The sequence below is a fragment of the Tenuifilum sp. 4138str genome (assembly GCF_041102575.1).
GTDB classification, from domain to species: domain Bacteria; phylum Bacteroidota; class Bacteroidia; order Bacteroidales; family Tenuifilaceae; genus Tenuifilum; species Tenuifilum osseticum.
In genome coordinates this window covers 115343-173013 of the sequence record NZ_JBGCUE010000001.1, presented here as the reverse complement: position 1 = coordinate 173013, position 57671 = coordinate 115343, and the positions used below count along the sequence as shown (strand labels likewise).

44 protein-coding genes and 1 tRNA gene (1 of these 45 cut by a window edge) are annotated in these 57671 nt (G+C 41.4%); 15 read left to right on the top strand and 30 right to left on the bottom strand.

Translation table 11 applies throughout. From position 1 onward, the window contains the following. Positions 1-8 precede the first annotated feature (8 nt). Complete coding sequence (locus AB6811_RS00690) at positions 9-164, bottom strand: rubredoxin (protein ID WP_369488278.1); 156 nt, start codon at positions 162-164, stop codon at positions 9-11. Between the two features lie 51 nt (positions 165-215). On the opposite strand from AB6811_RS00690, the gene AB6811_RS00685 reads away from it, so the two are divergent. Genes AB6811_RS00685 through AB6811_RS00675 form a run of 3 tightly spaced genes read left to right on the top strand, consistent with a single transcriptional unit; the run spans position 216 to position 2086 of the window. Next, positions 216-632 (top strand): hypothetical protein, encoded by a 417-nt coding sequence (locus AB6811_RS00685; RefSeq protein WP_369488277.1) that lies wholly within the window; start codon positions 216-218, stop codon positions 630-632. Between the two features lie 13 nt (positions 633-645). After that, the gene (locus tag AB6811_RS00680) at positions 646-1419 is read left to right on the top strand and encodes a VTC domain-containing protein (RefSeq protein ID WP_369488276.1); all 774 of its coding nucleotides are present in this window, start codon (positions 646-648) and stop codon (positions 1417-1419) included. Next, the gene (locus tag AB6811_RS00675; RefSeq protein ID WP_369488275.1) at positions 1388-2086 is read left to right on the top strand and encodes a DUF4956 domain-containing protein; all 699 of its coding nucleotides are present in this window, start codon (positions 1388-1390) and stop codon (positions 2084-2086) included. The genes AB6811_RS00680 and AB6811_RS00675 overlap by 32 nt, the downstream gene beginning before the upstream one ends. Here AB6811_RS00675 and AB6811_RS00670 read toward each other — a convergent pair. The 4 genes from AB6811_RS00670 to AB6811_RS00655 all read right to left on the bottom strand — a co-directional run bounded on the left by AB6811_RS00670 (position 2083) and on the right by AB6811_RS00655 (position 7809). Further along, positions 2083-2454, bottom strand: a complete 372-nt coding sequence (locus AB6811_RS00670) for a DUF1987 domain-containing protein (protein WP_369488274.1) — start codon at positions 2452-2454, stop codon at positions 2083-2085. The genes AB6811_RS00675 and AB6811_RS00670 overlap by 4 nt on opposite strands. A gap of 109 nt (positions 2455-2563) precedes the next feature. Then, positions 2564-3769 carry a C1 family peptidase gene (locus AB6811_RS00665; protein ID WP_369488273.1) on the bottom strand — a complete coding sequence of 402 codons (1206 nt, stop codon included), beginning with the start codon at positions 3767-3769 and terminating at the stop codon, positions 2564-2566. A gap of 80 nt (positions 3770-3849) precedes the next feature. Further along, positions 3850-7101, bottom strand: coding sequence for a sensor histidine kinase (locus AB6811_RS00660; protein WP_369488272.1), 3252 nt, complete (start codon positions 7099-7101; stop codon positions 3850-3852). A gap of 6 nt (positions 7102-7107) precedes the next feature. Further along, positions 7108-7809, bottom strand: coding sequence for a LytR/AlgR family response regulator transcription factor (locus AB6811_RS00655; protein WP_369488271.1), 702 nt, complete (start codon positions 7807-7809; stop codon positions 7108-7110). A gap of 262 nt (positions 7810-8071) precedes the next feature. Between AB6811_RS00655 and AB6811_RS00650 the strand changes: the two genes are divergently transcribed. Both AB6811_RS00650 and AB6811_RS00645 read left to right on the top strand, forming a co-directional pair. After that, on the top strand, positions 8072-11485 hold the full coding sequence (locus AB6811_RS00650) for a M6 family metalloprotease domain-containing protein (RefSeq protein ID WP_369488270.1): 3414 nt from the start codon (positions 8072-8074) through the stop codon (positions 11483-11485). 168 nt (positions 11486-11653) lie between these two features. After that, the gene (locus AB6811_RS00645) at positions 11654-12049 is read left to right on the top strand and encodes an OsmC family protein (protein ID WP_369488269.1); all 396 of its coding nucleotides are present in this window, start codon (positions 11654-11656) and stop codon (positions 12047-12049) included. Between the two features lie 51 nt (positions 12050-12100). On the opposite strand, the gene AB6811_RS00640 is transcribed toward AB6811_RS00645, so the two are convergent. From AB6811_RS00640 to tmk, 3 genes are read right to left on the bottom strand one after another with little or no spacing between them, the layout of a single operon-like run. Continuing rightward, positions 12101-14287 carry a S46 family peptidase gene (locus AB6811_RS00640; protein WP_369488268.1) on the bottom strand — a complete coding sequence of 729 codons (2187 nt, stop codon included), beginning with the start codon at positions 14285-14287 and terminating at the stop codon, positions 12101-12103. Positions 14288-14302: 15 nt separating this feature from the next. Beyond that, positions 14303-15523 (bottom strand): BT_3928 family protein, encoded by a 1221-nt coding sequence (locus tag AB6811_RS00635; protein ID WP_369488267.1) that lies wholly within the window; start codon positions 15521-15523, stop codon positions 14303-14305. 11 nt (positions 15524-15534) lie between these two features. Then, positions 15535-16227 carry a dTMP kinase gene (tmk, locus tag AB6811_RS00630; RefSeq protein ID WP_369488266.1) on the bottom strand — a complete coding sequence of 231 codons (693 nt, stop codon included), beginning with the start codon at positions 16225-16227 and terminating at the stop codon, positions 15535-15537. 88 nt (positions 16228-16315) lie between these two features. Here tmk and folP point away from each other — a divergent pair, with 88 nt between their 5' ends. From folP to AB6811_RS00615, 3 genes are read left to right on the top strand one after another with little or no spacing between them, the layout of a single operon-like run. Next, a complete protein-coding gene (gene folP, locus AB6811_RS00625) occupies positions 16316-17197 on the top strand; it encodes a dihydropteroate synthase (RefSeq protein ID WP_369488265.1) in 882 nt (293 codons plus the stop codon). Positions 17198-17201: 4 nt separating this feature from the next. Then, positions 17202-18005: a diadenylate cyclase CdaA gene (cdaA, locus tag AB6811_RS00620; RefSeq protein ID WP_369488264.1), complete on the top strand. Its 804-nt coding sequence runs from the start codon at positions 17202-17204 to the stop codon at positions 18003-18005. Positions 18006-18054: 49 nt separating this feature from the next. Next, complete coding sequence (locus tag AB6811_RS00615) at positions 18055-19299, top strand: carboxyvinyltransferase (protein WP_369488263.1); 1245 nt, start codon at positions 18055-18057, stop codon at positions 19297-19299. A 65-nt stretch (positions 19300-19364) separates the two neighbouring features. On the opposite strand, the gene AB6811_RS00610 is transcribed toward AB6811_RS00615, so the two are convergent. The 3 genes from AB6811_RS00610 to AB6811_RS00600 form a co-directional block, all read right to left on the bottom strand. Beyond that, positions 19365-19838 (bottom strand): RDD family protein, encoded by a 474-nt coding sequence (locus AB6811_RS00610; RefSeq protein WP_369488262.1) that lies wholly within the window; start codon positions 19836-19838, stop codon positions 19365-19367. A gap of 672 nt (positions 19839-20510) precedes the next feature. Beyond that, positions 20511-20693: a hypothetical protein gene (locus AB6811_RS00605; RefSeq protein ID WP_369488261.1), complete on the bottom strand. Its 183-nt coding sequence runs from the start codon at positions 20691-20693 to the stop codon at positions 20511-20513. A 674-nt stretch (positions 20694-21367) separates the two neighbouring features. Then, the gene (locus AB6811_RS00600; RefSeq protein WP_369488260.1) at positions 21368-22513 is read right to left on the bottom strand and encodes an alpha/beta hydrolase; all 1146 of its coding nucleotides are present in this window, start codon (positions 22511-22513) and stop codon (positions 21368-21370) included. Positions 22514-22603: 90 nt separating this feature from the next. On the opposite strand from AB6811_RS00600, the gene AB6811_RS00595 reads away from it, so the two are divergent. The 3 genes from AB6811_RS00595 to AB6811_RS00585 all read left to right on the top strand — a co-directional run bounded on the left by AB6811_RS00595 (position 22604) and on the right by AB6811_RS00585 (position 24965). After that, positions 22604-22677: transfer RNA gene (locus tag AB6811_RS00595), tRNA-Arg, on the top strand. Between the two features lie 295 nt (positions 22678-22972). Then, entirely contained in the window at positions 22973-24220 is a 1248-nt protein-coding gene (locus AB6811_RS00590; RefSeq protein ID WP_369488259.1) for a hypothetical protein, read from the top strand. An 88-nt stretch (positions 24221-24308) separates the two neighbouring features. Beyond that, a complete protein-coding gene (locus AB6811_RS00585; RefSeq protein ID WP_369488258.1) occupies positions 24309-24965 on the top strand; it encodes an outer membrane beta-barrel protein in 657 nt (218 codons plus the stop codon). 45 nt (positions 24966-25010) lie between these two features. On the opposite strand, the gene nth is transcribed toward AB6811_RS00585, so the two are convergent. After that, complete coding sequence (nth, locus tag AB6811_RS00580) at positions 25011-25667, bottom strand: endonuclease III (RefSeq protein ID WP_369488257.1); 657 nt, start codon at positions 25665-25667, stop codon at positions 25011-25013. Positions 25668-26007: 340 nt separating this feature from the next. On the opposite strand from nth, the gene AB6811_RS00575 reads away from it, so the two are divergent. Beyond that, the gene (locus AB6811_RS00575; RefSeq protein ID WP_369488256.1) at positions 26008-27885 is read left to right on the top strand and encodes an ABC-F family ATP-binding cassette domain-containing protein; all 1878 of its coding nucleotides are present in this window, start codon (positions 26008-26010) and stop codon (positions 27883-27885) included. Between the two features lie 8 nt (positions 27886-27893). Here AB6811_RS00575 and tilS read toward each other — a convergent pair whose 3' ends face one another. The 8 genes from tilS to proS all read right to left on the bottom strand — a co-directional run bounded on the left by tilS (position 27894) and on the right by proS (position 38099). Next, positions 27894-29222 (bottom strand): tRNA lysidine(34) synthetase TilS, encoded by a 1329-nt coding sequence (tilS, locus tag AB6811_RS00570; protein WP_369488255.1) that lies wholly within the window; start codon positions 29220-29222, stop codon positions 27894-27896. After that, complete coding sequence (locus AB6811_RS00565) at positions 29209-30531, bottom strand: anthranilate synthase component I family protein (protein WP_369488254.1); 1323 nt, start codon at positions 30529-30531, stop codon at positions 29209-29211. The genes tilS and AB6811_RS00565 overlap by 14 nt, the downstream gene beginning before the upstream one ends. A 46-nt stretch (positions 30532-30577) precedes the next feature. Further along, on the bottom strand, positions 30578-31600 hold the full coding sequence (locus tag AB6811_RS00560) for an SDR family oxidoreductase (RefSeq protein WP_369488253.1): 1023 nt from the start codon (positions 31598-31600) through the stop codon (positions 30578-30580). A gap of 62 nt (positions 31601-31662) precedes the next feature. Then, entirely contained in the window at positions 31663-33501 is a 1839-nt protein-coding gene (locus AB6811_RS00555) for a BamA/TamA family outer membrane protein (RefSeq protein ID WP_369488252.1), read from the bottom strand. A gap of 16 nt (positions 33502-33517) precedes the next feature. After that, positions 33518-34090 carry a SiaB family protein kinase gene (locus AB6811_RS00550; protein ID WP_369488251.1) on the bottom strand — a complete coding sequence of 191 codons (573 nt, stop codon included), beginning with the start codon at positions 34088-34090 and terminating at the stop codon, positions 33518-33520. A 79-nt stretch (positions 34091-34169) separates the two neighbouring features. Next, positions 34170-35798 (bottom strand): dipeptidyl-peptidase 3 family protein, encoded by a 1629-nt coding sequence (locus AB6811_RS00545; protein WP_369488250.1) that lies wholly within the window; start codon positions 35796-35798, stop codon positions 34170-34172. A 21-nt stretch (positions 35799-35819) separates the two neighbouring features. After that, entirely contained in the window at positions 35820-36521 is a 702-nt protein-coding gene (locus AB6811_RS00540) for a hypothetical protein (protein WP_369488249.1), read from the bottom strand. Positions 36522-36623: 102 nt separating this feature from the next. Then, the gene (proS, locus tag AB6811_RS00535; protein WP_369488248.1) at positions 36624-38099 is read right to left on the bottom strand and encodes a proline--tRNA ligase; all 1476 of its coding nucleotides are present in this window, start codon (positions 38097-38099) and stop codon (positions 36624-36626) included. A 106-nt stretch (positions 38100-38205) separates the two neighbouring features. Between proS and AB6811_RS00530 the strand changes: the two genes are divergently transcribed. Together AB6811_RS00530 and AB6811_RS00525 are read left to right on the top strand one after the other, a co-directional pair. After that, positions 38206-39597: a hypothetical protein gene (locus AB6811_RS00530; RefSeq protein WP_369488247.1), complete on the top strand. Its 1392-nt coding sequence runs from the start codon at positions 38206-38208 to the stop codon at positions 39595-39597. Between the two features lie 79 nt (positions 39598-39676). After that, a complete protein-coding gene (locus tag AB6811_RS00525) occupies positions 39677-41212 on the top strand; it encodes an OmpP1/FadL family transporter (RefSeq protein WP_369488246.1) in 1536 nt (511 codons plus the stop codon). A gap of 67 nt (positions 41213-41279) precedes the next feature. Here the strand turns inward: AB6811_RS00525 and ftcD are convergent, their stop codons facing one another. The 8 genes from ftcD to AB6811_RS00485 all read right to left on the bottom strand — a co-directional run bounded on the left by ftcD (position 41280) and on the right by AB6811_RS00485 (position 52522). Next, complete coding sequence (gene ftcD / locus AB6811_RS00520) at positions 41280-42977, bottom strand: glutamate formimidoyltransferase (protein WP_369488504.1); 1698 nt, start codon at positions 42975-42977, stop codon at positions 41280-41282. A 130-nt stretch (positions 42978-43107) separates the two neighbouring features. Next, the gene (locus AB6811_RS00515) at positions 43108-43827 is read right to left on the bottom strand and encodes a DUF4197 domain-containing protein (protein WP_369488245.1); all 720 of its coding nucleotides are present in this window, start codon (positions 43825-43827) and stop codon (positions 43108-43110) included. A gap of 7 nt (positions 43828-43834) precedes the next feature. Then, positions 43835-45091, bottom strand: a complete 1257-nt coding sequence (gene hutI, locus AB6811_RS00510) for an imidazolonepropionase (protein ID WP_369488244.1) — start codon at positions 45089-45091, stop codon at positions 43835-43837. Positions 45092-45752: 661 nt separating this feature from the next. Continuing rightward, positions 45753-47606 (bottom strand): membrane protein insertase YidC, encoded by a 1854-nt coding sequence (gene yidC / locus AB6811_RS00505; RefSeq protein ID WP_369488243.1) that lies wholly within the window; start codon positions 47604-47606, stop codon positions 45753-45755. 76 nt (positions 47607-47682) lie between these two features. Continuing rightward, positions 47683-49299 (bottom strand): CTP synthase, encoded by a 1617-nt coding sequence (gene pyrG, locus AB6811_RS00500; RefSeq protein ID WP_369488242.1) that lies wholly within the window; start codon positions 49297-49299, stop codon positions 47683-47685. 11 nt (positions 49300-49310) lie between these two features. Then, positions 49311-51308 carry a DUF349 domain-containing protein gene (locus AB6811_RS00495; protein ID WP_369488241.1) on the bottom strand — a complete coding sequence of 666 codons (1998 nt, stop codon included), beginning with the start codon at positions 51306-51308 and terminating at the stop codon, positions 49311-49313. A 180-nt stretch (positions 51309-51488) separates the two neighbouring features. Further along, complete coding sequence (locus tag AB6811_RS00490; protein WP_369488240.1) at positions 51489-51929, bottom strand: Hsp20/alpha crystallin family protein; 441 nt, start codon at positions 51927-51929, stop codon at positions 51489-51491. 410 nt (positions 51930-52339) lie between these two features. Further along, positions 52340-52522, bottom strand: coding sequence for a hypothetical protein (locus AB6811_RS00485; protein ID WP_369488239.1), 183 nt, complete (start codon positions 52520-52522; stop codon positions 52340-52342). Positions 52523-53222: 700 nt separating this feature from the next. Between AB6811_RS00485 and trmD the strand changes: the two genes are divergently transcribed. Then, positions 53223-53903, top strand: a complete 681-nt coding sequence (trmD, locus tag AB6811_RS00480) for a tRNA (guanosine(37)-N1)-methyltransferase TrmD (protein ID WP_369488238.1) — start codon at positions 53223-53225, stop codon at positions 53901-53903. A 472-nt stretch (positions 53904-54375) separates the two neighbouring features. Here the strand turns inward: trmD and AB6811_RS00475 are convergent, their stop codons facing one another. Beyond that, entirely contained in the window at positions 54376-56115 is a 1740-nt protein-coding gene (locus AB6811_RS00475) for a potassium channel family protein (RefSeq protein WP_369488237.1), read from the bottom strand. Between the two features lie 468 nt (positions 56116-56583). Continuing rightward, a protein-coding gene (locus AB6811_RS00470; protein WP_369488236.1) for a thioredoxin domain-containing protein crosses the window boundary here: on the bottom strand, positions 56584-57671 show its 3' portion. Its footprint extends 925 nt past the window's final position; only the last 1088 of its 2013 coding nucleotides appear in the window; its start codon lies beyond the right edge, outside the window; the stop codon is at positions 56584-56586.

Genomic DNA, 57671 nt, shown 5'->3' with positions numbered 1-57671 from the left:
AACCCAATCTAGTTAAACTCCTCAAAGTAATCCTTGGTTACATTACATACAGGGCAGTGCCAATTGTCAGGTAACTCCTCAAAAGGAGTACCTGCAGGTATTCCATGATCAGGATCCCCAATATTTTCGTCGTATATGTAACCACAAACTCTACACTTGTACATTGGCGAATTATTTTTTGATTAACTTGCAAAAAATTTATCAAAATTACGAAAATGGAAACTAAACACCAACTGGCACTTGTTGTATTAATAATATTGTTTACCTGCCCATCTTTAGCATTTGCTCAAAAGAAAAAGGAAATTCGTGAAGCCGGCATTAAACAAAAGGTTGAGTGGCGTTATAAATACCAAAACGAGAAAGAGATCAAGTACAAGGAATACGAGGCACAATTTGACAAGCAAGGGAATATACTAATGGAAAAAAATTACGATGAAAAAGGCAATACTGTAAAGCATATTGAATACAAATACGATGGTGAAGGAAACGAAATATTGCAAACCACCTTCAACAGTAAAGGCGAAGTTCTTGAAAGGGTGGAAACTACGTATAGCAATGGCTTTAAAGTGGAAAAGAAAGTATATGGGCCTTATGGAAAACTGAAAAGTAGAAAAGTTTTTGAATATAAGTAGTATAGTGTAATCCATGAAAGAGAATGATATTAAACAATTAGATTTCAACTACTTAAACCTAGGCGATGTGGACAAGGCGCAATTTATGCGCCGTATCGATAGTAAGTATTTAGTACAGGCAGAATGGGCATTTGAAATACTTTCATTCTTAAAACAACACTACTTTATTGTTGAGAATAAAGCTCAGCTAATGCCTGAGTACTTTTCGGAATATTTTGACAGCAGTGGCTTTACCATGTATCTTGACCACCATAACAGGAGGGCTAAGCGTTATAAGTTAAGGCTCAGGCATTACAAAGCTAGCGGCGATGTATTCCTAGAGGTAAAAACACGAATGCCTTCAGGCGAAACATTAAAGAAACGAACCGAAATTACCAACAACTCCATTGACAATCCAACGGTTGAAGCCTTTGTTAAAAAAAATATTCCTTTCAGGTTTAATGAGTTAACAAGAACATTGTATACAACCTTTAACAGGATAACCCTAGTATCGTTCGATTTTAATGAACGTGTTACAATGGACTTCAATATACTGCTCAAAAATCCAACCCATGCCGTAAACCTTTCAGATATTTGTGTAATAGAATCAAAACGGGACAAGTACAACTCGTCAAGCTTTCTTATCAATCATTTAAAGCAACACGGATATAGACAAACCGGTTTTAGCAAGTACTCAATTGGGTGCGCACTTTTGTATAATAACCTAAAGTCCAATAACTTTAAGCCAATAATTACGCACATTAACAAGTACAAAAATGAGAATGCTTTGGTTAACACTACAAGCTGATTCGTTCCAGCTATTTGGAATCGATATCATAAACACGAACGATTTTTACACACTTCTCCTACGGTTTATCTTGAACACTGTTATTTTATGGATTACTGTCCGTTACCTATACTACCCACGTACTTACCGTAGAGATTATGTTTTTACATACCTTATGCTTGGCGTGGTTGTATTTTTTATGTGTTTTCTGCTTGCAAACGTCAAGCTACAACTTGGTTTTGCCTTGGGGTTATTTGCTGTTTTTGGGATTATTCGCTACCGGACCAACCCAATACCAATTAAAGAGATGACTTATCTCTTTTTCATAATTGCCATATCGTTAATAAATGCCATATCGTCGAAAAAGGTTAGCTATGCAGAACTGCTATTTTCAAATTTTGCATTATTAGGCGTAGCTCTAATACTTGAAAAAGGCCTTTTCATTAAACATCTATCACAAAAGGTGATAGTTTACGAGAAAATCAACCTCATTACCCCCGATAAAAGGGCAGAACTTATAGAGGATTTAAAGAAACGAACTGGTCTTGAAATTAAGAGTGTAGAAATTGGCAAGGTTGATTTTGTTCGCGATATAGCCTGGCTAGTTGTTCACTTTCCCGCTGAAAACTTTAACGATACTAACACCCCACAAATAGATGCCAGGGAAGTAGTAGATGATGACGATTAAATAATCTCTACCATTTTAAATGGAGCCTTTACCAGGGCCTGAAAATCACGACCTAAGTTCTTAATGGTGTCGTCATCCTCCTCAAAGTACCAGTTAATAACCACGTTATGTCCCTGTGAGTAGGCCTCATCAAGCATCCTCATTATGGTGAAAATAAACCGGTTTGAACCGCTATTGATGTACTCCATCTTCAGGTTGAGCCTGGTTAATGGTTCAGGCTTTTTAAGGTAATCTTCAATCCATTTAATAACAGGCTGGTAAAAAGCAACTGCATCCTCAGCAATTGAGCGTCCTGAAATTTGCAGAATACCCGGTTTAAAATCAATCTCCGGTGTTTTGGTAGTGCCCTTGATGTATAAATTTGTCATGGCCTAAGTCTTTATCAGCATGTAAATTTATAAATATTATACCATACAAATAAAAAAATCCGCCCAAAATAGTTAAACGATGGGCGGATAAATTTGTTCGGTGAATCTGCTAAATTCCCAATTTCTTTGCCAAATCAACAGGAACAGCCTTTTTATGAACCATAATATTTGTTGATTTGTACAGTACAAATGCCCTTGAGGCATAAAAATATCCATTGTATTTACCATCGGCACCCCAACTATTCTTCACTTTGTAAAATGTGTTACCCAGCTGATCGGTTGCCTTGCCTACCAGCACCATACCATGGTCATCGGTGGTTTGATAGTTATCAAAAGCAAGTTGCCTTATCTCCTGGGTAATTACCATTTCCTTAACTGGCTTCTCGAACGAGTATAAAGTTTTTTCCTTCTCACGATTCGAGAGTTGAGTCCAGCGCTCCTTGTCGGAACCGGCATTTTCCTTATCATCAAAATCAGGTACAATAGCTACACCCTTACTCCAGCTAAACCCTTTATCGCTAACATCGCTTGCCCAGGCAACCGGGTAACCGTTATCGATGGCGCTTTCAATAATCCTATCAAAATCACTTAAAGGCACATTGTAGGCCTCGCCATGTATCCAGTTATCGGGTAGTTCCAGAACAAATTTCTGGTAAAAGGGATGATGGCTGAACGAGGTTATTACCACGTAATCGTCAGGATTTATACCTAGCTGTTTTGCAAACAATTCTGGTGTGTATGTTTTGCCATTGTAGGTAAAATTCTGGGGTAATGAACCAAAGTAGGCATCCAGTATACCATCGAATGCTTTTTTCCAAGCCGTGGAGAGCTTACGGTTTGGATTTTTAACTATAGCATCTACAAAAGCCTTAGTAACGGCATCAACCTCGCCGTGTACATGCGATTCCTCTCCATAGCTTAAGCCCTGATAAACGTCCATGGGTACTATCCCAAACCGCTTAATGGCTTCCAGCACATCGAAGAATGAACCGCCTGGGCCAAAATTATTGGTACCATTGAACCTGACATACCTATCGGCTTTCATGGCGTAGATATTCCTAACCACAAACATAGGCGAAAGGTCAACAGCAGGCTTTCCCATTCGCAAAAGCTCTGACTCCAGAAATGCCATTCCCGAAAAACTCCAGCAGGTGCTTGAGCGGTTCTGGTTCTTAACCGATGTTGTGGGTATAACCTTAACATCAGTAAAGGCATAGGGCTCTTTTGCCTCGTCCTTTTTATCCTGAGCAAACACTACCCCAATCGCCATGATTAGGAATAGCAAAAGGCTGAAAAAGTACTTTATCCGCTTCATAACTATGAATTTTGGTTTGTTAAGTTTGATTTTACCTAAAGTATAAGGTTTAACCGGCTAAAAATATTTGAATAGATGAGCTAAAGAATATCTACGGGGAACTCAATGGAGAATGTAGTTCCAAAACCATGCTGGCTATTTACCGATATTGTTCCCCCCATTTTATCAACAAACTCTTTGCAAAGGAGTAATCCTAACCCCGAACCCTTTTCGTTTTGGGTACCAGGTGTTACAATGCTTTTATCAATCCTGAACAGTTTTTCGATATTTTGGTCGGGAATACCAATTCCGTTATCTCTAACTCTGATTACGCATTTACCATTAACTTCTGAAGCATCAATCGAAATTTCACCTCCAGGTCTTGTAAATTTCACAGCATTACTGATCAAGTTCCTCAGAACTGTATTCAGCATATTCTCATCAACATAAAGTTCAATGCTAGCCGGAATATCAACAGTTAACTTTATATTCTTGTCTGTTAGCCGATTCTGTACTAACTCAATATTTTGATTTACCAAAAGCGCAAGGGAAACCCTTTGGGGTTTATTTTGTATGTCGCCCATCTCGTTCGATGACCAGTCGAGTAAGTTTTCAAGTAACCCATAGGTGGTAAGTGCCAGCCTATTAAGTTCCCCCATAAACTTTTTTGTTTTTTCCGAACTTAACGTTTCAATATCGGTTAAAAGAAAGGCAGTAGAGTTTACCAAAGTGCTAATAGGGTTGCGTAGATCGTGTGCAATAATCCTGAAGAATTTGTTTTTAGTAGCATTAATTTCTTCGAGCTTTTGCTTTTGTTGTTCAATCTCACTCTTTTGCCTTTCGAGCATGGCGTTCTTTTCCGATATCCATTCGTAGGTTTCCCTGAGATGTTCCGCCTGAACCTGAAGTTCCTCCTTTTGTAAAAGAATTTCCTGTGTGCGTTCCTTAACCAAGCGCTCCAGCTTGTCGCGCTCCAGTATTAACTTGTAATGCCAAATTTTAAATATCGAATATATTAGTAAAAAAACAAGCAAAGCGTAGCCAATGTATGCATAAATAGTTCTGTACCATGGCGTTTTAACCTCGAAACGAAATTCTAAAACAGGGCTTTCAACCCCAAAAACACTTCGTGCTTTAACCTTAAATACGTACTTACCCTCACGTAAATTAGTATACTCCTTCCGGTAATCAGTCGACCACTCTGACCATCCCTCATCGTTACCAACAAGCTGGTAGCTGAATTGACAAGGCTGATCGGATTCAAAGTATGGCCATGAGTATGAAAATTTCACTGAATTCCTTTTGTACGGAAGTACTATTCCTAAATCAATGATAGGATCAGCTATTTTCTTGTACAAAGATGCTCCAAAAACTGTATCGCATTCAACCAGACTATAGTTGTTACCATTAAAAAGCACAGAGTCCATATTTATCGCCCTATAAATAACTGGGGCAGGTAGGTTAAAGTAGTTATACCCCTTAGCAGGCCGAACCTGAAAGATTCCCTTGTCGGTGGACACCCACGATATTGAGTCTGCAAAATGGGTAACATACTGGTCAGTTAAAAGCTGGTTGCTTATCCTTCGCCACATCAGGGTGTCGTTGTTGCTTGGCAACCATTCCAGAATGTTTAGCGATTTTATGTCAAAAGGCTCAAACCTTTTCGCATCTTGGTTAAAGGAGTAAAACTTGCTGTTAGCAATAAAGAGTATGGTGTCGTAAATATCAAAAATTCTAACATAGGCCGCATCGGGCAACCCGTTAGAGGTATCGTACCTAGATACTTTAGCCTCACTTTTCTCAAACTGTGCATTCACAATACACCCAACCCCGCCTAGATTCTCTGAAAACCAAACATTTCCATTGCTATCCTCTCCAATACTTAGTATTTTTCGGTTTGTTTTGCAAAGTAAAGCCTCATCGAACCACCTTCCATTCTTGTACTTCAAGCGGGAGACTCCGTTTTCATGCCCCACAAAAAGGTATGAACGATTGATCCTGCCCTGATGAAGGACATAGGGTAGTTCAAGCCGGGTAATTTTACTGGCACTCCTTTTATTAATTTCAAAAACTCCATTCCTTGCAGCAACCAGCAAGTGGGTATTCTGATTGCTTCCATACCAAAGTGGCTTAAGTAAGGCAGTGTCGGTTGGTTCCTGAAAGTAAAGGAACTGCCAAGCCTGTTCGTACCTGCCCTCCAAACGGTTAAACCTATCGGGCTTAAAGGTCTCTTGATGCCTTTTTTCAATATAGAATAAACCGCTGCCTGTTGATAAGTAAAAAAAGTCACCTTTACGGGCAACATCGGATAGCACACCATCAATTCCAACCTGCTCGTTCCAGTAACGAAAAGGAGAAGTGAGTTCAACACTGGCTATACCATTATTAAGAGCAAGCCAAAGAATGCCGGAAGGCTGATAATACAGGAAATTTGCTGTACTCCGAACACCAATTGAACTTTGGTCAATTACGTCAACCACTCTGAATTCTTGATCAACAATGATTACATCGCCTAAAATTGATGAAAGAGCAAGGAGTGAATCATTAACCGAAATGCCATGGTAAAATAAATTCGTTTTGAAGTAACTATCAACACCTTGCGCATTGGATGAGAGTGCCGAAAGGGAACTAAAATTTTTAAATACACCATTTTCGTAATCAACAGTGTACAGCCCATTTTCCCTTGTACAAAGTATATATTTCCCGTTGAAAGGAATTAATGAATGAATCTTTAAAGATGAAAATTGCGGGCTGCCTTTTATAAGCTTTAAACTGCCATTGTCAATAAAAAACATTCCCTCATTGAGGATATGAGCAGCATACCTTGAGCCTATAATGTGTGAGAGGTAATACACCCTTTTTTCATCAAGGGGTAAATATGAGATTTTACCTTTGTAATAGGTAAAGATACACCTGTCAGTTAAGAAGAACACCGTATCGGCAATAACCCTGGTATCCCAAACCTCATTGAATTCCTTATATGCTGAATCGACATGCGATGAAAGCGACACATATCTCAACAAGCCGGTTTTATCCGGACTTAACAAACCAAATTCACCGTAACCTCCAACGTAAATTCGATCGTTACTATCAATTGCAATACTCCTGACCGAGGCACCTTTCCCAACCTCAATAAATTGCCAATTCTTTCCATCGAATTCAAGCACCCCTGCTCCATTTGCAAAGTATATAACACCCCTCTTATCCTGAACTATACCCCAGTTCTGCGTAGCAGCCTGATAGGTATTTGCTGAATAGTAATGGGAAAGCAACAATCCACGCTCCTGTGCATTGGCAAAGGTAAGCTGAACTAGAACAATGATCAGTAACGGATATTTCAATCTCCGTAACACAAAATTTTATTTTTTAGTTTCCAGTATTTTAATCACATCCTCCTTATACAGCCTACCAATAGGTATTTCAATATCTCCAATTTCTAGCGAGGTGGTGGAAAAGGTATCCACACGATTAAGTGCAACTATAAAAGAGCGGTGTACACGAATAAACTTCTCTTTATCGAGCAACTCCTCTAAGCTACTTATACTCTGTTTGGTTATAACTGTTCTGTTAGGTGTTACTACTTTAACGTAGTCCTTTATGCTTTCAAAGTAGAGTATTTCATCCTGCTTTACCCTTACGCTCTTTCTACTCTCCTTAAATATAAGGTATTCCGAGTCCTTAGGGCTTGTATTTTCGGCTCTTTTTGAAAGAAGCTCTTTAGCCTTAGAGAATGCTTTAAGTAGTCTTTCAAAAGTGACTGGTTTAAGGATATAATCGGCAACATTTAGCTCAAAGCCCTCAATTGCGTAGTCCCTGTTTGCCGAGGTTATAATAACCACAGGTGGGTTATACAAGCACCGTACAAGTTCAATACCCGTAAGCTTTGGCATTTCTACATCCAAAAAAACTATATCCACAGGGTTTTCCTGAAGATACTCAAAAGCAGGAAGTCCATCGTTAAAGGTAGCCACTACCTCTACCCCGGGTATACGGGAGAGGTAACCATCAATTACCGCAATGGCTAAGGGTTCATCGTCGACAATAATGGCCTTTAAATCCATTGTAACCTACAGTTTAGCCTCGCAATTTAATACTTTTTAGCATAATGCACTTCCCTACTTAGTACCCAAAATATTAAAAATCATATAACGCATTATTATACAATTATTTAACATTATATGCTTTTGAAATTGCATTTCGTATGTTAAAAACTGTTTTATGTCGACATAAGCACATTCAAGAGTACAAAAATATTGACATTAACACCTATTGTATATACCTTGCGCGCATCCAACTAAACACCAACCTAAACAAAAAAACGCTATGAGAAAAAATCTACTTGGTTTAGTAAGCATTTGTCTTATGACATGCCTGCTATGGGTAAATCAAACCCAGGCAGTACCGGCTTATCCGGGACTTGTACAGTACAAACAGGCTAATGGTAAAACTCTGGCCATTTTCCTAAAGGGTGATGAAAAGGTTAAGTGGGCAACCACTGAGGATGGTTACACCATTATGCTAAACAGCAATGGAGTTTATGAGTATGCCATTCAGGACATGAAGGGCGATTTGCAGCTTTCAGGCATTGAGGTAAACAACATCAAGGAAAGAACTGCTGCTGAAAAGGAACTGCTCTCAAAGGTAAGTAAGGGTTTATACTATAGCCCAAGCCAGCTATCAATGATGAAGAGCATTTGGGACATTAAATCAGCTGAGGCACAGAAAGCTTTCCCCACAACCGGCAATAGAAAGCTAATATGTATTCTGATGGGGTTTAAGGATAAAGCCTTTACTAAAACCCAAAGTGATTTTAACAACCTATTCAACCAGGTAGGATATAGCACTGGCGGTGCAACCGGTAGCGTTAAGGATTACTACCTTGAGAACTCATGGGGCCAATTCAACCTAACGGTTGATGTATTTGGCCCCTATACTGCCAGCCAGAACATGTCGTACTACGGAGCTAACGATGCATACGGTAACGATAAGAACCCAAGAGCTTTGGTTACTGAAGCCGTTAATGCAGCCGACGCCTCAGCTAACTTTGCCAACTACGATAATGATGGCGATGGTACAGTTGATGGAGTGTATGTTATTTATGCAGGTTATGGTGAAGAGGCAGGTGCCAGTGCCGATGCTATTTGGGCGCACGCATGGAGTATTACTCCTGTTACCAAAGACGGGAAAACTATTTCAAAATACTCATGCTCTGCAGAACTAAGAGGAAACTCCGGAACAACTATTACATCTATTGGTGTTATATGCCATGAGTTTGGTCATGTACTTGGCGCTCCTGACTACTATGATACCGATTATAGCACCGGTGGTCAGTTTGAGGGAACAGGCAAGTGGGATATGATGGCCAGCGGCTCATGGAACAACAATGGCGTAACACCCGCTCACCACAACGCATACACTAAAGTTAAGGTTTACGGATGGGCAACTGCAACCGTTCTTTCATCGGCAACAAACGTAACAGTTAAACCAGTTAAAGACAACAAGAGTTTCTTCCAGATTAACTCTACTACCAGCGGTGAGTACTGGATTATGGAAAACCGCCAGCAAGTAGGTTTTGATGCATACGTTCCTGGCCATGGCTTGATAATTTACCATGTTCATAAGGATGTTGCCAGTGCAAGCAGCAGCAATAACATTAACGCTACTTACCCACAAAAAATGTATCCGGTTTGCGCAAGCGCAACAACAAACCCTGGCACTACATCAAGTACCTATGGTAGCATTAATAGCACAGGTTGCCCATTCCCCGGAAGTAGCAACAAAACATCATTTACCGATGCTACTACCCCTAACATGAAATCGTGGGCTGGCGCTAATACGGGCAAGCCTATGACCAGTATTGCTGAGAATGCAACTACCAAGGATATCACCTTTGCATTTATGGGTGGATCAGGTGGAGGCACTGCACCAACCGCAACCACTGTAGCCGCTTCATCAATAACCACCAGCAGCGCTACTTTGAATGGTACTGTTAATGCCAATAATGCTACAACCACTGTTACTTTTGAATGGGGTACTACAACAAGTTTAGGTAACAGCATCAATGCTACGCCTAATAGTGTTACCGGAACTTCAAATACCAACGTTACCGCTAACCTTACCGGTTTATCAGCAAATACTAAATACTACTACAGGGTTAAAGCTGTTAGCGCCAACGGAACCACCTATGGCAGCACCATGAACTTTACCACCGCTGTTAACCCCACTTCAGTTACTCTTCCGTACTCCCAAACCTTTAGTAGCTCATCGATGCCAACAGGATGGACAACTCAGAACACAGGTAGCGGTATAACTGAACGTTGGAGCGTTTCCAACACCAATAAGGCTGGCGGATCGGCCTACGAAATGAAATGTACTTACCAGAATGTTAACCCGGGCACCACACGCCTGATCACACCTGCCATAAACACATCAGGTGTAAGCCAGGTAACATTAACATTCCGCCATATGCTTGATGCATACAGCACCGGTGTTACTTTGAGAGTTCAAACCTCGAACGATAAGACCAATTGGACCAACACATCTTGGTCAGTGGCTACCTCAAGCACCAATATTAACGCAACTAGTGTTACTGTTAACATTACAACAAACCTCAACTCTGCAACAACATATATAGCTTTTGTTGCCGAAGGTAATCTCTACAACATTGACTACTGGTATATTGACAATGTTTCTGTTGCCGCAGGTAGCGGAGCAACTACACCAACGGTTACTACTGGCAGTGTAAGTAACATTACTTCCAGCACAGCCACGGTAGCCGGTAATGTAACAGCCGATGGTGGTGCAACTGTAACTGAACGCGGTATTTGCTACAGCACATCACAAAATCCAACCACAGCAAATAGCAAGGTAGCAAGTGGTTCGGGTACTGGATCGTTCAGTGCAAACCTCAGTGGTTTGGCTGCTAACACCACATACTACGCTCGTGCATACGCAATTAACGCCCAAGGCACATCGTACGGTAGCCAGGTTAGCTTTACCACAACTACCAGCACGGTTACCTACTGCGCTTCAAAGGGTAGCAACTCCAGCTACGAATGGATTGACCTTGTTCAATTTGCAGGAATCAATCGTACTTCAGGCAACGATGGTGGCTACAAGGACATGACCAGTCTGCAGGCTACCGTTGCACGCGGAACCACATACACAATCTACTTCAGTGCAGGATTCAAGAGTAGCTCCTATACCGAGTACTGGGCTGTATGGATTGACTACAACAAGAATGGCACTTTTGATACTAATGAAAAGGTAGTTAGCGGTTCATCATCGAGCAGCGGAACCCTTTCGGCTAGTATTACCATTCCTACAACTGCTACCCTTGGCGTTACTCGCATGCGTGTAAGCATGAAATACAATGCTGCACCTACCGCTTGTGAAACATTTAGCTACGGCGAGGTTGAGGACTACAGCGTAAATATTACAAGCGGAACATCAGCTCCTTCAACCGACAATCCTTTTGCTGAGGAGCTTGGTAACGAAAAGGTTGATATTTTCACCATCTATCCTAACCCTGCTTCCGAAAAGATAAATGTTGTTCTTAACGGCATTGAAGGTGAAGTATCGGCTCGTATATACGATATGCGTGGCGCGGTTGTTAAATTCCAGATGCTAACCGACAGAAATAACACAATTGAGATTAATGATTTGGCTCCTGGTGTTTACATGATCTCAATTGACGATGAAAAACAGCCTATAACAAAACAATTTATCAAAAAGTAATAGCTGCTAGAGTGTTTTATGCGAAGAGGGGTGTCAGTTAACTGACACCTCTTTTCATTTCAATTAACATTATTTAGATATTTTCTAAATAAATTAAATCATATTTAAACATTCACATATATTGTTATGTTTTATATTTGCGAACGAAAAAATAAAATAAACAAACATATGGAATTTGAAGTAACATTTCAGGGCAAAAAGCAAGTAATTGCTCACATTGGGGAGCATGATATTTTAACTGATCAACCAGTTTATGGAGGAGGCGACAATCAAGGGCCTGCACCATTTACGTTATTTCTTGCATCGATTGGAACCTGCGCAGGGATTTACGTTAAATCGTTTTGCGATCAGCGCGGGATACCTACTGATAATATCAAAATTGTGCAAAAGCACCAGTTTAATCCGCTTACCCATATGATTGAAAGGCTGGAACTCGAAATCAACCTGCCTGCTGATTTCCCTGAGAAGTACAAGGAAGCAGTTATCAAAGCGGCTGATCAGTGTGCTGTGAAGAAACATCTCCACAACCCGCCGCAAATGAGTGTAACAACCAAGAGCATATAACAAAAAATCTCCCGTTTAGAACGGGAGATTTTTGCTTTAAGTACTTAAGGTTTAGAGAACTGTTAGCTCATTCATGATATGTTTTGATTCACCAAACTTATCGATGATAAACAAAACATACCGTATATCAACCACAATGGTTCGTTGAGTTTCGGGCTCGTACATAAAGTCGCAGGCCATAGCTTCAGAGTTACCATCAAAGGCTATGCCTATCAAATTTCCATTAGCATCGAGCACTCCGCTACCCGAATTGCCACCGGTAATATCGTTATCGGTAAGGAAACAAACTGGCATAACGCCATTCTTAGCATACGGTCCATAATCCTTTCGTTCCCATAGTTTGCGTAACTTTTCAGGCACTTTAAACACGTCGGAATTGGGATCTTCCTTTTCCATCACCCCATCGAGGGTTGTAAAGGGTTTGTAAGCCATCCCATCGGCAGGGCGATAGCCCTTTACCTTACCATAGGTTAAACGGGGTGTTGAATTGGCATCGGGGTATAAAAGCTTACCCTTGTTCATTTCCATAATTCCTTTGGTATAGAGCTGCATTGCTCTATTGTAGTTCTGCTGTGCCTCGTACATGGAATTGTAGATTGAATCCCATAGCATGTCGTAGTTGTGGTAGAGAATGAACAGCGGGTCTTGGAGTAAAGAATCCAGGTAAGGCTTTTTAATCAATTTACTCAGATTCTCAGGCGAAGTAAAATAGGACTTTTCAAAAAAAGCTCTTATGTAGTATGGGTATGTTGTGCTAATATTATCAACCTTCTTTATAGCATTAAGCATCCCCAGGTTATTAAAATCGCCACTATTGTTTAGCAATGCGCCAAATGCAATTGAATATAGCTGAACATCGGGATAAACATGGTATTTTTCAAACACAGCTGGCAACCTCTTCTGGAGCAGTTTAGCCTCCTGGCGTATATAGTCCTTTTTGAAACTCAACCGGCTATATGGTTTGCCCTGCATGATAATTGCGCTAACAAAATCGTTACAGGCAGTTATATTCTTATGCACATCAACTGGATAAAACGATAATGCCGAGATGGCTCCTTCGAGTTCCTCCCACCTGTTCTGTGTCACAGTTTGGTAGTAGTTCTCAAGAACAGGCAATGTTGCAACATACCTGCTGTAGAGGAAGGGATTACTGTTAGCCCATGCCTTAAGGCTATCCTCCCGGGCAGCAAGACGTTCAACAACATTGTACTTGTACATCGACTCGGCTTGCCAAACATCTTTTTGGTAAAAGTTTACAAGATAATCGTGCTTATCGGTATAGTTAACCTTAATTGCGGGGTCGGTTTGTTGGGCCTTTTTAATTGCGTTAATCATTTCCCCCCAAACGGTACGCTTAAAGTTGGCTACCACCTCGCGGTTAAACATAGCCTCATAGGACGAAGCGTAACGATGCGTTCTTCCAGGAAATCCGATTATCATGGCAAAATCGCCCTCCTGAACCCCTTGCAGGTTTATTTTTAAGTAACTCTTTGATTTCAATGGGATGTTTTTTGGGCTGTACTGGGCAGGTTTACCATCGGGAGAGGTGTATATACGAAATATACAGAAATCACCTGTATGACGAGGCCAATGCCAGTTATCCACATCCCCTCCAAAATTTCCAATTGATGCGGGAGGAACTCCAACCAAACGAACATCGAGGTAACGCTCGTAACGGAACATGTAAAACTCATTGTAGTTAAAAAACGGCCTTACTACCACGTGATACCCGCTATTTGCCTCAACGGAATCCTGAAGGTATTGCATCTTTTGGTTAATGGCTTCAAAGTATTCCCTGTTGGAAAGCGATGGACTGATGCCGGTAAGAATATCGGAGGTTACATCGGTAATGTCAACAAGTATAAGCGCCGTTTTGCCTTTAGCAGGCAATTCCTCATCGTACGACTTAGCCCAGTAACCATTCTCTAACAAATTATTGGAAACGGTGCTTAATTCCTGAACAGCATCAACGCCACAATGGTGATTGGTGAAGAAAAGACCATTAGGCGAGACCATTTCAGCACTACAGCTACCATCATCAAATTGAACTATGGCATCCTTTAGGCTCGATTTATTAACACTGTAAATATCCTCAGCTGTCAATTTTAGCCCTAGCGTTTGCATTGCCGAAATGTTTTTGCCTATAAGGTTAAGCATCCACATGCCCTCATCGGCAAGCACATTGGAAGAAATAAGAAAAAGTAAAAGCCAGCTGGTTAGGTTCTTCAATGCTCTCATATTGGAAATTTTGATTTATTTGTTTCGATTAAACAAGATCAGAATTAATATTAAAGATAGCGATAATATTGAAGCAATAGCATACTCCCACTTTTTTTGCGAAGCAGTTACTAAAAATGATAAGGGTTGCTCGGTTTTAAGAAGGGTTTCAGGGATATCGCGCCAGTGCCATTTGCCAATTATTGTACCATTGTATAAATAAAGCATACCGGGATGCGAACGAACAATGGTTTTTAGCATAACCTCATCGGCTTGAAGCCATGTAAAGAATAAACCATGTTGGTTTTCCAGGTTTGCCAAATTGGTTCCAGCAGCCGATGTTAACCCGAGGATTTTTATGCCTTTATCGCGAGCCTGTTTCTGAATAGTTTTAAACCTAGCTATTGCGGGTTCCGATAAGTATTTAATATTTGGAATAACAACTAAAATTAAATCACCTTTAGAGTAAAGTATGCTATCGGTATAGTTATGTCCATCTTCAGTGTATAAAGTGAAGTTAGCTATAGGAGGGGTGTAGCCTTTTTCAACCAAATACGACTTTGAATCAACAAAAGTCCATGTAGAATCATTCCACGGGTAGTTGGTTTCATCAAATTCCTTTACCACGCCATCCTTCTGGTAGTAAAGAATTGTTCTGTAAACATCGTGAGGTGCCCCTTCAGGGATTGAAGTGTACTGTAATAAATTAGCACCAATGTGAAAAGGCCTAAAATCGATAATGGGCTGATGGCGTATGCCATGAACAGAAGGTAAAATTGCAATGGCAAGAAGCAGTAATGCAAGCAAATTCTGTTTGATAGGATTTTGCCTTGATAGTTCCTTCCTACGGTTAGTAAAAAGGAATGCAGCCGCAGCAAAAAAAACTAAATTTTTAAAAAAGGTTCCCCAATTCGATAGCTTTATGGCATCGCCAAAACAACCACAATCCGAGATAGGGTTGGTGATTGCCAGCACAAGGGTCAGGGGTGTAAATACTACCATGAATAGGAATGCCCCCCATGCAGCAATCTTCTGTTTTACCCCTGATAGTAATAGCAAGCCAATGTAAAGCTCAGCGGCGCAAAGCAAAACAGAAAGAGGTAGTGCTAAATTGTCCAGGAAATGGAGATGGAACGCAATAAAGTAATCATGTAACTTGTAAACTGTACCCCACGGGTCAATTCCCTTTACAAACCCTGAGAAAATAAAAACTACTGCCAACAAATACCTTGCAACAGATAAAACTCTCTTTTTCATTGCTATCTGCTTTATAGATTCAACAAATTCCGCTTTGCAATTTCATCCAGTATCATCGACGAAATAGCTTCAGGCTTGTGCATATGCCCCTCAATGTCAGTACAATCTAATACAACAAAATTTGGGTCGAACTGTTGCTGCTGTAGGTAGATATTACGAACTTTCTCCTGGAACGATAGGTCCTTTTCGTGAATATCGTCCTTACCCTGCAAGTATTGCCTTGACTCACCAATTCTTTGCTCAGTTAGACGTTTGCGGGTAAATTCAAAAGGTACATTTAAAAAGATATTTAAGTTGGGTTTAGGTATTGCATAGTAATCAAATTCCAGCTTTAAAATCCATTCCCTTAACAGGTTAATTTCATGGGGATTGTTAAGCTTAGCACACTGAAAGGCAACGTTGGAGTATACATACCTGTCGAGCAGAACCACATGCTTTTCATTAAGCCATTGGCGAATCATTGGAGCAGCATCCATCCTATCCGAAGCATACAAAAGGGCTACCACATAAGGATCAACCCTGTCGATAGTTCCCAAATCGCCACGTAGAAACCTAGCAATAAGATCGCCAAAAAATGGGGCATCAACTCTAGGGAAGTGAAGGAAATGGCAAGGTATGGACTTTGTATTAAGATGTTTTGTAAGTAAGTCAATTTGGGTTGATTTGCCTGCACCATCGAGCCCTTCAATAACAATTAAAGCCATCTGCAAAAAAATTAAAAAACAACATCTGTAAACTTAACACAATGTTTCGTAATTTTAGCATTTGAAACATTTTGCAAGATAGGAAAAAATGGAAGAAAAACGTTCAGTTTTCGCGCCAAGAAAAACGTTGCAGTGCAACGGCAGACTCATAACCATTGAGAAACCCTTGGTTATGGGAATAATAAACATAACAAACGATTCATTTTTTAGTGGTAGCCGGTACAGGTTTTCGCACAGCATAGTCCGCAGGGCAAAACAAATAATAGAGGAAGGTGGCCAGATAATTGACATTGGTGCTTGCTCAACACGACCTGGTGCGAAACCGGTAAGTGAGCGAGATGAGATAAAACGCCTCCACAAAGCGTTGGCTGCTATTCGCAGGAGTTATCCTGAAACCATAATCTCAGTAGACACCTTCCGTGCTTCGGTTGCAGAATGGGCTGTAAAGGAATTTCGCGTTGATATAATCAACGATATATCGGCAGGACAGATGGACAGCAAGATGTTTGAAACTATTGCTGAACTGAATGTACCCTACATACTCATGCATATGCAAGGTACACCCGAGAATATGCAGCAAAACCCTCAATACGAAAATGTTATCAGAGACCTCATTCTATTCTTTAACGATAAAATTGAGAAACTCAAACAGCTTAACGTTAAGGATATAATTATTGACCCCGGCTTTGGTTTTGGCAAAACCATTGAGCATAACTATACCATCCTAAAAAACCTTGAAACCTTTAAGCTACTGGAACTTCCGATACTTGTTGGCATTTCAAGGAAGTCGATGATTTACAAACCACTAAACACTAAACCCGAGCAAGCATTAAATGGGACAACGGTTCTCAACACATTGGCAATTCTTAAGGGTGCCAGCATACTTAGGGTTCATGATGTTAAACAAGCAGCTGAAACCATAAGATTACTTGAACTACTTTATGCGCAACCTGAATTTCAATTCATTTAGCCCCATGGAATTATTACCGATACCGCTTTTTATACATGTAAGAGTGCTCGATATTGTCGACATTGTAATTGTAGCATTTCTTCTTTACCAAATATACCTTTTAATTAGAGGGACCGCCGCCATAAAAATTTTTTCAGGAATTGTGCTCTTGTACTTCATTTGGTTAGTTGTAAAAGCATTGAACATGGAGTTACTTGGCAGTATACTTGGCCAGGTAATTGGAGTTGGTGTTATCGCCATCATTATTGTTTTCCAGCAGGAGATAAGAAAATTTTTATTGCTGCTTGGGTCACGATACACAACTAAAGGGAAAAGTGCCTTGGAGTCTTTCTTGCTAGGTACAGATCAGAATGAGGTTAGCCAAACAAACCTCGATGCAATAGTAAAGGCTTGTAAAAACCTGTCGGAAACCAAAACAGGTGCACTAATTGCCATTACCCGAAACTCAGAGCTTGAGGTATACTCCCAAACAGGCGATATTATTAACGCAGAACTCTCAAGCCGGCTGCTTGAAAACATTTTTTTCAAAAATAGCCCATTACACGATGGGGCGGCAATAATCAAAGGCAATAAGATTCATGCTGCCCGATGTGTTTTGCCAATATCGGAGAACCTTAATTTACCCCCAAATTTCGGAATGAGGCATAAATCGGCCCTAGGATTGACAGAGGTTACGGATGCCTTGGTAATTGTTGTTTCAGAAGAAACTGGCAAAATCAGCTTAGCCGACAATGGCAGTATCGATTATGGCATTAGCCTTACTGACCTAAAAGACAAACTAGAACAAAAGTTACAAGCTAAACGATAGGATAATAGAGTTTATGTTACATTTGTTCAACACCTAAATCTTATCAGCAATGATTAAGTACCAAATCACCAAATCGGACACAAAGATTTATGGTGAGGTTACAATACCCCCCACCCGACCAATGTCAAATAAGTTTTTAGTAATTAAGGTTTACAAAGATGCAAATCTGCCCACAGGACAGGGTGCTGAAATTGGCAATGAAAAAATTATTAACCAAAGCATCTTTAAGGAAGGGTTAAAGAGCAAAAGTGGCCGTACAGCCCGAGCAATTAGGCATATCAGGGCCTTTATCAACTACTTTGGTGGCGAGTGGATACTTTCATCGTCAAACATCTTAAAAGACAGCACCGCTGGTAAGATTGTAGCGTTGCTCCAAAAGTATGGGTTAAAGGTTCAGTTCGAAGAACGAATTGGTAATCCGCCTTTCAGGCTTATTGGAAAGAATTTGAAGGGGAAAATACTTCGGGTTGAAGGATCAATTAATAGCAAGATGATTGAAGCACGATTGCTTATCGACCCAAGTTTAAATTCCGAAGAAATTATTGAACTAAAAAATTTTATCATTTCCCAGGGTTACTCCACCATGACCCTTCGAGCGCTTCAGTTCATGGGCGTAAATATTGATTGGCGTGAGGATGAGGTGCTTATTGAACATCAGATCTTTGATGGTAGTGAACTTTCCATTGAAGCTGATTGGTCGTTAGCATCGTACTGGTACGAGGCAGTAGCCCTTGCCGATAAAGGGGAGATTGCTATCAAAGGTCTGAAACCCGAAAGTTTTCAGTGCGATACTGCTGTAAAAGACTTATTCACACGGTTAGGTGTAACCACAATTATTGCAGAGAATGCAATAATTCTTAACCGCAAAGGAAGGGTAACAAAGCAATTTGAACATAATTTTAAGCAACACCCCGATTTAGCCCCTGCCGCGATGTTTGCCTGCCTTGCTTTAGGCATTCCTTTTACAATTAGTGGAATTGATTACTTTCATACCAAAGACCCCGACAGGCTCGATGCCATTAAAGCCGAATTCCGGAAACTTGGTGCAACAATTAATGTTCAACTGGAAAATGATGTTGAAGTTCTAAAGTTCGATGGAAAATCTAAACTAAAAAACTTGAAAGTTCTAGAGTGCGATTCACAAAACGATCACCGTGTAGCCATGTCGCTAGCTCCTTACGCAATTCTTGGCAAGAGAGTGATTATGAACAATGCTCGTATAACCAGTAAATCATACCCAACCTTTTGGGATGAGATTAAAAAGTTAGGTTTTGAGGTAACAGTTTTGCAGTAAAAAGAAATTTCATAAACAGCAAAAGGGTGACATCACTGTCACCCTTCCTATTTTGATATAATCAATTACTTTTTCCAAACTAATGTGCCAGCAAGCATATCGTGAAGTGCTTGTTTCTTTTGGGTAAAACCTGCTAAAATATACCCTATCATGAAAATCAAGCTGGAAAGAATTTTTCCGAAATAGCGTCCGGTAGCTCGGGCAAACGAAATACGATTTCCTTCCATATCAGTTACAACAAGGCCAATGGCAATCTTACCAACCGTTCCTTGGAACTTTGACGACTCCATTATGGCAAAGTATAACCACATTAGTACAATCAACGCCAAATAGTTAATCATGGCCGTACCAACAATAGCGCCAACCATACCAATGGCCTCAGTCTCATTCATTCCATTTGACGCAGTTGAGGCCGCTGAGAATCCAATTAATGCAAGAACAGGTATTACAATAATCCACTGGATTACACCAATAATTATTGCATCAAGCATGTACGCCAGAAAGCGCCACCAAAAACCTGCATACTTTAAGTTTTCCATAATTCGTAAGGTTTAAGTTTAGTTTATGGTTATTTAAATCAACAGCAATATAATAAATTCCATGTAGTTTCAAAACAATCAAACCTAATTATCTACAAATTCTTGCCAAATTGCTATTACCGGAACCAATGTTGTTTAGTTAAGGTTATTTGTCATGTTTCGCGCAAGCGAAACATCACGCTGTCGCGCTGAGTCGCGATTTATAGGGATAGACTTCGGCATAGCATCTCATTGCCCTTTTCTCTTCAATCCATTGAAGAGTTCTCTCGACTCTGCTTGGGATGACAAAAAACCTATCTTCCTTTCTGCTCCCTTGTCATGCTGAGCTAGCTGAAGCATCGCTTTACCTTTAATCCTTTTTGTTTTTTTTGAAACCGCTCTTTGCAGTACTTTTCTGTTGCGATGCAACGCTTTCCCCTTGCTCTTTGGCATATGTATGGCGTGCATCGCTATGCATGAGGGAGTAACTATTGTGTTACAAATATTACGCCCCTACGGAACTGGAAGTGTTGTTCGTTGCTCGTTGTTCGTTGTTCGCGAAATTGACCTCACCCCCTCCCCTCTCCTGATAGGAGAGGGGAGAAGCATTTAGGAGACCTTATTGCAGGGCTAAAGCCTCCCCTCTCAGGGGAGATTTAGAGGGGTCATCTAGGTTGAATATAGGAAACGACCTCACCCCTGCCCTTTTCCCTGAGAGGGAATGGAGCGGAAGAAGCAGGCAGAGGCATAAAAGCCTGACCCGGTAGTGGGTCGTGGGTGGAACGTGACGGTGGGCTTAGTAAGCGATACCACATGAGTCACGCCGAAGGCGTGGCGAATAGTATCGCGTGGCAGTTCCACCCGCGGGGCACCCATCGGGTCAGGCTTTTCAGCCTTGATTTTCTTTGGTTCTTTCTTGTATCAAGACAAGAAAGAACATGTAAATAATTCTTTGTAATGATTTTTCTTTTGCGATGCAACGTTTCAAGATTGTTCTTTGGAAAATGTATTGCGTGCATTGCAAAATAATTTGAACACCTCAATACCCTGGGTTAAAACCCAGGGCTAATGTGATTTGCCCTTTCAGGGCGGATAATGCACGCGTCTGGAGACGCGCTCTAACAGGTGGGGTTACAGATATTACGCCCCTACGGGGCTAGAAGCGGTGTTCGTTGCTCGTGAATGTCATTCAGTGTAACACCGTGTTACACCGTGTAACTCTTTTATACCTATTTAGTTGATAGTTGATAATAAATCCTAAGCCTATGACATTGTGCCTTTTACATGAACCTTGAACTTTGAACCTTTATCCTTTATCCTTAAACATCCCCACTACTGTACACTGCACACTGAACACGGTACACTAACAATGAGCTCCTTCGCTGCACTCAGGATGACAGGCATGTTTATTTTTGTTAACTAAACGACATTGATTACTGGAATGATGAAATAAATAATTTACTGTTAGTAACTCAAGGTATAAAAGAAATATTGGACACTTTTTCCATTGGATAGCCAAAACAGGCCAACACATTTTAAAAATAATCGAGTTAGTTTTTCCTTATTTCAAACAGATACTCCAAAGCCTCAGTAAACTCTCGGCTCCAAAACCATTCTGAATGACGACCATCAGGTGCAATTTTCATTTTAACATAATCCTCATCCTTATATCCAGCTTTGTATAGGTGGTGTTCCAGCATTTTCATATCCTCAACTAAGGTTTCGCTTTCCTTTTCACCAGCCAAAAGATATATTTTCTGATCAGCCCTACGCTTGTACTTTGAAACATACTCAAATACTTTAGGCGAAAACCAGAGCGAAGGCGAAAACACTCCCACCCTCCCAAAAGCATCGGGATACTTGAGCCCTATGTAAAGCGAAATTAATCCACCCATTGAGCTCCCAAAAATAGCATTAAACTTGGGTTCAGGATTAGTCCTATAGTTTTTATCGATAAATGGCTTAAGCTCTTTGGCAACAAAGTATGCATACTTATCGCCATCGCCACCCATGCCAAGGGAGTCGTTACGCCAGGGTGAGTATTCGTTTATACGCTCCTTACTATCATTATAAATAGCTACAACAATGGCGGCAAAGCCGCAGTTGTAGTAAAGGCTATCCATTATTTCGTCAACCCTCCATTCCCCGGCAAATGAGGTAGACTCGTCAAAAACATTTTGGCCATCGTGCATGTAAATTACAGGAAACTGCTGTCTTTTGCTGTAATTTGGCGGTAAGTATAACCGCACCGCTCTTCGGCGATTCAGCTGTTTCATCTCAAGGGTTGAGGGTAAGAACCTAACATTAGCCGATGCTGTGGATTTTCGTTGAGCGGCCTCAAACATATCGCGCCATCCCCTCACCTTAATTCTCACTGTATCGGTAGGCGGGGAATAAATCCTGTTTCGAATATCGCCCCCATTGGAGTCCACCTCAACAAACTGCCAACTGCCACGTGAAAGTTTATACTCAAAGGTATCCTTTACATGCGTTAATTTCAGTTCATAACGGTTCGTAGTTCGTTTAAAGGCCCAACTAATATCATGCGGATTCCATCCATTTAGTTCCGATGCCATAAAAATTGTGTCATCGGGCCGAGTTTTTGCCGGAAAAGAATCAACAACAAACACAACCTGTGCGCTTAACCGGAAGCTCAATAAAATCAACGATGACAGTATAACAAAATTGGCTTTCATTCTTAGAATAGTTTACATTAAAAACAAAGGTAATACTAAAAAAGTAGTTGTAAAAATGGCTAAACAGATATATCTTTGCAGGAAATAAATGGCCCCGTAGTTCAGCTGAATAGAACGTCAGATTCCGGTTCTGAAAGTCGGGGGTTTGAATCCCTCCGGGGTCACTTAGTTAAGCCAGTCCACTCAAGACTGGCTTTCTTTGTTCAATAAAGTAGCCATAATCAGCATTGCCCGAGGGATCATGGAGCGTAGCGGAACTAATCCCTCCGGGGTCACTTGGTTAAGCCAGTCCACTCAAGACTGGCTTTCTTTGATCAATAAAGTAGCCATAATCAGCATTGCCCGAGGGATCATGGAGTGTAGCAGAACTAACTTGAAGTGCATCACTTTTTGGAATTCATTCTAACTCACTTCACAATAATTTACTTATATTGGCGTTAACCAAAAAATCGCCTCACAATGGAAAACTCAATTAGGAACAACCTCGACAATCCTGAAGTGCTTGAGCAACTTTACAGAAAGAACAGAAAAGGTTTTGAAAAAGCCTTTTTCAGCATTTACCCTGAAATATCAAGCATTCCATTAGCAAAATTTTGGTTTACTAGGCTAACCGCCAATAATAAAATACTGTTCAATGTAAACCTAAAAGAAATTACATATGTTTTAATTCCCTGTTTGATAGTCAGTATTATCATGTTAATTCCTTGGTTGTTTGGGTTTAATCCACATGAAAATAATTTTTACGAACGGAACCTTGCGCTAACGGCTCTCCTTGGAGTAACCCTTTACACGGCCATACTAAAAAATATCAACCAAAAAAAAACTGCAGCAATCGTTGGTTTTTTTATTATTTCTGCAATTTATGTAAATGTTCTGCCAAAAACGGAAAGTAGCTCTACAACCCTGATATACCTCCATTTACCCATACTTCTTTGGTTCATTTTTGGCATAGTGTTCTCAGAGTTCGAACTAAAAAACAATGAAAAACGAATTGAGTTTATAAAGTATAATGGCGACTTAGCCGTTTTGTTTGGCATTTTTGCAATAGCAGGAATGATCCTAACTGCTTTTACCATTGGGTTGTTTAGCGCTATTGGAATAAACGTTGAAAAAATTTATTTTGAACTAATTGTTATACCTGGAGTAGTTTCCGTTCCAATAATTTGCACATATCTGATAAATAAATTTGAATACCTATCAAATAAAATTGTTACTATAATTGCCAATATTTTTAGCCCACTAATACTAATAACACTCATAATATACCTTATCAGCATAATAGCAAAAGGAAGCAATCCTTTTATTAATAGGGATTTTCTAATTATTTTCAATGCAATGCTTATTGGAGTTGTTGCATTGGTGATTTTTTCAATTTCAGAAAGAGTTAACAACTCAACAAATAATTATTACACAATCATTTTCACTGCTCTTTCAACAATAGCTTTGCTAATAAATGTTGTAGCGTTACTGGCTATTCTTTATAGGATTACAGAGTATGGCATAACACCTAACCGGCTAGCTGTAATAGGATCGAACCTTCTATTTTTCACCCATTTAATTTTAATCCTAACCAATTTATTGAGAGTGATACGAAAAAAACAACACTTAACCATTATTGAGCAAGTAACGGCCAAATTTTTACCCTACTATGGAATATGGCTGATTTTTGTGGTATTTATTCTGCCCTTTATATTCAACTTCAAGTAATGTAATTTCAATTCAAGTAATGTAATTTCAATAAATTTTGAACACAACACTATTTAACATGGCAAATAATTAAAAAAGCAATAATTTAGTGCGAACTTTTAAAAACATAGCCATTAAAAGAGTAGTAATTAGTTCGTTATTATTATTTGCCACAACAGGACTGTTTGCTCAAATTTTTGTTGGTGGTAGCGTTGGATTTAACACCACTGGCGGAAAAATTGAAAATGGCAACACTTCCGTTGACAAGGTTACACAAACCAGCTTCTCACTAGCCCCCAAAGCAGGAATCTTCCTATCCGAAAAGCTTGCAGTTGGAGCCATACTAGGTTTTAACCTACAAAGTGAGAAAACGCCTGGCACCCCTGAAGAAATTGATAGAACTACAACATTTGGGTTAACGCCGTTTGCCCGTTACTACGCCTTTTCCCTAAACAAATTTTCGGTTTTTGCTCAAGGGAATTTAGGTTTTTCGTATGGCGTGGAAAAAAATAAGGTTGGTTCAACAACCACAACTGGCCCTAAAACAACCACCATTGGGATATCGGCATTTCCAGGCATTTCATATAAATTGACTGATAAAGTTGAGCTTGAAGCTGTAATTGGTGGACTTAACCTTAACTTTAACCGTGTTTCTGTTAAAGATAACAACACAACCAACATCACCAATACTTTTGGAGTTGGCGCTAACCTCGATGCCATTGCAACCACAGGTTTTATTACAATAGGTGCAATTGTAAAGCTATAATACCTACCCGATAAGTTAAGGAAAGGGATGCTAATGCGTCCCTTTTTATTTTTCTGCTTTTTTACTGATTTTCTTGTATTCCTTACAAACCAGTGTTAAACCACATTCTGTACACTTGGGTTTCCGTGCAGTACACACATACCTACCGTGAAGTATAAGCCAGTGATGAGCTTTAGGAATAAGTTCAAGGGGGAAGTTTTCCATCAGCTGGCGTTCAACGGCAAGTGGGGTTTTGGCGTTGCTTACCAAACCAATCCTATTTGCTACACGGAACACATGAGTGTCAACAGCCATAGCTGGTTTATCGAACACTACCGATGCAATAACATTGGCAGTTTTACGGCCAACACCCGGAAGGCGTTGCAAAAGATTGATATCAGAAGGGACCTCGCCATTAAACTCAGTCACCAAAACCTTGGCCATTCCTAGCAGATTCTTTGCCTTACTGTTTGGGTATGAGCAACTTTTAATTATTTCGTAAATATCTTCCACGCTGGCGTTTGCTAAACTCACAGCATCGGGAAAATTTTTGAAAAAATTTGGTGTAATTAGATTTACTCGTTTATCGGTGCATTGCGCGCTAAGTATAACTGCCACAAGCAATTCATAAGGATTGGAGTAATGCAATTCGGTTTCGGCTATGGGGCGGGTTTTCTCAAAATACTCGATTACAAAACGGTATAGTTCCTTTTTTGAATTCATCATATTTCTCTTTAATCCCAAAATTAGATTAAATTGATTAAACCTTTTTTATTTCCACTGGCAAATCTCCAATAAAATATTTATGAATCAGCATTTTATCAGCCCGTATGGATTTGCAAATTCATTATAATTTGGTTTAACAGATCACTTTCCACTATTCCTCTAACTTCTTCTAACTTCATCATATTCCCACTATTCCGATTCATTCCGACTCATTCATCTAATAATCCGACTATCTCCCCATTTTTATCAACCCGTATAGATTTGTTAATTCATGGCAATTCGGTTTAAGCAAATGTTGCACAAATTACTAACTTTGCATCTCAAAAAAAAGAATACTTTGGCATTAATTTACCTACAAGCTGAGAATGTAAACAAGTCGTTTGGGGATTTGGAAGTATTAAGCGATGTATCGCTTAGCCTATTCCAAAACCAGCGCACAGCCCTAGTAGCAAGAAATGGAACTGGTAAAAGTACATTACTAAATATCCTTGCAGGACATGACACACCCGATTCCGGAAAGGTAACCCTACGTAACGATATTAGCGTTGGCTATCTACCACAGGAACCCCAACTCGATTTATCAAAATCGGTTTTAGAAAATGTTTTTAATGCCGATGATGCTATTTCGGTTGCCATACGTAATTACGAAAAAGCTATTGAGTCAACCGATAAAATGGCCTTGCAGCATGCCATTGACGAGATGGACAGGCTTAACATTTGGGATAGGGAACAAAAGGCCAAGCAAATACTCTCAGTTTTTCAGCTTACAGATATAAATCAACCCGTTCAACTGCTTTCGGGTGGACAGCGCAAGCGAGTTGCGCTTGCTGCGGTGCTGATAAGTAACCCTGACCTGCTTATCCTCGATGAGCCAACCAACCACCTCGACCTTGAAATGGTGGAATGGTTGGAGGATTACCTAACACGGTCGCAAAAAACATTGCTGATGGTTACCCACGACAGGTATTTCCTTGACCGCGTTTGTACCGATATTATTGAGATAGATCAAAAGCAGGTTTATACTTACAACGGAAACTATTCCTATTTTATTGAGAAACGCGATGAGCGAATTAGGGCAAAGCTGGCAGAAATTGACAGAGCAAGCAACTTACTCCGACGGGAAACTGAATGGATGCGCCGCATGCCGCAAGCACGAGGAACAAAAGCCAAGTATAGAATTGATGCATTCTACAAGCTCCGCGAAACCGCACAACAAAAAATTCATTCCAACGATGTTGAAATTGGCGTAAGCGCCTCGCGCTTAGGAAAAAAAATAATGGAGGTACATAACCTTTCAAAAAGTTTTGATAGCAAGGTAATTCTTAATGACTTCAGCTACACCTTCAACCGCTTTGAACGGCTTGGTATAGTTGGTGCTAATGGCACTGGTAAAACTACCTTCCTTAACCTGATTACAGGAACACTCCCTCCCGATTCCGGAACAATTGACCCCGGTGCAACTCTAAAAATTGCATATTACCGCCAGGGCGGAATGAACATTCCCGAGGATGTTAAGGTTATTGACGTGGTTCGAGAAATAGCTGAAGTAATCACCCTTGCTAATGGTAAAACTATAACTGCATCGCAGTTTCTAAACAACTTTCTATTTACACCCGACAAGCAACACACTCTGGTTCGTAAGCTAAGCGGTGGCGAAAAGCGCAGGCTATACCTGCTAACAGTGCTTATGCAAAACCCTAACTTTTTAATACTCGACGAGCCGACCAACGACCTCGATATTTTTACGCTCAATGTTTTAGAGGATTATCTGATTAACTTTCCTGGCGTAGTAGTTGTGGTTTCGCACGACCGGTATTTTATGGATAAGCTAGTTGATGGCCTGTTGATTTTTGAGGGCAATGGTGAAATTAGCGGATTTCCGGGCAACTATTCTGAATACCGTGAATGGGCAAAGGAACAGGAAAAAAGTAATGCCGAACAACAAACCTCCTCTAAAGGAAAAACCGAAAGCAAACGCCCCCAACCTGAAAGGAAGAAGAGTAAGTTAACCTTTGCCCAAAAGAAAGAGCTGGAAAAGCTTACCGATGAAATAGAAAAACTGGAAAAGGAAAAGAAAGAAATTGAAGGTTTGCTCAACGGTGGCATTCAGGATGCTAAGCTGCTAATGGACATTTCAAATAGGTTTAGTGAAATTTCCAAACTACTCGAAGATAAAGAAATGCGTTGGTTGGAATTGAATGAATTTGAGGAGTAGTCATGCAATCACTCATCAAATTTGATCAGTAATATCTTTCGGGTATTCTCATCAACCCTAAACCTATTATCAATTCGGTAACCAATAACCCATACAATTTCGTTTCCCGAGATCAGAACAAAAACCCTCTCCTTATCAGGAAGGGGTATTTTGATGTCAACTAGGAAATCACTAATCTTTTTAAAGCTGGTCATGCCGAAAGGCATAAACCGGTCGCCAGGTTGCCATGGTCTGATGGTAAGTGGAAACTTGAGTTTTTCCAGATCAAGATATGCGTATTTTGTATCTTTCCCAAACACAAAACCTTGAGAGTAATCAAGTTTACTCAAACTTAATTTTACAGGTTGGTCAATTTGAGTTATGTTGACATCAATCTGACATTCAACGCTTTGCCTCTTTTGTTTTTGCTGTAAAATAAGGTGATTCCTATCGCGGAAAATTACATGAGTATCGGACTCTACCCTTTTGCCAATTGACGATTCTAATAGTTCGCAAACCTCAGTAGTCATGGCAGGGGTGAAATTAAAGTCCGACAGAAAATCAACTAAAAAAATATTGACAGCGGCCTGGTTCTTAAGTTTTTCAATATCGATATAGAATACACCCCCATTTTCATTAACAATTTCCTTACGTAATTGGGTCAAAAAGCTATCAACAATAAGCTGAGCCTCACGAAGATGCTGTGCGGTTTGATAAATTGAGATATCGACAGAGGGGTTTAACTCACGCAAAAGAGGCAAAACATTGTGCCTAATATAGTTACGCTTGTACTTATCGGATGCGTTACTGGAATCCTCGCGATACGAAATGTTATGTAATGCAGCATACTCTTGAACCTGAACACGGGTAGCAAAAAGCAGTGGGCGAATGATATTACCGTTTACGGGTTTGATTCCGGTAAGCCCTCTTAAACCAGTTCCCCGACTAAGGTTTAGCAGCACTGTTTCAACGGAATCATTTAGATTGTGAGCTATGGCTATTCGGGTGTATTTATGTTCCTTACAAATCTCATCAAAGTATGCATAACGCAATTCCCGAGCAGCCACCTGAATGGATAAGCCATTCTCCTTGGCATATTCCAAGGTATCGAACTTAATGGTATGAACCGGTAAGCCATTCATCAGGCAATGGTAACGAACAAACTGTTCATCGGCATCCGATTCATCGCCCCGCAAGCTAAAGTTGCAGTGAGCAACACCAACATTATACCCGGCATGGACCAATAGGTGCAATAGCACCATCGAGTCGATACCACCACTAACCCCTACCAGGATTTTATCCTGGTCATTTGCCATTTGGTGCTCACGAACAAAATCGATCATTTTACTCTGCAGCATCTATCTGAGCGTTTAGGGTTTCTAAAATGGCTTTTGCCTTAACTAAGCACTCCCTGTATTCAGCCTCGGGTTGCGACTTAAAGGTTATTGCTCCACCAACTGTAAACGACAAATAACCATTGCTTCTATTATAAAGCAAGCTACGAATTACCACGTTAAAATCAAAATTGCCGTTGGGCATAAAGTAACCAACTGCACCGGAGTATAGCCCGCGTTTGGAACGTTCAAAATTCTCAATTAGTTCCATTGCCCTTACTTTTGGAGCGCCAGTCATTGAACCCATCGGAAATGTGGCTCTAAAAGGATCGGTTGGGCGCAGCCCATCGGCAAGCTCGCACGACACGGTTGAAATCATCTGGTGCACCTGTGGGAATGTGTAAATCCCGCAAAGCTCATTTACCCTAACACTCCCGCGCTTGGCTATCCGCGATAAATCGTTTCTGACCAAGTCGACAATCATTACATTCTCAGCACGTTCCTTAGGATCGGTTTTAAGTCGAAATATCTCCTGCTGATCAGACTCGTCCGATTCCATTCGCGGTGCTGTACCCTTAATTGGCTGGCTGAATAGCCAATCACCATCGCGACGCAAATAGCGCTCCGGACTGGCACACATCAGAAACTTATCGTTTACCCTAAGAAATGCACCAAAAGGCGTTGGCGACCTGTCGTAAAGCCTATTGAAAACAACATAAGGAATAATTCGTACATTGTTAGCAAAGAATTCATGGCATAAATTCAACTCGTAAACATCACCCCGGGCAATGTGCTGCTTAACTGCGTTAACCGTATTCAAGTAATCGTTATAGGAATAATGGGAACGGAAAACAACCGACACATTGTGGTCCAATTCCTCAAAGTCACCTTCTAACCTATCAATCAAATCACTTACTTCTTCTTGTGATACTTCGTGCTGAAGGTAATGAAACTCAGCAATTTCACCATTGACCAGTATCAGTATCCGGGGTACAAAGAAAAACATATCGGGGAAACCAACTCCATCGGGGTTATTGGACTGTAGGTGTTCGAGTTGATTTTTAAGATCGTAAGTAAAATACCCAAAAACCCAATCATTATGAGCGCTTAGGAACTCATCGAGTTCATCAAAATGATTAGAATTTGGGCTGCAAGCCGAGCTAACACCTAATGCAGCAGTAAGGTGAAAACGGCTGGTAAAATTGGTTTCCGGTATAGTGTACCTATCAGATCCCCGAAGAAGAATACCCACATCGGTGTTTTCAACCTCGTACGCCAGATTTTTGGCAAACCTATCAAAATTGCTTACCCTATGAATGTTTTTAATGCGCATAAGCGCAAAGGTAGCCAATTATGGGTTCATGAAGAGTGGGGATGGTTTAATTTTTCTTGAACTGGTTCACCATATCAACAACTGTATGTTCAAAAGGGGTATATCCCAAACCCAACTCATGCCTGCTTCTACTAGTATTGAACGCAATTCGATATCCAACATTACGGGCTACAAACCTAGGTGAAAGGCCAAAAAGAGGGCTAACAAAGTAAAGCAACCACTTAGGGGCCACCATTTTGGGGAGTTTAAACTGACCAGGGAATTTATTGTTGATAATTGCAACCAGTTCCATGAAATTTGCCACTCGTTCAGCAATAATAAATCGACCTGAAACAGAAGGGTTTTCAAGGGCTAGCACATGTGCTTTAGCAACATCGCGTACATCAACAAAACCGAAGTAAAGGTCAGGTGCGCCAAAACGATACTTACCGGAAATCAAATCCTTCATGATTTGAAGGCTTTCCGAATTGGAATTTCCTGCGAGTGAAGGCCCAAGAACCAAAGCGGGGTTTATTACCACTAACTCCCATTTACTCTGTTCCGCATTAATTCGCCATGCCTCCCTCTCAGCCTGAACTTTTGAAAAGGAGTAAGGTTGATGCTTCAATGAACTTGTAGTGTTATAATTTTCCTCAGTAAACTCGGATAATCTCTGTTCCACCATGTCGATATTATCGCCATGAACAGCAGCCACGCTCGAGGTTAGCACTACCCTTTTCACTGTCGACGATTTGCTTGCAGCACCCAAAACATTCCTTGTACCCTTAACAGCAGGGTCAACCAAATCGCGTTGCGGGTCTTTAAACCGGAGAGTAAATGGCGAGGCCATATGTATTATGGCATCGGCACCCTCAGCTGCTTTATCAAAAGCTCCATGAATCAGCAAATCAGCCTCAAAAAGTTCAAGCAAATTAGTGGAATTTGGCAAATTCTGCAGATGCAGGTACTTGTCCTTTCTGTTAAACGACCTAACAGGTACCCTTACGCGATAACCCTTTTCAAGCAATTCCTTAACAACCCATGAACCAATATAACCGGTTCCACCGGTTACAAGTATAGTTTTTGTCATATATCAAAATTTTATGTTGTTTAAGAAACAAAACAGTATGAAAAAATTTTTAAGTATAGATATTACTGATATTGAAGAATGTATGGTTCTTTAATCCTAAATTGCTCAAAATTCCTTCGGTTCTCGGTTGAAATAAACCAGTATGCCACTTCGGCATCGGGTGGCAACTTAGGGTAATAACCAATACGAAAAAGAAACGTAGGAAATATCAAACTTTCATTCTTCAACCTTAAACCCACTCCAAACCCACTGTACAGGGTGTTTTGGTAGATTAACTCATCGGACTCTCCCACCATACCAAAATCGGCAAAAACAAAAAAAGCAGGTCTAAATCCGTAGATGTAATGGGGTGAGTATAACATGGACTCAAAGTTAAACATCAATCGTGTTTGGCCATAAAGGTCTGGACTCCTAAGTCCCCTTACACCATAGTTGTTTGTTAAAACAACATACTCCCGTTCACCACTAAAACGGGCAGCCCCTCGAGTAAAATCGTACCGAATAAAATGGCGAATATCATTACGGCCAATGTGGTAAAGGTTAGAGAAGTACTGCGCTCTAATGTTGATAACAGCCTGCTCTACCTTTGGCCCCTCAGCAAGATAGCCCCCTAGCCTTGACGATAGAAACAAATACCCCCACGGTGTAACCTCAGCAGCTGAAAGCTCCCCTCCAATCAAAAAACGACGCTGAAAGGTACTTTGCTGAATACCGCTTGTAGCCTGAATTTTAAAACCAACCGGAATATCCTCAGTGTTCCCAAATCCAAAGTACAAGCTGGAGCGGTAAATGTTTTGGTTGGACAACCCCAGCGAAACAACATAATTCTCAGCAGAATGAAATACTGGATTTAGGTAAATAGAAACCGGTGGTGATTGAAAGTAATCGCGCCTATAGTAACGTAATGCAAAAACCAGATTTAGAGGGGCACTGGTACCAGAGCGTCTACTAACCCTGACTGATCGGCCAATCCACCAGTCCTGCGACTGATAAGAAATTTGAATAACTGAATCGTCGGTGAAAACCCTGTAAGGTTCGTCGGACTTTAAAAGTTCAATACCTCCTGCATACTTAGTCTTGGATGCAAAGAAATCACGGTTAAACCTCATAAGGTAAGTCTCATAGGAATGACCTTTTCTTACAAAAAAGCTACTGGAAATGTATGAACCAAAATAGTTTGGTACATCAAACTCCCCTTGATACGACCATTTATCTGTAAAAGTCTTATCATAATAAGCTATTGCTTTAGCTCGAACACCTAAACCCGCAAAGTTCCTTTCCGATAAAGCAAGTTTCATCTTTTCAGGGGATGAGTATTGCACACCAGCGGACATTGACCAAATATCCTTGGTAATCACATAAACATGCACATGGTTTGAATCGCTCAAGGGTTGAACTAAAATATTGGCATCCTCAAAGAAGTTACTTTGGCGCAGTAACTGCTCAGTTTCAGCCAAATCCAATGGAACAACCTTATCGCCTTCCTTGAAAAGCAAGTTGTTTTGAATAATTTTTTTCCAGGTTTTTAAGTGCAAGCTATTCCCAAATTTTTCAATACTCCTCTCTGGTTTAATTGTAGTATCGTAAACCGAATATCCAAAGGCATCAAAACGTACTATACTAATCTGTGAAATTTCCTTGCCTTCATACTTCAAGAAACGGTTAACAGTTTCCTCATTGGTTAATGGTGCAACATTAACATTCTGACGGCCAAACCACTTATATACGGTTTGTGAAATTTTATCCTCTTTCTTTTTAATACTATCAGAACTAACCCGGTTGCTTTCAGATTGTGCAAAAGATGAATAATTAATAAATCCAAAAAATGAAAAATAAACCATCATTACTAATGCAATGATGGTTTTACCACGGGTATATGAAAACAACTTTAAATCAGTCATTCATCAAGAAATAAGCTTACTCCTTAGCAAATTTTTTGGCATTAATTTCAACTTTAAGGATAAAGAAGAAGTTTTGATCGTCGAGTTGAAGGAATTGGTAGTTTAATGGTTCACCTGTTTTACGAGCAATATCAATTAGCCCTAAGCCCGCTCCCCCCTTATCGGAAAGGTTTCCTTCGCGAATTTGCCGCTTATACATCTCCTTGAGTTCCTCGGGTGTTGCGCTATTAACGGTTATCAGTGCGTTTTCAAGGTGATCCTTATGCTTTCGAGCTACCTTGTTGGAAGTAATAATATAGTATGTATCGTGTTTTTTACCAATGATAAATAACCCTTTACCGATATTACGCTCCTGAATCTCATCGGAATGCTTATTCATATTCTGGAGAGTTTCAACCATAACGTGGTAAACCTTACGCTGCACCGAGCGTTCCTCACTATTTTTTTCCATATCCGATTCCGCCATCGATGTAAACATTTTTGTGATCTCATGGCTAAATTCCCCAAGGTAAACCAGGGAGAATCCATTATCAATCATTTCGTCGTAAATATTCGAGACGGATTTAATGAAATTAAATGATAGGTTCATACTCCAGAAATTTTATATTGCTTTCAAAAATAGAATAAAAAAGGTCGGAAAGCAAACCATCCGACCTTAATTTTTAGGTTTATAAACCCAGCAACTCTTTTCCCTGAATGCAGTTAATATCACGTGGGATATTAGCCTCAGCCACCCTGTTCAGATCGGCCTGAAGTTCATCGGTAATGAATCCTTTCTCCTCAAAGAGTTTCTTAACGGCAGCATAGTCGCCATTACCCTGAAGGGTTAAAATGTCCTTGGCCAATGAATTCATGGCCTCAGTCATCTTTTCATAGTTGACACGATAGGTTCCTGTTTCTGGAATTCGCTCAAAAGCGCCACGTTCTTTCAGGTAGTTAAAGCAAACCATGTTAGCCTTACCATGCGACGAAGCTGCACCAAACCTTACCGATCGGAAAATACCTGCAACAAAGGTAACATAGTTGTCCATCATGTCCTTTTCGGGCAGTTCGCCCATTTGTGCAAGCTGCGATACCATGTAAAGACCAAGAATATCGGCTTTCCCCTCTTCCAAAGCGGAATGCATTTCTTTTAATGCCTCACGAACTGTGCCTTTCCCATTAACAAGGTTTTTGATACCTAACCCATGGGCAACCTCATGGAACATAACGTTCTCAAAAAAAGCATCAAACTTGATGTTATTACGCTGCTCCTCGACAATGAGCATATTTCCAATAGGCAGTAGAATTTTTTCAAACTTAGCTTTCATGGCATTCTTAAGTTGCAACTTGCGGCTACCCTTTTCCAGGTGAACACGAGGATCGTTGGGTAAATTGATAGCAATGGTTTTGCTTCCAGAATTGCAATCGCCTGCATAGTAAGCAACCTCATAAACACCTAAATCGGAATCGATACCGGGCTTTTCTTTTTTGTATTCCGGTTCAACTGGTAAACTTTCCTGAAGTTTTGGAAGTAGTGCAGCAAAACGGTTAATCTTTTGAGTCCAGTCTAAATCCTTTATAAGTATGTATGCTTCATAAGCAGCCTTATAGTTGAACAGAGCATCCTCGTAGTTCTCAATTGGTCCAACCACAAAGTCGATTTTATTGGTCTTCATATCCATCCATGCCAGGTCGCTGGCAAAGTAGTCATCGGTTTGCAAGGCATCGGCGCGAAGGGTGAGATATTTTTTGAGTCCTTCATCTTCGGCAAGTTCAGCGGCTTTACGAAGTAAATCGGCGGCTTTATCAATTTTTTCCTTGTAAGCAACATGGTATGGCACCGACTCAAGCTTGCTATCGGCATTACGAATAATAATTGTATATAGGCTTGTTTTATCGGGAGCCTGAAAGGCTTCAAATTCCTCGCGAGTCATATCCTTCGGATAAAAATTTGCGCCAAGGGGCTTTTCGCCATAACCCTCAACAAAAGGTTTGTTATCGTTAAGCCTTTCCCATGGGCCATAATTTATCATTACAAAGTCGCGAGTTGCTTCATCGTTAATCTTGCTTAGCAGTTCTTCCTTATCGCCATAGGTTTGTAGCCAAAATAGTTCATCCATGATTTCGGCTATCTCAAAAAGTAAAGGAAGCATTTGCTTCTCCTTATCGGAAAGGCTGATTATATCAACCCTAAGCTCAACCGGAGCAAATTCGTTAACCTTTTTCTGCATTTCGGTCTCCTGTGTTTTTTTTGTGTTGCAACCAATTACTGTGAGCGTTGCAACAGCTGCTAGTAGTAATGTTTTCCCTTTCATAATAAAATTTATATTGATAGATTATTGTTCCTTTTCCTCCAAAACATCATCGGAGTTAAACCTGAAACCCAAACGTTTACCGGTTTGCAGCTTAGCATTCTCAATTTTAGTATTTAGCTGCACTACCGAAGCTATTTTAACCACATCGTATGGTGGAACCAGCAAGTCGAATTCCAATGCATACATAATGGCCGTTTCAATTATTGCTCTTAACGATTTTTTATCGATAACCGCTGAACCAAAATTGTTGTATAGGAAACCCATTTGGCGTTTCCCTTCCACAAAGTAGTGATACTCACGGTTTACAAATATTCTTCCAATCAGATAACCAAGGTCTTCGAGCCTATTGTATTTAAAGGAATCGGCCAAAAAGTTATATATATTGATAATTCCACAATAGGAATTAAGAACATTATCGGCGACATAGGATAGCTTCCATATACTATGATCGCGGTCAAACTCAAATACGTTGGTGTGCATACTGAAAATTAACAAATCGCCTGCCACCTTTAATTCGGCTTCATATTTTCCCCGGTCATTGTACTCCAGCTTAACCCTTTTATCGTACCCCTTAAGCTTATCGTTAAAATCTTCCTCAATTTCTTTGAGAACTTCCTTAATCAATCCAAAAACCTCAAGGGTATTATCATAAATTTTCTGCTTTACAATGGCTTTTTCGGCAAGTAGATTTTGAATTTTTTGTTGTGTGTTTTGGTTTTCCATAAATATTCAGTTTAAGAATTTCAAATATACATTAAATATTAAAAGTAAACAAAGCAAAAAAGGCTGCGTTTTGCAGCCTTTTTTTTAACATCTCATAGGTTACTAGTAAGCTTGAGCAAAAATAGCCCTACGTTTCGATGGTTTTCCTGTTAAAATGCATTTTCCTTCCTCCTCTGGCATATCGAGCGGAATACAGCGAATAGTTGCTTTTGTCTCCTCTTTAATCTGGGCCTCGGTTTCGGGAGTTCCATCCCAATGAGCCAGAACAAAGCCTCCCTTTTCTGCTACTATCTTTTTAAATTCGTCGTAGGAATCTACCTTAACGGTATTGTTTTCACGGAAAGCCAATGCCCGGTTGTAGAGGTTTTTCTGAATATCATCAAGTAAAGCAACTATAGTATCGGCAAGTTGCTCCTGAGGCACATATTGTTTTTGAAGGGTATCGCGACGAGCCACCTCGGCTGTTCCCTTTTCAATATCCTTTGGACCAATTGCAACCCTCACTGGAACACCTCGCATTTCATGCTCAGCAAACTTAAAGCCAGGCTTGTAGTTATCCCTGTCGTCGTAGTAAGTGGTAATTCCCTTGGAGTGCATTTGAGATCTTAGCTTGTGAACAACCTCACTAATAGCTGATAGTTCCTCATCGCTCTTATAGATTGGCACAAAAACCACCTGAGTTGGAGCAAGTTTTGGAGGCAGCACCAAACCATTATCGTCAGAATGGGTCATAACCAGGGCACCCATAAGGCGGGTAGAAACACCCCACGATGTAGCCCAAACATACTCTTGTTGCCCCTCCTTGTTCAGGAACTTTACATCGAAAGCCTTGGCAAAGTTTTGCCCAAGGAAATGCGAAGTTCCAGCCTGCAAAGCCTTGCCATCCTGCATAAGCGCTTCAATGGCATAAGTATCAACGGCCCCGGCAAAACGCTCCGACTCCGATTTCTTCCCAACCACAACCGGCATTGCCATCCACTCGCGGGCGAATGTGGCATACACATTTATCATACGTTCGGCTTCCTCTACGGCTTCCCGCATGGTGGCATGGGCGGTATGACCCTCCTGCCACAAAAATTCAGCAGTACGAAGAAACAGGCGTGTACGCATCTCCCAGCGCACTACGTTAGCCCACTGGTTAATTAGTATAGGCAAATCGCGATACGACTGTATCCATGTTTTGTATGTGTTCCAAATTATGGTTTCGGAAGTGGGTCGGACAACCAGTTCCTCCTCAAGCTTAGCTTCATCATCAACCACTACGCCTTTGCCGTTAGGGTCGTTTTTCAAGCGGTAATGTGTAACCACAGCACACTCCTTAGCAAAACCCTCAACGTGAGCTGCCTCGCGGCTGAAAAACGATTTTGGGATGAATAGAGGAAAATATGCATTCTGATGGCCTGTTTCCTTAAACATTCTATCGAGTTGGTCACGCATTTTTTCCCAAATGGCATAACCGTATGGTTTGATAACCATACATCCCCGTACTGCAGAATAATCGGCCAGTCCTGCTTTAACCACAATGTCGTTGTACCACTGCGAATAATTTTCGCTTCTGCTTGTAATTTCCTTTGCCATATTAAATAATTGGAATGATTTTTGCTGTAATCAATATGAAAACACTGGCAAAAGTAATTAATAAAAATGAATTATAACCCTAACAACTAATTAAATGGAGGTGCATATGAAAACCAAGTTATTCAATTCAGCGCTCACCCTCGCAGTTTTCATGCTGGCATCCTGTTCTGCAGGGCTGCAGGTTAGCAATACATCATCGTGGGATGATGAAATATATGGAACAAGTAATTCAAAATCTACTAAAGTACAAGCTACAAACGCTAGCCCAGTTGCACCTTCAGCTAAATCGGAAGAGTATAATAAGTTAGACGGCAAATTTGCTGAAGCTTTAAAAGCATTGGAAGATAGCAGCAAAAACGATACCGTTATTTACAAGGCAGAAGATCCAAACCCTTACCGTAGAATACTTTCCGATAGCTACCAGGAATCGTACGAGCGTAGGTTAAGGGGCTTTGAGGACCCGCGCTATGGTATTGAAGACTGGAGTGTTTACTATTCCGACGACTGGCGTTACGCCCAGGCTTACGATCCTTCATACTACAGAGTTGTAGTAATGGGAAGTAATGTATGGGTTGAGCCCTGGTACATTTATAACTCTTTTGGTTGGCCAAGGTCGCGTTTCTATTTTGGATTCGGGTTCGGATGGGGCTATAACCCATGGAACTCATATTACTTAGGTTATTACTGGGATCCATGGTACTATAACCCTTGGTACTACAATCCATGGTACTACTCCCCATACGTTGCAAGTAACGCATACTGGTCAGGATGGTACGATGCTACCTATTACTGGGACAAGTATACGCCCAATAGCAATAGGTACTACTATGGCCGCAGAGGAAATACGACCAACAATACCGATCAATATGTAGGCGGAAGAAGCACATCGGTCATTCCAGCTGATGGCCAAATAGTTACCTCACGTAGATCAAGAACAGATGTTCCTGCTGAAACAAACCCAGTTGTTACAACCCGTGAAACTCAAACACGAGTAACGCCAACCTATGAAACCCGCAGGGGCGAGGGCCGAACTACCTCAACAGGTAATCAAACTGTTGTACGAAGAGGAGGAACATCAACTCGAGTATCTAACGGCACGGGCGATTTTTCATCTTCAAGGACATCACGGCCTACCCGTGAGATTGGCATATCGGAACCTACCCGCAGGGGCACAACTCCAACCTACGAGCGCCCACGAACTGGTAATTCTGGTGAGTACAACAGTACCCGTAGAGTTGAGAACCCATCAACACGGTCAACTATTACTCGTAACCCATCAACTACAACACCTACCCGTACTACTACGCCAACCTACAACCGCCCAAACAGGGTTAGCATCCCATCGTCATCACAACCTTCAACCCGCAGCCATGATTATGAACGCCCCCGTAGTTCAAGTAGTGGTTCATCTAGCAGCAATTTCTCTGTATCCCGTTCATCATCGAGCAGTTCATCAAGTAGCAATTCAAGCGGAACTTCAACTACTAGAAGGAGATAGTTAAATATGCACCTCAAGGGAGAGGTTCTCCTCTCCCCCTTTTTTTTGTCTTAAAGATTAATTACATAAAAAAACAAACATGAAAACATACAGGTCTTTAACAATTGGCTTTTTAGCAATCCTATCAACTCTGGGTTACAACCTTAACGCCCAAAACCTTGCCGATGGCCTTAGGTTTAGTCAAACCGTAAATAATGGAACAGCTCGTTTTGTATCGATGGGCGGTGCTTTTGGAGCACTGGGAGCCGATTTTTCGTCAATTGCGGTTAACCCCGCCGGTGTAGGTGTATACAAATCAGGCGAATTCACCATTACACCATCGTTCAAAACACAAAAAGTATCATCAACCTTTTTAGGTGTATCGGCATCGGATAACAAGAATAGGATTAACCTTGATAATTTAGGCTTTGTAATGTCATTCAAGCCTTATAAATCCGAAGATAAGGGCATCCAGGCATACAACTTATCATTTGGCTACAACAGAACCAACGATTACCACTCTAACGCAATTACCCTAGGCGATTACAATAAGTATTCCATCATGGACTATTTCTCAGCCATTACTAATGGTAAATACACCCCATCGCAACTAGAGCCAACAACAAACTACAATCCCTTTAATACGTTAGGAGGTGGAGCATGGGAATCGATTATGGCTTGGAACACCTGGTTGCTTTACCAATATGACTCTGGAACAGGCACCTATGAACCTGCCATTTACCTACAAGATTCAGTTAAATATAAAAATATTTCAACTACTGAAGGTGGTTCGGGAGAGTTCACAACCGCTTTTGGTGTAAATATTTCAAATAAGTTGTATTTGGGTGCATCGTTAGGAATAACTGATTTTAATTACACATTTAACTCAACCTATTCTGAAGATGCAAAAGCAAGCAATCCGTCCAGGCCAAACGGAGATAGGTTTTACTACATGGATTACAAACAGTATGTAGAAACGAAAGGCTCAGGCTTCAACCTGAAAATTGGAGGTATCTATACTCCGATACCTGAAGTTCGCATTGGGCTATCGCTCCACACCCCTACATTTTATAGTTTCGATGATGCATTCTCGTCATCGATAATTACAAACTTCGACACAACTGGCACAGAGGTTATCTTCCAAAGCAACAGCCCGCTGGGTAGGTATGATTATCATTTTGAAACACCTATGAAGATTACAGGAAGTGTTGCTGTTATAATTATGCAAAAGGGATTGGTTAGCATTGATGTTGAGCATCTCGATTACTCTACCATGCGTTTTCGCCGCGGTGGCGATGGCGACACTTTCTGGGATTTAAACAGCCAAATGGGAAACACCTTTAAGAGTGTCACAAACCTAAGGTTTGGTGGAGAGTATAAAATTGGGGATATCGCCCTTAGAGGAGGCTATGCCTACTACCCATCGCCCTACAAATCGGGTTTCCTTAACGACAAATCCAAAATTCAGCAGATTTCAGGTGGTATTGGCTACAGAACTGGCAACGTATCAATTGATTTTGCCTACCTAAGAACATTACAGGATGTTAAATATGTTTTCTATGATTTGAATATTCCTAGCGTTACCAACAAGGTGCGGGATAGTAGAGTTCTGCTTACTTTTGGTTTTAGATTTTAGTTGGTATGCCTTCAAAACAGCAAAGGGCGCCTTTTGGCGCCCTTTGCTGTTTATTAATCACAATGATCTAAGCCATTATTTTACTTTCAACAATTGATAGAATTTCAGCCTCCATTTGTTGGGTTTTCTTAACTATCTCGGCACCCCTACTAATGAACTCATTGGCTTTATCCTTATCCTTTAGGCCTGAAGCATTGATTTTGACATTAAGGAAAGCCCCCATTACCGCTGAGCGTGCAGCCAACGCACCTACACCAGCATCGGAAACGGAGTTAGGATTACCCTGTTCAGCCATTGCCTTTATAACCTCCATCGACTCAAAGCAAAGGTTCATGACACGGAATGGCACCTCGATGGCGTATAGGGTAGCATCCTGTATGGCCTTTGTTCGGGCTGCCTTTTCCTCGTCGGTTCCCTTGGGTAAGCCAAAGGCGTCCATTATGCGGTTGAACGCAGCAGTATCCTCATCAACCATTTTAATAAGCTGCTCCATGTAATACTTGCCCTTTTCTGCCCAGTTGGAGAATTCTTCCCAGCGATCGTCCCAACCGGGTTTGTGCGATGATAGGTTTGCTACCATGGTAGCAAGTGCAGCGCCAAAAGCGCCCATGGCTGCCGATATGGAACCTCCGCCAGGAGCTGGCGATTCGGATGCAGTTTCCTGAGTGAAACCCTCAAGCGTTCTGTCAACCAATTTTTTACCGGTTTTTTCCTCAAGGATATACTCTATGATTTTCTTATCGGGGTCAAATGGGTAAAGTTCATCCAAACCCATTGATTTTACAGCAATCTTTATTATCTCCCTATCAGGAATACCAAGCGAACGCTGCTGCTTACGCAGGAAATATTTACCTGCCTCAAGCATGGCGCTAAGGGGAACAACCCCAACAATCTCAGAGCCGGTAACCCTTAAGCCTCTTTCTGCTGCTTTTTTAGATGCCTCCTCAAAAGCCACATGAATTGGGGTAACGGTTATATCTGTTAAATTGATTGACACCTGGGCAATTCCATACTCATCAATAAACCATCCAATTGCTTTGCAAGCCTTTAGGGATCCGGGCACCCATATCTCATTGCCGTTCTCATCGGTGGCAATTTTACCCGTAACGGGGTTGCCCACACGCTTTGGGCGTCCTTTTTCACGGATATCAAATGCTACCGCATTAGCCCTCCGGGTTGATGTGGTGTTAAGGTTAACATTGTATGCCACAAGGAAATTGCGTGCTCCCACAGCAATAGCTCCAGTTTTAGGAAGAAACTGTGATGGGCCAAAATCAGGCTTCCAAGCAGGATCCTGAAGTTTCTTGGGTAATCCCTCGTACTCGCCTGCCCTACAATTTGCAAGATTACGGCGCTTTTCCTCAAATGCAGCATACTCATAACAATAAACAGGAATTCCTAATTCCTCACCAATACGCTTAGCCAGCTTGCGGGCATACTCAACCACCTCGTCCATGGTGATGTTGGCCACCGGAACAAGCGGGCAGACATCGGTTGCGCCAAAGCGTGGGTGAGCACCATGGTGCTTGCTCATATCGATGAACTCCATTGCCTTCCGGGTTGCCCGAAATGCAGCCTCAACAACCTCATCGGGGGTTCCCACAAATGTAACTACTGTTCGGTTGGTGGCTTTGCCCGGATCAACATCAATTAACTTAACGCCTTCAACGGCTTCAATCTCATCAGTTATCTGCTTAATAATTGTCATATCGCGCCCTTCAGAAAAATTGGGCACACACTCAATTAATTTTTTTTGTGACATGATGGTTATGGTGTTTGTTAAAGTTCAAAGGTTCAAAGGTTCAAAGGTTCAAGGTTTAAGGTTAAAGGATAAAAGATAAAGGATAAAAGATAAAGGATAAATGATTAAAGGTTAATATCCCTTAATTGTTTGTTTAGTTATTCCCAAAAACTCGTTTTAGTATGTCAGTTACCCGGGCGGCTGGATCCTTACGGATTTTTAACTCTTCCTGCTCAATTAGAACAAAAAGACCATCGATAGCCTTTTGGGTCACATAATCGTCGAGATTTGGGTTTACTGCTTTACCTCCAGTTAAAAGGGTTAGCCTATTATAGGTTGTTGCTAAAGGCTCCCAGTAGGAGGTGAGCTTTACCTTTTGAATAGCCTCATGAACCTGAGGCTTAAAGGCAGCAAATAGTTGCTCAGATGTGTTTTTCCTAAAGTATTCGGTAGCCGCATTATTAGGGCCCCTAAGTATTCCCATGGCGTCAGTAAACGACATTTTAGTAATAGCGTCAGTAAAAATCGGCAAAGCCTTTTTGGCAGCCTCCTCGGCAGCCCGATTAAGCGTAAGTGTAAACTCATCGACCTGCTTGGAGAAACCGGCATCGACCAGTGTTTTGCGAACCTTTTCGGCTTCGGGTGGAAAGGGGATAAAAATCTTGGGGTTTTTGTAAAACCCATCAACCTGCGATGCTAAACCCGTTGAGTTTTTAGCGCCAACGGCTAATGCCTCTTTAAGCCCTTGAACCACCTCAGAATTGGTAAGTGGCTTACTCCCTGAACCTTGCGGGATAGGAAAATTTGTAGGAATTGATATTTCAGCACATGCCGATATCAATATAACTATCGGAAGTAATAAGCTTTTTTTCATACTCCAACTATTTATCGTTGATAATACTGCCATTCAGGATAACCGTTTCAATCAAATCGGATGTATAGGCGTATGGCATATACTCATAGCTGGGTATGGGCTTGGTAACAAATACGTTTGCCACCTTACCCTTGCAAATGCTTCCGTGTGTATCGGAAATGCCCATGGCGTATGCACCGTTAATTGTTGTTGCGTTTATGACCTCCTCGGGTAACATGCGGAGTTTGATACATCCCAGCGACATGATAAACTTCATATCGCCCGATGGAGAAGAACCAGGGTTAAAATCGGATGCTAAAGCAATGGGAAGACCCGCGTTGATCATTTTCCGGACGGGAGGGTCAACCATACCCAGAAAAAATGCAGCACCGGGCAGAAGTGTAGGCATAGTTTCAGAGCCAAGTAGCGCATTAATCTCATCATCACCAGTGAACTCTAAATGATCGACCGAAAGCGCATTATACTTTACGCCAACCTGAATACCACCTGAAAAATCGAGTTCGTTTGCATGGAGTTTGGGCCTAAGGCCATACTTGATTCCTGCCATCAGGATACGCTCAGTATCCTCAACGGTAAAGAAACCTTTATCGCAAAAAACATCAATATAATCGGCTAAGCCCTCAGATGCAACCAAAGGTATCATCTCGTTGATAATCAAATCAACATACTCACTTTGTCGGCCTTTATACTCAGCAGGCACTGCGTGAGCGCCAAGAAAGGTTGATTTTATGGTTATAGGCGTAGTTTCCTTTAATCGTTTAATAACCCGAAGCATTTTCAACTCACTCTCGGTGGTTAAGCCGTAACCGCTCTTGATCTCCACGGCTCCGGTTCCCTTCCCAATTATCTCGTAAATGCGAGCAAGCGATTGGTTGTAAAGTTCGTCTTCCGATGTTTCGGCCAAACGTTTGGCTGAGTTTAAGATACCTCCACCACGTTTGGCTATCTCTTCGTAGGACAGACCCTTTATCTTGTCGATATACTCTATCTCGCGGCTACCAGCATAAACCAAATGGGTGTGCGAATCGCAGAACGATGGGAAAACCATACGGCCAAACGCATTGTAAATTAGCACATCGCCCGAAAGCGATGAAAGATCGGGAGCTTTGGACATTGGCCCAAAATCGGCAATTAGCCCCTTGTCTATCAGCAAATATGCATTATCAATGGTTCTCAGCTTGGCCATATCGTTACCGGCTTTCCAAACTGCCGGTTTATCTTCCACCTGAACCAACTTTTTGATATTTAGAATAAGTATTTGCATGGGCGAATGCATTTTTATGGCCTCGAAGATAGGCAATTAAGATGAATTCTGAAATGTTTTTAAGCAGGTTGTTGGGTGGGCAGCAAGGATAAGGAGGAGCGTTAAAAGAGGATAGTTAACCAGTATTAAGTGGGAATGAGTCGGAATGAGTCGGAATACTCGGAATATGATGGTGTTAGAGGAAGTTAGAAGAAGTTAGAAGAAGTTAGAGGAAGTTTGAGTTAGATAAAAGTGAAAAGTGAAAAAGGTTAACGCATAACTTTAAGTGGGAATGGTTCGGATTGAGTCGGAACAACTCGGAATGAGTCGGAATAGACACTCTTTTACTTACAACCATCAACCATCAACCGTCAACTGTCTACCCAATTAGTTTCACTGTGTTACACGGAGTTTAACACAGTGTTACACAGTGAAAATCCATCATATCTGCGGAATCAGGTTCAATTTCCAAACACAAAATACAAAATACAAAATACTAAAAACATCAACCGTCAACCTTCAACCATCAACCGTCAACTATCAACTCAATTATTTTCAAAGGGTTGCACAGCACTTAAAGAAGTAACTGATTGTAATTCGGTCATGTAAGTGCAGTCTGTAGCAACACAAATTCACGGACAACAATAAAGCCAGTCGAAATGACTGGCTTTATTTATTTTATCTATTTACCTTTCTTTTTCCTGAGCTGTTCCTGCTGCTTTGCCATATCCTCGAGTCTTTGTTGCCATTTTGATTTTGTAACGGGTTTCTTGGCATTCTCGTGAAGTTTGGCAAGTATAGCCTTATCATCGACAAAGCGGCGGAAGAGATAGGTTTGTCCTATGGTTATTACGTTGGATAGCAAGTAGTAGTAACTTAAGCCTGCCGAATAGTTGTTAAACCACAACAACAGCATAATAGGCATCATCCAGGTCATCATAAACTTCATGCCGGGCATTTGGGCATTGGTATCGCCCATTTGGTCGGTATTCATCTTTGAGGTGATGAAAAGCGAAACGGCCATCAACAGTGTGAATAAGCTGACATGATCACCATACCATGGAATACTGAAAGGTAAGTGAAGAATAGAATCGTATGATGAGAGGTCGTCGGCCCAAAGGAAGCTTTGCTGCCTGAGCTCAAATGAGGCGGGGAAGAAACGGAACATTGCAATTAGGATGGGGAATTGGATTAGAACGGGAATACACCCACCCATTGGGTTAACCCCTACCTTTTTGTAAAGCGCCATTACAGCCTGCTGTTTCTTAAGTGCATCTTCCTGCTTGGGATACTTTGCATTGATTTCATCAACCTGGGGTTTAAGCACTCTCATTTTAGCAGAACTGAGGTAGGACTTGTAGGTTAAGGGTGAAATAATAATCTTGATAAATATGGTTAAAAGTAAAATAATGAGACCATAGCTTGAAATGTACCGGCTGAGGAAATTAAAAACATTGATAACAACATACTTGTTTATCCAGCGAATAATATTGCGGCCTAATGGAACAACCTTCTCAAAACCCGAATTATACGACTTTAAAGTTTTATAGTGATTGGGCCCGAAGAAGAATTTCAGACCGATACTTTCCGATTCCTTATTTTGGAAAGGCAAAGCCAAGCGGGCGCTAAACTGCTTAACATGCTTTCCATCATCAATATTAACGGCCTTTAAATCAGCATTAACAAAATGGTCGTTGGCTACAATGATGGATGAAAAGAACTGATGCTTAAAATCGACCCATTTAATCTTGTTATTCAACTCCTTTGAATCGTCTTTGCTCCGAGAGTTGAACTCCTCATAATCGCCTGTAAAAAATTGATAGGCAATTGTTGTGTAGTTACGCTCATTCTCCAAACCCTTTTCAAGACGCAGTAGCTTTGAATCCCAAATAAGATCGATGTAACCCAAACGGTTCCCAATATTCTTTTCCAGGCCATTAAACTTGATATCGAAACCGAGCATGTAACTACCGGGTTTGATTGTATAAATGTAATCGATATAGGCATCACCACCTGCAGCCAGCCTCATGGTTACTGAAACCGAGTCGGTGGTAGCCGTAATAATACTATCGGTTGTTTGAGGGGTAAAGAATAGATCGTTTGTTTTAACGGCAACATTATCGCCCCAGAACTGAAGGCCAAATGTATTTTCATCGCCAGTAAAGAGCACGAGTGGTTCACCCGAATATGTTTTATACTTCTTGAGCTCTACCGAGTAAATACGCCCCCCTTTAGCAGTAAGGGTAACCCTCATTAAATCGTTCTCAAGGGTGATAAACTTGTTGGTGCCACTTGCCGCATCGGAAAATAGTCCGAACTGAGTAATGGCCTCCTGTTTCTTGGCACTATCGGAAAGTAAGGCTTTAGCCTGCTCTTCGGCAAGTCGTTTTTGGCGCTCCTCTTCCTGAACGCGTGCAATTGAATCGGCTTTTCGTTGGTATGCCTCACGCTCCTCCTTTGATGGTTGTGTGAGGTAACCAAAACCAATCATTATAAGAAAAATCAACACTAAACCAATAACCGTATTCCTATCCATCTCAAAAATATTATTCAGTTTAAAAATTAAAATTCAACAAATTGGAGTGATTGCAAAGGTAGCATTTACACTTACTTTATTTGTTAAAATTTATTGCAGCTTTCACAAAATCAACAAATAAGGGGTGAGGTCTAAGGACTGTGCTGCTATACTCAGGGTGGAACTGAACCCCAACAAACCAAGGGTGATCCGACAATTCCATAATTTCAACAAGGTTGGTATCGGGGTTAATGCCCACAGGTATCATTCCGGCATTCTGGAACTGCTCAAAGTACCTATTATTGAACTCGTACCTATGCCTATGGCGCTCGCTAAACTCAAGTTTCTTGTATGCCTTATAGGCATTTGAACCCTTGGTCACTACACATGGGTATGCACCTAAACGCATGGTTCCTCCCATGTCGGTTATACCTTTCTGGTCTTCCATAAGATCGATAACCGGGTAAGGCGTAGTTCGAACCATTTCGGTTGAATTGGCATCGGTTAACCCAAGAACATTCCTTGCAAACTCAATAACTGCACACTGCATACCCAGGCATATTCCCAGGAAGGGAACTTTGTTCTCACGAGCATATTTAACCGCAAGAATTTTCCCCTCAATACCTCTATGGCCAAACCCTGGTGCTACCAGAATGCCCTTTAAATGACCAAGTTTCTCGCTAAGGTTACTAGCATTAATATCCTCGGATTGAATGAGCTCCAGCTCAACCTTGCAGTCGTTGGCGGCCCCGGCATGAATGAACGATTCAATGATTGACTTATAAGCATCAGGTAGTTGAACGTACTTACCAACCAATCCAATTTTAACGCGATGGCTGGGATTCTTAACCCGGTTAACAAAGCTAATCCAGTCGTCGAGCTTGGGCTCCGATGCAGGAAGGTTAAGCTTACGAAGTATGGTTAAATCCAGCTTCTCCTTGAGCATCAATAGTGGAACCTCGTAGATGGTTTTAACATCAATTGACTCCACTACCGCCTCGGGTTCAACGTTACAGAAAAGGGCTACCTTTCGGCGGATATCGTCGCTCAAATGCTTCTCGGTGCGGAGCACCAACACATCGGGCTGGATACCGTTCTCGAGCAACTCCTTTACGGAATGCTGCGTGGGTTTAGTTTTTAGCTCACCCGACGCGGAAAGGAAAGGAACAAGAGTGAGGTGAATAAAAGCTGAATTATTTGGGCCTAACTCCCATTTAAGCTGACGTACAGCCTCAATGTATGGTAGCGACTCAATGTCGCCAACCGTTCCGCCAATCTCGGTAATAACTACATCAAGCTTATTTTTTGTTCCAAGCAGCTTAATCCGGCGCTTTATTTCATCGGTGATATGAGGAATAACCTGAACGGTTTTGCCAAGGTAATCGCCACGCCTCTCCTTGCTGATTACCGTTTGGTATATTTTACCGGTGGTAACATTGTTAAGCTGCGATGTGGGCAAACTGATAAAGCGCTCGTAGTGCCCGAGGTCAAGGTCGGTTTCGGCACCATCCTCAGTAACGTAGCACTCGCCATGCTCGTATGGGTTGAGTGTTCCTGGGTCAACATTTATGTATGGGTCCAACTTCTGGATGGTTACAGTGTATCCCCTACTCTGTAAAAGTTTACCTAACGAAGCTGAGATTATCCCTTTACCCAACGAGGAAGCAACTCCTCCGGTAACAAAAATGTATTTGGTAGATGAGGACTGTGGCATGACCTTAAGTATTACTGTTCTAACTTATCAATAAGCTTAATTTTTTCGCTCAGCTCAGCAATTTCCTCTTTTGCCCGCTCAATTTTACGTTTAACCTCCTCAATCATCGCCTCAGCATTCTTGGTTTTAGCAAAGAAACCGATGTTGTTCTCCCAAACGGTGAGGTCGTTTTCCAGCTGACGCATGCGGTTAAACATGCGTTCCCTATCCTGGCGGAGTTTGGACATGGCACGAGGGTTAGCCTTAGCTTCCTCAAGCTTAGCCTGAAAACGCACCACCTTATTCTTGCCCTCCTGGGCATTTAGCTTATCGAAATGCTTTTTGATGGCAGACCGGAAACGCTTTTGGACATCATCCTTTACCTTGATTGGAACAAACCCTATTTCGGTCCAGCGCCTCTGGAATTCCTTGAGGGCGTTAAGGTTTTGTTCCATATCCTCGCCAAACTCAAAGGCTTCAACCTCGGCAATCAATGCTTCCTTGGCCTTGAGATTTTCCTCATATGAGTTATCGACCGATGCAAAATGCTTCGACTTTTGCTCAAAAAAGTAATCGCAGGCAGCGCGGAAACGCTTCCAAATTTCATCGGAGTTTTTACGAGGAACAGGACCTATTTGCTTCCAGCGTTTTTGAAGGTTGATTAAATCTTCCGTAGTTTTTTTCCAGTCAGTGCTTTCCTTTAATGCCTCGGCCTGCAGGCAGAGTTCGGTTTTAAGCTGTAGGTTGTTCACCTGAACATCTCTAATGTCCTTGAAAAAGTCACGTTTCTTGTTGAAGAAAGTGTCGCAGGCGCTACGGAAACGCTCAAAAACCTTATTGTTTTCCTTTTTGGTTGCAAACCCTATTGTTTTCCAGAGCTTTTGCAGCTCAATTAGTTCCTTTGATAGTTTATTCCACTCCTTTACCGATTTTGGATTTTGAGCGGCAAGTTCCTCTGCCTTTTCGCATAGCTCAGCTTTGGCTTCAAGATTCTTTTTTTGCTGCTCCTTTATGCTTTCGAAATGCTCCTGATGCTTTTTGTTTATTTTAGTTGTAGCCTCCTTGAAACGCTCCCAGATCTCATTCTGATTTTCGCGTGGAACTGGCCCAACCTCGCGCCACTGCTCGTGGAGTTTCTGCAATTTCTTAAATGCAACAACAACCGAGGGCTCAAGAAGTAACTCCTCAGCCTGCTCACAGAGTTTTATTTTGGCTTCAAGATTTTTCTTGAAATCGAGGTCGCGGAGTTCCTTGCTAATCTTCACAAAGTCGTAGAAGGCCTGAACGTGATGGTGGTAGTTGTTCCACAAATCGTTTAAGCTTGCCTGGGGAACAGGGCCAACTTCAAGGAACTGCTTTTGTAAATCCCTAAATTCCTGATAGATTTTCCCAACAGGCTCGGTGCTGTTAACCAGATCCTTTATTTTCTCTATAATTTGCTGTTTTTGCTCCAGGTTATGCTGTTTTTGTTCCTCGAGCTGATTGTTATACTGAGCGCGTTTGGCACGATACTGCTTTAGCAGTTCCTTGAACTGCACTTCAGCATTATCCTCGGGCAACGAGAACTGCTCAAGGTCGCCTCCGGCGTCAACAAATTCTTTTCTTAACTTTTCAACCTCAGCCTTATGCTTGCGGTAGAATATGCTCTTTAAACTCTCAACTTTCTGACGGATTTTTTGAACGGGTCGGTTATTGATTAAATCCTTCAGGGTTTGAACCAGCTCATCCTTTGAAAGGTTTGAGTAGTCCACATGGGGCTCATCGTCTTCCTCGTCAATCTCGGCCTCTTCCTCATCCTCCTCATCAAAATCGACATGTTCGTCGTCCATTTCAAGGGGTTTCAACTCCTCATCGTTGGGCTCCTCATCATAAGCCTCATCGGTAATTGACATAGGTTTGTCAGCATTAACATCGACCAAATCGTTCACGCTATCAGCAACATCGTGGTTGCCGGCATTGGAAGACACAATCGTACCCTCGATGTTCTCGAGGTTTTGATCCTTAGGATCGTTCAGCTCATTAGTATTCATAGCTCAAAACTTAACCGGTTATAAATCAGCAGTATTTAAAAAATTTTGCCTACGAAATTACATATAATCGGGCGTAACGCAAACAAATTAACGTAAAAGAATAAAGAATAATTGACTGGTAAAACAAAAAAGCCCGAATTTAAAGGGATTCGGGCTGAATAATATTTGCAATATAAATACTTAGTCAATTTTAATACTTCTGGGCTTTTGTGGCTTAGCCTCATCGCGCTTGGAAAGGAAAACCGTGAGGATGCCATTATCGTAACGGGCATCAATCTTATTGGTATCAATAGCCTTTCCAACAACAAAGGTTCGCTCAAATGAGCCTGTTAGGAACTCGCAGCGGGTATAAGCCTCACCTTCAACAGGATTATTTTCCTTCTCGGCGCTAATCTTAAGCATATCGTTATCGATACTTACCTTAAAATCGTCCTTTTGGTATCCGGGAGCAGCAACCTCCAAACGAAAGCGCTCTGGCTCCTCATAGATATTTACGGCTGGATAGCTGAGCCTGGCATTAGCCATTTCGCTGGCCGATTTAACAAAGCTATCGAACACCCTCTCAAAATCGAACCCTCTCCTCCTTGAGGCAAGCGGGTTGTAGAAACTTACAAGTGTCATAGTATTATAATTTTTAAAGTTGATATTCACATTCACATTTAACATTTAGCTAATAGTGTGCCATACGGAAAAACAAGTCATTATGTCATACAAATACAAAACCATCGTGTCAATATGTCGCTATAATGCTTCGAAAAATCATGAATACTTTTAAAAACATGCGCTTTGTAATAGCATGCGATTTACTTGTGGGTTGAAATTTTAAAGTAAACAATGCTTGCAGGATTCAGAGTAACCAATCCCAATACAACGTCGTTTAGTTAAGGTTGTTTGTCATATTGGGTCCCGATATAATAGGGATAGACTCCGCATAAACATCTCAACGATGGATGAATAGAGATCCTTCGCTGTGTTCAGGATGACAAATGAAGCCACTCGTATAAGTTGTTCGTCATTCGTGGGATACGACCTCACCCCAGTTCTTTTCCCTGAAAGGGAATGGAGCTGAAGAAGCAAGCAGAGGCATAAAAGCCTGACCCGGCAATGGGTCGGGGGTGGTACGTTGCGGTGGGTCTTGTAAGCGATACCACATGAGTCACGCCGCAGGCGTGGCGAATAGTATCGCGTGGCAGTTCCACCCGCGGGGTACCCATCGGGTCGGGCTTTTATGCCTTGATCTTCTTTGGTTCTTTCTTGTATCAAGACAAGAAAGAACATGTAAAACGCTCTTTCTTATACCTTTCTCATTGCGATGCAACGCTTCACCCTTGCTCTTTGGATTATGTATTGCGTGCATCGCTGTACATACGGAAGTTTCATGGAGTTACAAATGTCAGCCCCTACGGGGCTGAAGACGTTATTCGTTGTTCGTGAATCGTTGTTCGTTGTCCGTGAATGTCATGTCATTTACTCTGTGAAACACTGTGTTACATTGTGTAACTCTGTGTTACTTGTTTTTGATAAGTTCCCAAGACTATTGTCATGTTGAGCGTTAGCGAAACATCTCTAGGGCCGATTAGAGATCCTTCGCTCCCCGCTAGGGCGGGACAGGCCGCTCAGGATGACAAGCGGAGTTGACAGTTGATGGTTGATAGTTGACAGTTGATGGTTGATAGCAAAAACACTAAACACCAAAAACTAAACACCAAACACTAAACACCAAAAACTAAACACTAAAAACCAAACACTACTTTCCATCTTCCCTGTAAACTGCAAACTGTACACTGCACACTACCCATCAAAAGATCCCTCGCTGCGCTCAGGATGACAAAAGCAATGTCTGTTCTGCTATCTAAACGACGTTGACTCCCAATAGCTAACTTTTTAGTAATTTTGCAGAATAAAGCAATGAGTATGAGAATTGATATAATAACCGTTCTCCCTGAGTTGATTGAAAGTCCGCTTAACCATTCCATAATAAAACGAGCGCAAAAGAAAGGTTTGGTTAGTATAAACCTACACCATTTGCGCGACTATACCACCGATAAGCATCGCACGGTAGACGACTACGCCTTTGGTCCCGATGCCGGAATGGTACTTAAGATTGAACCCATCTACAAAGCAATAGAAAAACTTAAAAGCGAGAGGGATTACGACGAGATAATTTACACCTCGCCCGATGGCGAACCTTACACCCAAAAGCTGGCAAACATCCTGAGTACCAAGGAAAACATTCTTATACTATGCGGCCATTACAAGGGGGTTGATCACCGTGTTCGCGAACACCTTATTACCCGTGAAATATCTATTGGCGACTATGTGCTTTCGGGGGGAGAACTGGCAGCTGCCATTATTGTAGATAGCGTTGTACGCCTTGTGCCAGGCGTGCTCTCCGATGAAACATCGGCACTAACGGACTCGTTTCAGGACGGACTACTTGCTCCTCCAGTTTACACTAGGCCCGCTGAATTTAATGGGTGGAAAGTACCCGAAATTTTACTATCTGGTAATTTTAAGGAGATTGAGAAGTGGCAAATGGAACAGGCCTATGAGCGAACCAAACGGTTACGCCCAAACCTGCTTAGGGAGGAGTAAGGGTTTTAGGATAAAGGATAAAGGATAAAGGATAAAAGTGAAAAGTGAAAAGTGAAAAGATTGACTTTAAGTGGGAATGAGTCGGAATGCTCGGAATGCTCGGAATGCTCGGAATACTCCGAATATGAGGAAGTTAGAGGAAGTTTGAGTTAGTTAAAAGTGAAAAGTGAAAAGTGAAAAAGGTTAACGTATAACTTTAAGTGGGAATGGTTCGGAATGAGTTGGAATACTGGGAATGAGTTGGAATAGACACTCTTTTACTTACAACCAACAACTTTCAACCAACAACCCAATTAGTTTCACAGAGTTACAGGGAGTTTAACACAGTGTTACAGAGTGAAAATCCATCAAATCTGCGGAATCAGTGTTCAATTTCCAAACACTAAACACAAAACACTAAATACTAAAAACATCAACCATCAACTATCAACCACTACTGTAAACTGAACACTGCACACTATACACTAAAGCCTTAGCGGAGTATCTTCCTCACAAAGGCCACAGTAAAGTAAGCCATCAGAAATACCCCCATAAAACCCTCGGTGCCGGCAACAAACCTTGCTATTCCTGAAGGTGCAAAATCGCCATAGCCAATGGTGAAAAAGGTAACCACGCTAAAGTAGAAACCTCGGGCAATTACCCCCAACTGTTCGCCACTGGCCGATGTTGCAATAATATGCCCCCAACCCAAACCCATTATAGCGATATATGCCAGGCTGTATATTACGTAAACCACCAAAATGCTGAAAATTACTCGCTGGGGCGAGGTGGCAAAAAGACCCATATAATCGAAAAGCAGTTTCTTTGCCCAGTAAATTATCCTATTGATAAAATGCCTCAGCTTGCCCTGGTTATTTGAGCTCAAGAGCAATGCTCTCATATGGCATCGTTTAAACTCAACATAGGCAGCATCCTCCTCGTCGTACTTGCCAAGGGCATTAAAGTTTTCCTTTAGAATTCGGAATTGTTCAGCCTTCTCAGCTATTGTAGTACATCCCTGAGAGTAAATCAATCCACGAACGCCATTGGCGACCCAATCGATATAGATTTGACCCAGTAATCGTACACCCGTCAGGTTTAAGCTATTGATTCTGGGTGGATCACCATGGGTATAAAATTCAACTATATCGCGAATGGTGCAGCCTGCTAAGCTAATTTCGTCACTCTGCTTTACATGCAGGTTAACCGTAGAATTGAACTGACAATCGGAAAAAATTAGCCTACCAATCTGTGCCTCGGAAAAGCTAATGTTTTGGCTAAACAACGAGCGCTCAAAAACGATTTCGGATTTAGCCCCCTGGTATAAATCGAAAAAAAGGGTAACGTTTCCAAATGCAGCTCGTTTGAAAGCGAGCTTACCCTTTGGCGTTTCGGCACCCTCAAAGTTCAACTCCCCCTCACGAAAGGAGGCACGGTTAAACGAGGTTCGACCAGCACGGAATTCGGCAGCACGAAAATCGACTCGCCCACTACCAAAGTCAACACGCTCAAACGATACACCACCTCCTCCAAACCGGGAATAGTGAAAATCGACCTTACCCATGCCGAACCGGCACACCCTAAAATCGACATCGGAATTATTGAACCCAGCATTAATGAACGATACATCGCCATCGCCAAAATCAACATTAGTGAAAATGGCCTCGCCACTACCAAATGAGGTGTCCTGAAAATCCTTAACACCCACATCGAATATTGTATTTTTAAACGACACCTGCTCCCCTTTAAACCTGATCTGGGTAAAATTGCTCTTGGCCGCTTTTATATAACAATTGGTTAAACGGAAAGAGCCTAACAGATTCGATAGGTGTAAATCAAAAAGTTCAGTAACCACGTACGATTCATCAATAACGAATTCTTTTTCGCTTATGGATAATGACAAATCGATGCTTACTGGCGAATCGAAAAAACTGTTGCAGGCTGTAAACTGAGCAATAGGCAAAGGTTGTGCTTTGTCAATTTGGAGGTATCGCTTGCAGGCAACTGTGGAGAATCCCTGGATGTAACAGTAATCGAGATTAACGGGTTCCATTTTCCCGATACGCTCATAAACATCGGCCATTTCAGGGATGCCCAAGCTTAATGTTGTTATTAAAACACCCTTACTATTGAACAGCTCAATTTTTGCGGTTTGCTTAGTGGTAAAGCCATCGGAACGAACAAAAGGCCTCTGAAGAATTTCAACCCTATATGAATCAAACGAGTACGCCATTCAATGAAATTTTCAATAAAATTAGGATAAATCTTTTGAAAATAAAAAGGGAGTTTAGAAAGGTAGAGAGAAAATTAGTGTGCAGTATACAGAGGTGGTTAGTATTTTGTGTTTGGTGTTTGGTGTTTGGTGTTTTTGCTATCAACCATCAACCATCAACTGTCAACTCCGCTTGTCATCCTGAGCGGCCTGTCCCGCCCTAGCGGGGAGCGAAGGATCTCTATTAATCTATCATTTTGAGATGTTTCGGCGTATTCTATTATTTCGATTGGTCAAAGGCAGTAAAGTGTTGTTTGAGAAATCAACCCTAACATTTACTATTTCCCGAAGAGGATAAATTAAGTAGGGTTTTACAAACCCTTAAATTCATTAGGCGGACAGCAGTGTAACTTTATCCGGAAAATAGTACAATTGAAACAAGAGATTTGATTTTAAAACAATTCGACCAAGGTGCTTTATGCGTTCCAACTAAACATAGTACTCATAGCTAATAGCGTTAGTCCACTTTACAATATCTTCGGAATTATCGGTAGGCGACTGGCAGGTATTTCCTATGCAGAGCAGGTACATGTTGGGTATATCGGTTGATTGCAGGAACTTTAGCTTAGGGTAAACCAATTTTGAGGCTATCAACATTTTGGTAGCATTCAAATCATCGCCATTTACCTTGATTTCAGCAACTGGCAGAATGGTACTCAAAAGCTGTAATGCCCAAGTATGAACAAAAACATTGCCCTGTTTGATATGGTTCCCAACGTTAGCAATCATTTGCAATGCAATTGTGCCATACTCACTGCTAGTATCGTGTTCGGCAAGTGCAAGCAGGTTACTTACCATTACAGCCGATGCCGAAGGCATAACACCGTCCATCAGTTCCATTTTACGGGTAATAAGCTCTGTGCCGACAGGAGTGTAATAAAACATTCCTGAATTGATGTCGAAGAAAATTTCTTTAGTTTTTTGAGCCAGGTTAACAGCATAATCGTGCCATACTGTACTCTTGGTGATTTGGTAAAGATTTATCAACGCATTGATAGTATAGGCGTAATCGTCGAGCAATGCAGTACCATAAACCCTCCCTTTGCATGTAATCCGGCTAAGTGTCCAGTCATCATTAACATGGTTATCAATCAGATAATTTGCGGATAACAAGGCAAACTGAAGGTATTTATCGTAACCAAAGGTAAGATATGCAGTGGAAAGAGCCGAAACCATCAAGCTATTCCACGAGGTGATAATTTTATCATCGACAAGGGGAGGGACACGGAAATCCCTATGGTTCTTGAGTTTTATAAGGCTAGTTTTAAGCCTGTAATCAATCTCCCCCTCGGGTAGTCCAAAAAGGCTCGAGAGCTGGGCATTGGTAAGGGAGCGGAATAAAATATTGGTGCTTTCCCAGTTACCGGTTGGAGTAATACCGTAAGCCACACAGAAAAGCTCTGAGTCATATCCCAATATCTGCTCAACCTCGCTTTTCCCCCAGGTGTAATAACCACCTTCAAGACCAGCCGTATCGGCATCGAGTGCGCTGAAAAAACCACCAGTTGACGATAGAA

Bases quoted from the DNA above. Each gene is read 5' to 3' on its own strand.
- AB6811_RS00690 (WP_369488278.1), bottom strand. From the start codon at position 164: ATGTACAAGTGTAGAGTTTGTGGTTACATATACGACGAAAATATTGGG.
- AB6811_RS00685 (WP_369488277.1), top strand. From the start codon at position 216: ATGGAAACTAAACACCAACTGGCACTTGTTGTATTAATAATATTGTTT.
- AB6811_RS00680 (WP_369488276.1), top strand. From the start codon at position 646: ATGAAAGAGAATGATATTAAACAATTAGATTTCAACTACTTAAACCTA.
- AB6811_RS00675 (WP_369488275.1), top strand. From the start codon at position 1,388: ATGAGAATGCTTTGGTTAACACTACAAGCTGATTCGTTCCAGCTATTT.
- AB6811_RS00670 (WP_369488274.1), bottom strand. From the start codon at position 2,454: ATGACAAATTTATACATCAAGGGCACTACCAAAACACCGGAGATTGAT.
- AB6811_RS00665 (WP_369488273.1), bottom strand. From the start codon at position 3,769: ATGAAGCGGATAAAGTACTTTTTCAGCCTTTTGCTATTCCTAATCATG.
- AB6811_RS00655 (WP_369488271.1), bottom strand. From the start codon at position 7,809: ATGGATTTAAAGGCCATTATTGTCGACGATGAACCCTTAGCCATTGCG.
- AB6811_RS00650 (WP_369488270.1), top strand. From the start codon at position 8,072: ATGAGAAAAAATCTACTTGGTTTAGTAAGCATTTGTCTTATGACATGC.
- AB6811_RS00645 (WP_369488269.1), top strand. From the start codon at position 11,654: ATGGAATTTGAAGTAACATTTCAGGGCAAAAAGCAAGTAATTGCTCAC.
- AB6811_RS00640 (WP_369488268.1), bottom strand. From the start codon at position 14,287: ATGAGAGCATTGAAGAACCTAACCAGCTGGCTTTTACTTTTTCTTATT.
- AB6811_RS00635 (WP_369488267.1), bottom strand. From the start codon at position 15,523: ATGAAAAAGAGAGTTTTATCTGTTGCAAGGTATTTGTTGGCAGTAGTT.
- tmk (WP_369488266.1), bottom strand. From the start codon at position 16,227: ATGGCTTTAATTGTTATTGAAGGGCTCGATGGTGCAGGCAAATCAACC.
- folP (WP_369488265.1), top strand. From the start codon at position 16,316: ATGGAAGAAAAACGTTCAGTTTTCGCGCCAAGAAAAACGTTGCAGTGC.
- cdaA (WP_369488264.1), top strand. From the start codon at position 17,202: ATGGAATTATTACCGATACCGCTTTTTATACATGTAAGAGTGCTCGAT.
- AB6811_RS00615 (WP_369488263.1), top strand. From the start codon at position 18,055: ATGATTAAGTACCAAATCACCAAATCGGACACAAAGATTTATGGTGAG.
- AB6811_RS00610 (WP_369488262.1), bottom strand. From the start codon at position 19,838: ATGGAAAACTTAAAGTATGCAGGTTTTTGGTGGCGCTTTCTGGCGTAC.
- AB6811_RS00605 (WP_369488261.1), bottom strand. From the start codon at position 20,693: ATGGGTGCCCCGCGGGTGGAACTGCCACGCGATACTATTCGCCACGCC.
- AB6811_RS00600 (WP_369488260.1), bottom strand. From the start codon at position 22,513: ATGAAAGCCAATTTTGTTATACTGTCATCGTTGATTTTATTGAGCTTC.
- AB6811_RS00590 (WP_369488259.1), top strand. From the start codon at position 22,973: ATGGAAAACTCAATTAGGAACAACCTCGACAATCCTGAAGTGCTTGAG.
- nth (WP_369488257.1), bottom strand. From the start codon at position 25,667: ATGAATTCAAAAAAGGAACTATACCGTTTTGTAATCGAGTATTTTGAG.
- tilS (WP_369488255.1), bottom strand. From the start codon at position 29,222: ATGCTGCAGAGTAAAATGATCGATTTTGTTCGTGAGCACCAAATGGCA.
- AB6811_RS00565 (WP_369488254.1), bottom strand. From the start codon at position 30,531: ATGCGCATTAAAAACATTCATAGGGTAAGCAATTTTGATAGGTTTGCC.
- AB6811_RS00560 (WP_369488253.1), bottom strand. From the start codon at position 31,600: ATGACAAAAACTATACTTGTAACCGGTGGAACCGGTTATATTGGTTCA.
- AB6811_RS00555 (WP_369488252.1), bottom strand. From the start codon at position 33,501: ATGACTGATTTAAAGTTGTTTTCATATACCCGTGGTAAAACCATCATT.
- AB6811_RS00550 (WP_369488251.1), bottom strand. From the start codon at position 34,090: ATGAACCTATCATTTAATTTCATTAAATCCGTCTCGAATATTTACGAC.
- AB6811_RS00545 (WP_369488250.1), bottom strand. From the start codon at position 35,798: ATGAAAGGGAAAACATTACTACTAGCAGCTGTTGCAACGCTCACAGTA.
- AB6811_RS00540 (WP_369488249.1), bottom strand. From the start codon at position 36,521: ATGGAAAACCAAAACACACAACAAAAAATTCAAAATCTACTTGCCGAA.
- proS (WP_369488248.1), bottom strand. From the start codon at position 38,099: ATGGCAAAGGAAATTACAAGCAGAAGCGAAAATTATTCGCAGTGGTAC.
- AB6811_RS00530 (WP_369488247.1), top strand. From the start codon at position 38,206: ATGAAAACCAAGTTATTCAATTCAGCGCTCACCCTCGCAGTTTTCATG.
- AB6811_RS00525 (WP_369488246.1), top strand. From the start codon at position 39,677: ATGAAAACATACAGGTCTTTAACAATTGGCTTTTTAGCAATCCTATCA.
- AB6811_RS00515 (WP_369488245.1), bottom strand. From the start codon at position 43,827: ATGAAAAAAAGCTTATTACTTCCGATAGTTATATTGATATCGGCATGT.
- hutI (WP_369488244.1), bottom strand. From the start codon at position 45,091: ATGCAAATACTTATTCTAAATATCAAAAAGTTGGTTCAGGTGGAAGAT.
- yidC (WP_369488243.1), bottom strand. From the start codon at position 47,606: ATGGATAGGAATACGGTTATTGGTTTAGTGTTGATTTTTCTTATAATG.
- pyrG (WP_369488242.1), bottom strand. From the start codon at position 49,299: ATGCCACAGTCCTCATCTACCAAATACATTTTTGTTACCGGAGGAGTT.
- AB6811_RS00495 (WP_369488241.1), bottom strand. From the start codon at position 51,308: ATGAATACTAATGAGCTGAACGATCCTAAGGATCAAAACCTCGAGAAC.
- AB6811_RS00490 (WP_369488240.1), bottom strand. From the start codon at position 51,929: ATGACACTTGTAAGTTTCTACAACCCGCTTGCCTCAAGGAGGAGAGGG.
- AB6811_RS00485 (WP_369488239.1), bottom strand. From the start codon at position 52,522: ATGGGTACCCCGCGGGTGGAACTGCCACGCGATACTATTCGCCACGCC.
- trmD (WP_369488238.1), top strand. From the start codon at position 53,223: ATGAGAATTGATATAATAACCGTTCTCCCTGAGTTGATTGAAAGTCCG.
- AB6811_RS00475 (WP_369488237.1), bottom strand. From the start codon at position 56,115: ATGGCGTACTCGTTTGATTCATATAGGGTTGAAATTCTTCAGAGGCCT.